The 45174-nt window shown below is 44.9% G+C and carries 39 protein-coding genes and 1 pseudogene; 20 read left to right on the top strand and 20 right to left on the bottom strand.

The features are described 5' to 3' along the window. A pseudogene (locus VK541_RS15915) lies at positions 1-533 on the top strand (gfo/Idh/MocA family oxidoreductase); the annotation flags it as partial. A gap of 50 nt (positions 534-583) precedes the next feature. Here VK541_RS15915 and VK541_RS15910 read toward each other — a convergent pair. Further along, positions 584-3409 (bottom strand): family 78 glycoside hydrolase catalytic domain, encoded by a 2826-nt coding sequence (locus VK541_RS15910; RefSeq protein WP_324371293.1) that lies wholly within the window; start codon positions 3407-3409, stop codon positions 584-586. An 86-nt stretch (positions 3410-3495) separates the two neighbouring features. Here VK541_RS15910 and VK541_RS15905 point away from each other — a divergent pair, with 86 nt between their 5' ends. The 7 genes from VK541_RS15905 to VK541_RS15875 all read left to right on the top strand — a co-directional run bounded on the left by VK541_RS15905 (position 3496) and on the right by VK541_RS15875 (position 8925). Beyond that, positions 3496-4620, top strand: coding sequence for an NAD(P)/FAD-dependent oxidoreductase (locus VK541_RS15905; RefSeq protein WP_324371292.1), 1125 nt, complete (start codon positions 3496-3498; stop codon positions 4618-4620). Beyond that, complete coding sequence (locus tag VK541_RS15900; RefSeq protein ID WP_324371291.1) at positions 4601-5332, top strand: methyltransferase domain-containing protein; 732 nt, start codon at positions 4601-4603, stop codon at positions 5330-5332. Before VK541_RS15905 ends, VK541_RS15900 begins: the two co-directional genes overlap by 20 nt. 9 nt (positions 5333-5341) lie before the next feature. Next, positions 5342-6394: a type III polyketide synthase gene (locus VK541_RS15895; RefSeq protein ID WP_324371290.1), complete on the top strand. Its 1053-nt coding sequence runs from the start codon at positions 5342-5344 to the stop codon at positions 6392-6394. Between the two features lie 99 nt (positions 6395-6493). Beyond that, positions 6494-6940: a 3-hydroxyacyl-ACP dehydratase FabZ family protein gene (locus VK541_RS15890; protein ID WP_324371289.1), complete on the top strand. Its 447-nt coding sequence runs from the start codon at positions 6494-6496 to the stop codon at positions 6938-6940. Further along, positions 6933-8216: a beta-ketoacyl-[acyl-carrier-protein] synthase family protein gene (locus tag VK541_RS15885; protein ID WP_324371288.1), complete on the top strand. Its 1284-nt coding sequence runs from the start codon at positions 6933-6935 to the stop codon at positions 8214-8216. Before VK541_RS15890 ends, VK541_RS15885 begins: the two co-directional genes overlap by 8 nt. Further along, complete coding sequence (locus VK541_RS15880; protein ID WP_324371287.1) at positions 8213-8467, top strand: acyl carrier protein; 255 nt, start codon at positions 8213-8215, stop codon at positions 8465-8467. The genes VK541_RS15885 and VK541_RS15880 overlap by 4 nt, the downstream gene beginning before the upstream one ends. Continuing rightward, on the top strand, positions 8464-8925 hold the full coding sequence (locus tag VK541_RS15875; protein ID WP_324371286.1) for a 4'-phosphopantetheinyl transferase superfamily protein: 462 nt from the start codon (positions 8464-8466) through the stop codon (positions 8923-8925). The genes VK541_RS15880 and VK541_RS15875 overlap by 4 nt, the downstream gene beginning before the upstream one ends. Here the strand turns inward: VK541_RS15875 and VK541_RS15870 are convergent. From VK541_RS15870 to VK541_RS15860, 3 genes are all read right to left on the bottom strand, one after another. Continuing rightward, positions 8916-9812 (bottom strand): exopolyphosphatase, encoded by an 897-nt coding sequence (locus tag VK541_RS15870; RefSeq protein ID WP_324371285.1) that lies wholly within the window; start codon positions 9810-9812, stop codon positions 8916-8918. The genes VK541_RS15875 and VK541_RS15870 overlap by 10 nt on opposite strands. Further along, entirely contained in the window at positions 9812-11869 is a 2058-nt protein-coding gene (gene ppk1 / locus VK541_RS15865) for a polyphosphate kinase 1 (RefSeq protein WP_324371284.1), read from the bottom strand. The genes VK541_RS15870 and ppk1 overlap by 1 nt, the downstream gene beginning before the upstream one ends. A gap of 107 nt (positions 11870-11976) precedes the next feature. Continuing rightward, on the bottom strand, positions 11977-12576 hold the full coding sequence (locus VK541_RS15860) for a hypothetical protein (protein WP_324371283.1): 600 nt from the start codon (positions 12574-12576) through the stop codon (positions 11977-11979). 121 nt (positions 12577-12697) lie between these two features. On the opposite strand from VK541_RS15860, the gene VK541_RS15855 reads away from it, so the two are divergent. Both VK541_RS15855 and VK541_RS15850 read left to right on the top strand, forming a co-directional pair. Continuing rightward, the gene (locus VK541_RS15855) at positions 12698-13189 is read left to right on the top strand and encodes a YajQ family cyclic di-GMP-binding protein (RefSeq protein ID WP_324371282.1); all 492 of its coding nucleotides are present in this window, start codon (positions 12698-12700) and stop codon (positions 13187-13189) included. Beyond that, positions 13189-13635 carry a GNAT family N-acetyltransferase gene (locus tag VK541_RS15850; RefSeq protein ID WP_324371281.1) on the top strand — a complete coding sequence of 149 codons (447 nt, stop codon included), beginning with the start codon at positions 13189-13191 and terminating at the stop codon, positions 13633-13635. Before VK541_RS15855 ends, VK541_RS15850 begins: the two co-directional genes overlap by 1 nt. Here VK541_RS15850 and VK541_RS15845 read toward each other — a convergent pair. Continuing rightward, entirely contained in the window at positions 13632-14942 is a 1311-nt protein-coding gene (locus tag VK541_RS15845) for a nicotinamide mononucleotide adenylyltransferase (RefSeq protein ID WP_324371280.1), read from the bottom strand. The genes VK541_RS15850 and VK541_RS15845 overlap by 4 nt on opposite strands. Before the next feature lie 77 nt (positions 14943-15019). Here VK541_RS15845 and VK541_RS15840 point away from each other — a divergent pair, with 77 nt between their 5' ends. Further along, complete coding sequence (locus VK541_RS15840) at positions 15020-16753, top strand: ABC transporter ATP-binding protein (RefSeq protein ID WP_324371279.1); 1734 nt, start codon at positions 15020-15022, stop codon at positions 16751-16753. On the opposite strand, the gene VK541_RS15835 is transcribed toward VK541_RS15840, so the two are convergent. Then, a complete protein-coding gene (locus VK541_RS15835) occupies positions 16746-17675 on the bottom strand; it encodes a mechanosensitive ion channel family protein (protein WP_324371278.1) in 930 nt (309 codons plus the stop codon). The genes VK541_RS15840 and VK541_RS15835 overlap by 8 nt on opposite strands. Positions 17676-17783: 108 nt before the next feature. Here VK541_RS15835 and rnr point away from each other — a divergent pair, with 108 nt between their 5' ends. Together rnr and VK541_RS15825 are read left to right on the top strand one after the other, a co-directional pair. Then, a complete protein-coding gene (rnr, locus tag VK541_RS15830) occupies positions 17784-19916 on the top strand; it encodes a ribonuclease R (protein ID WP_324371277.1) in 2133 nt (710 codons plus the stop codon). 23 nt (positions 19917-19939) lie between these two features. Next, complete coding sequence (locus tag VK541_RS15825) at positions 19940-20908, top strand: polyprenyl synthetase family protein (RefSeq protein WP_324371276.1); 969 nt, start codon at positions 19940-19942, stop codon at positions 20906-20908. A gap of 81 nt (positions 20909-20989) precedes the next feature. Here the strand turns inward: VK541_RS15825 and rpmA are convergent, their stop codons facing one another. The 4 genes from rpmA to VK541_RS15805 form a co-directional block, all read right to left on the bottom strand. Next, complete coding sequence (gene rpmA / locus VK541_RS15820; RefSeq protein WP_324371275.1) at positions 20990-21457, bottom strand: 50S ribosomal protein L27; 468 nt, start codon at positions 21455-21457, stop codon at positions 20990-20992. Positions 21458-21513: 56 nt separating this feature from the next. Then, positions 21514-21825, bottom strand: coding sequence for a 50S ribosomal protein L21 (gene rplU / locus VK541_RS15815; RefSeq protein ID WP_008241463.1), 312 nt, complete (start codon positions 21823-21825; stop codon positions 21514-21516). A gap of 85 nt (positions 21826-21910) precedes the next feature. Next, positions 21911-22420: a hypothetical protein gene (locus VK541_RS15810; protein ID WP_324371274.1), complete on the bottom strand. Its 510-nt coding sequence runs from the start codon at positions 22418-22420 to the stop codon at positions 21911-21913. Between the two features lie 2 nt (positions 22421-22422). Next, positions 22423-23850 (bottom strand): dicarboxylate/amino acid:cation symporter, encoded by a 1428-nt coding sequence (locus VK541_RS15805; RefSeq protein WP_324371273.1) that lies wholly within the window; start codon positions 23848-23850, stop codon positions 22423-22425. 132 nt (positions 23851-23982) lie between these two features. Here VK541_RS15805 and VK541_RS15800 point away from each other — a divergent pair, with 132 nt between their 5' ends. After that, positions 23983-24480 (top strand): RNA polymerase sigma factor, encoded by a 498-nt coding sequence (locus tag VK541_RS15800; protein WP_324371272.1) that lies wholly within the window; start codon positions 23983-23985, stop codon positions 24478-24480. Then, positions 24467-25066, top strand: coding sequence for a hypothetical protein (locus tag VK541_RS15795; RefSeq protein WP_324371271.1), 600 nt, complete (start codon positions 24467-24469; stop codon positions 25064-25066). Before VK541_RS15800 ends, VK541_RS15795 begins: the two co-directional genes overlap by 14 nt. 140 nt (positions 25067-25206) lie before the next feature. On the opposite strand, the gene VK541_RS15790 is transcribed toward VK541_RS15795, so the two are convergent. Both VK541_RS15790 and VK541_RS15785 read right to left on the bottom strand, forming a co-directional pair. Further along, a complete protein-coding gene (locus tag VK541_RS15790; RefSeq protein WP_324371270.1) occupies positions 25207-25641 on the bottom strand; it encodes a hypothetical protein in 435 nt (144 codons plus the stop codon). A gap of 26 nt (positions 25642-25667) precedes the next feature. Further along, on the bottom strand, positions 25668-26003 hold the full coding sequence (locus VK541_RS15785; protein ID WP_324371269.1) for an AraC family transcriptional regulator: 336 nt from the start codon (positions 26001-26003) through the stop codon (positions 25668-25670). Positions 26004-26184: 181 nt separating this feature from the next. On the opposite strand from VK541_RS15785, the gene VK541_RS15780 reads away from it, so the two are divergent. Both VK541_RS15780 and VK541_RS15775 read left to right on the top strand, forming a co-directional pair. Next, the gene (locus VK541_RS15780; protein WP_324371268.1) at positions 26185-29085 is read left to right on the top strand and encodes a ligand-binding sensor domain-containing protein; all 2901 of its coding nucleotides are present in this window, start codon (positions 26185-26187) and stop codon (positions 29083-29085) included. Continuing rightward, positions 29078-29710: a response regulator transcription factor gene (locus VK541_RS15775; RefSeq protein ID WP_324371267.1), complete on the top strand. Its 633-nt coding sequence runs from the start codon at positions 29078-29080 to the stop codon at positions 29708-29710. Before VK541_RS15780 ends, VK541_RS15775 begins: the two co-directional genes overlap by 8 nt. Positions 29711-29719: 9 nt before the next feature. On the opposite strand, the gene VK541_RS15770 is transcribed toward VK541_RS15775, so the two are convergent. From VK541_RS15770 to VK541_RS15740, 7 genes are all read right to left on the bottom strand, one after another. Beyond that, entirely contained in the window at positions 29720-30358 is a 639-nt protein-coding gene (locus VK541_RS15770) for a hypothetical protein (protein ID WP_324371266.1), read from the bottom strand. A gap of 23 nt (positions 30359-30381) precedes the next feature. Then, positions 30382-32286 (bottom strand): beta-N-acetylhexosaminidase, encoded by a 1905-nt coding sequence (locus tag VK541_RS15765; protein ID WP_324371265.1) that lies wholly within the window; start codon positions 32284-32286, stop codon positions 30382-30384. 122 nt (positions 32287-32408) lie between these two features. Then, positions 32409-33371 (bottom strand): thioredoxin-disulfide reductase, encoded by a 963-nt coding sequence (gene trxB, locus VK541_RS15760; protein ID WP_324371264.1) that lies wholly within the window; start codon positions 33369-33371, stop codon positions 32409-32411. A 101-nt stretch (positions 33372-33472) separates the two neighbouring features. Continuing rightward, complete coding sequence (locus VK541_RS15755; RefSeq protein WP_324371263.1) at positions 33473-35101, bottom strand: acyl-CoA carboxylase subunit beta; 1629 nt, start codon at positions 35099-35101, stop codon at positions 33473-33475. A 225-nt stretch (positions 35102-35326) separates the two neighbouring features. After that, a complete protein-coding gene (gene fabF / locus VK541_RS15750; RefSeq protein ID WP_324371262.1) occupies positions 35327-36577 on the bottom strand; it encodes a beta-ketoacyl-ACP synthase II in 1251 nt (416 codons plus the stop codon). Then, complete coding sequence (locus tag VK541_RS15745; protein ID WP_324371261.1) at positions 36574-37173, bottom strand: TetR/AcrR family transcriptional regulator; 600 nt, start codon at positions 37171-37173, stop codon at positions 36574-36576. The genes fabF and VK541_RS15745 overlap by 4 nt, the downstream gene beginning before the upstream one ends. 75 nt (positions 37174-37248) lie before the next feature. Further along, positions 37249-38277 carry a LacI family DNA-binding transcriptional regulator gene (locus VK541_RS15740; protein WP_324371260.1) on the bottom strand — a complete coding sequence of 343 codons (1029 nt, stop codon included), beginning with the start codon at positions 38275-38277 and terminating at the stop codon, positions 37249-37251. Positions 38278-38368: 91 nt separating this feature from the next. Here VK541_RS15740 and VK541_RS15735 point away from each other — a divergent pair, with 91 nt between their 5' ends. The 3 genes from VK541_RS15735 (at position 38369) to VK541_RS15725 (ending at position 43090) form a co-directional block, all read left to right on the top strand. After that, the gene (locus tag VK541_RS15735; protein ID WP_324371259.1) at positions 38369-39856 is read left to right on the top strand and encodes a xylulokinase; all 1488 of its coding nucleotides are present in this window, start codon (positions 38369-38371) and stop codon (positions 39854-39856) included. A 19-nt stretch (positions 39857-39875) separates the two neighbouring features. After that, entirely contained in the window at positions 39876-41201 is a 1326-nt protein-coding gene (xylA, locus tag VK541_RS15730; protein ID WP_324371258.1) for a xylose isomerase, read from the top strand. Between the two features lie 200 nt (positions 41202-41401). Next, a complete protein-coding gene (locus tag VK541_RS15725) occupies positions 41402-43090 on the top strand; it encodes a sodium/sugar symporter (protein WP_324371257.1) in 1689 nt (562 codons plus the stop codon). A gap of 367 nt (positions 43091-43457) precedes the next feature. Here VK541_RS15725 and VK541_RS15720 read toward each other — a convergent pair. Further along, positions 43458-45174 (bottom strand): zinc-dependent metalloprotease (locus VK541_RS15720; protein WP_324371256.1); only part of this gene is annotated, 1717 nt, incomplete at its 5' end.

Raw genomic sequence — 45174 nt, 5'->3', positions numbered from 1 at the left:
GTTTTGGATCGGGAACCATTGATGAGCACCTGATCTCTAAATATGGTTCTCCGTTTGCGGTGGAAAGCTGTCACATTAAGTTCAAGGACTCTGATCTTGCTGCCGAGGTGACAAGATCGCTGTTCAATACAGCCAGGCAATACCGGGAGAGTTTTGATGTTTATGGCTCTAAAAAGACCTTTGAATGGACTTTGGTAGAGCATGAGGAGTCGGTAATCCATACTGGTGAAACGCCGGAGAAGGTCACCATTCCTGATTATGCGCATCTGCTGCCTGAAGAAATTCAGCATTTTACAACGGGCGGGGTTTATGATGCGGACAGTAACCAGCATTTGTCATTTATTCAGGGTTCTGGTCACGGGGGTTCACACCCGCACTTGGTTCACGAGTTTTTAACTGCGCTGGTGCAGGGCCGCGAGCCTTTCCCTAATGCAAGACAATCGGCAAATATTACCTGTGTGGGGATTTTGGCGCATGAGAGTGCAATGAATGGCGGCAAGAAGATAAATCTGCCTGCGTTTACGCTGGCATAGACCTACTTGTCATCCCGGGAGGAACGAGGGAACTAAAAACGAGCGCTTGCCTATCTGGCAGCGCTCGTTTTTAGTATATGGTTTCCCGGTTCGAGTTCGAAGGTGACGTAGCCGTCTTTACCGCCTACTCTTTTTACTTTTTTTGCTTCGTAGCTCAGGTTGGTCGCTTCTTTTTCCGAAAGCTCAAGTGTAGCGCTGCAGTTTGGCGGAACGGTGACCTGCACAGCTACCTGCCCGTCTTTTCTTTGCCAGGAGGTTTTGATCAGCCCTGCGGGTGAATCATAGGTTGCTTTCGCCCAGGGCATTTGCGCTGCACTGAGCAATGGCAGCCTGATGATGAAATGCTGAAAACCGGGTTTAGCAGGATCCTGACGAATGCCCGCCATTCCGTCTATATACCAGGCTCCGGGATACAGGTAAGAACTGTGGAGCAATGAATGCCCGGGCAGGTCTTTTTCCCACATCTCCCAGATCGTGGTCGCATCGTTTGCTTTCATGTAGCCCCAGCCGGGGTAGGCGGTCTGTGAGGTCATGGAATAAATGAGGTCGTCCCGGCCCAGGTTCCTGAGCAGTTTAAACAGAATGGCGCCCCCAGTAATGCCCACATGGATATGGCCTTTTTTATTGACCAGTATTTCTTTTTCCAGTCTTTTCATGACTTCATCACGCAGGTTTTCCGGTGGCACATCGGCCAGTAAGGCCGCAGCGAGATTGGCCATAGAGCCATCTGCGTAGCTTTGGTCTGCGGCATTGTAGAATTTGGCATGGATGGCGGCTTTGTAAGTTTCTGCCTGCTTTTCCCATGCGGCCGCTTCTGTGGTCTTTCCTATTGCCCTGGCGATCTTTGCCGCGGTAAGCAGGTTGAAGACCCGGTAGCTGTTGTTGAGGCATACGGTTTCGGGCTTGTTGTTGTTCATGCCTTCTGCGTTGGCGTTTGGCCAGAGCCAGTCGCCCAGAAAGTCCCAGGAGCCGCCATACCTTTGCAGCAGGTTGTCTTTTGTATTGAGGTCAAGAAAGGAGAGCCAGCCTTTGACCAGTTCAAAGTTTTTTTCGAGCACGCGCTTGTCACCTTCGTGCTGGTAGATGTACCAGGGCAGGGTCACGACAATACCGCCCCATGCCGGGCCGCCCCCGCCCATGTAGGTTGGGGCGCTGTGCGGTACGATGCCATTGTTCAGGATCCTTCCGCTCTGCACAGCTTGTCTTGCAAATTTAGGATCGTGAAGGTTGCCCACTACAGATTCTGTGCCCTGGTTGTCGCGCCAGTCTTCCATCCATTTGGTGTAAAATGCACCTACTTTATAGTTGAACATTCCGGTTTCGCAGGTGGCATGGGCATCGCCGCCGTAGCCGAGACGCTCGCGCTGAGGGCAATCGACTACGTAACCACCGAGGGAAAGGTTCTGATAAGTCCATTTGACGCGGTCGTAGATCCAGTTTTGCAGTTCGTCTGCGCATTGGAACGTGGCCGCATTTTCGTAATTGGTGCGCACCATCCAGCCTTTGATGTCCTCAGGGGCTGGTTTATATTTTAATCCGCGGATGGTGATCCACCTGCAGGAGCTGTAATTGAAGCGGTTTTTGAAGGTTCCTGTACCAGATTTGCCGATAATGTAGGCACTGTGCAGGCTGAAGGTCATGTCTTCCTGCTGTCTTTCTGAATACAGGAATTCTATTTTATCGCCGGGGCTGCCCTTTAGTTTTACCTGCGTGAAGCCTGCGAAGTTTACGCCCATGTCTACGCGGTAAGAGCCATCTGCTCTTTTTTCACTGATGCTTACGGGCCTGATCTCCGCAAACAAGCGGTTGGCCTCCACCATTTGCGCGGAAAGTTTGAGTTTGGGGCTGTAGGTGATGGCCTGTTCCCATCCCTGCTCATTGCAGGCGGTGGTATTCCAGTTGTCTATTTCCTGACTGGCATCGTACAGTTCTCCGCCCATGTGGCCGAAATCCCATTTTCCGAGCAGTTTGTTGGGGCTCAGGTGCGTTTTCCAGGTATCGTCGGTTTTGATGATGGTCACTGCTTTAGGGCCATTATAGATTGCTGCCTGTGCGATCACGATGGGTGTATTGGGCTTGTCTTTATCGATGTAGGGGCCAAATATAGACCATGAGGTACCCAGCCAGATGGCGATGACATTTTTGCCGGACCTGAGCTGTGGGGCGATGTCATAAGCGATATACCGGGCACGTTTGGTATGGTCTGAAACAGCAGGTGAAAGTACGTCTTCGGTGATCTTCTGCCCGTTGACATAGAGTTCATGGTAACCTACGGACGCCAGGAAGAGTGTCGCTTTTGTGGGTTTTGCAGTCAGACTGAACGTTTTGCGCAGCCAGGGATCGGTGATGTTGCAGTCGGGTTTGGAAGGGTCAAAGATCTGGGCGGTGCCGATCCATTTGGCGGTCCAGTCTTTGGGGCTGAGCAGCCCGGTAGTCCAGCTGGCGGGCGTACTTTTTGAAGAGATCTTTCCCTGTTCGTCTTTTACGGTGACCTGCCAGTAATAGCTCTTGTCGGACAGCAAAGCTTTGCCTTTATATTCAATTTGCTGCATCTGATTGCCGCTTACCCATTGGGAATCCCATATATCGGGCTTAGTGCCAAGCAGTTTTTGTGAAGATGCGACGGTGATGCGGTAGGCGCTTTGCTTTTGTCCGGAAGCCGCGGTATCTGTCGCTTTAAAGGTCCAGCTCAGCCGCGGATGCGGTTCATCGATGCCTTTTGGGTCGGTCAGGTACTCACAGCGAGGGTCGCGCGGTATTAAAGAGGACCGGTTATTGAGCTCAGCCAGTAAGGCATTGCTGCTACTTTGGGCCATTATGGCACTGTTATCGATACAGGTATATGCCAGAAACAACAGAAAATAGAGTTTCTTCATGTTTATATGTGGTTTATGTGTGTGCAAAAAACTAAATTTACTAAAACCTGCACAATAAGCAAGTAAACATGCCGGACAATTGGTGTATGAGAGAAAGTGATGATTACGTAGTTATTGCAGGGGGCGGTTTAGCTGGTCTGACCTGCGCCATACATTTGCTGCAATCGGGTGTTGGGGTAATTTTGATAGAACGGACGGTTTACCCGCACCACAAGGTTTGCGGAGAGTATATATCTAATGAGGTTCTGCCCTACTTGTCGGTTCTTGGCATCGATCCTTTTAAATCCGGTGCTGTGCCCATCAACCGCTTAAGCTTTTCTTCTCCTAAGGGGGAAGAGATCTCCTGCAGGCTTCCTTTAGGAGGTTTTGGGCTGAGCAGGTATGTGCTGGACCACCTGCTTTACGAAAAGGCATTGGAACTGGGCTGTAAAATGATCACCGATACGGTAGGTTCAATTGTTTTTAAAGATGATTCCTTTGAAATTTTCACGAATGCATCGGGTGCTTTTAAAGCGGGTCTGGTGATTGGGGCGTATGGCAAAAGGGCTGTTCCGGACCAGAAGCTGGCAAGGCCGTTTATACGGCAGCGGTCGCCCTGGCTGGCGGTAAAAGGACATTATAGCGGAAACTTCCCTGACGGACTTGTCGGCCTGCACAATTTTGACGGAGGATATTGCGGTGTATCAAAAGTTGAAAATGGCGTGATCAACATTTGTTACCTTACGGATTACGAAAACTTCAAGGTGTATAAGAATACGAATGAATTTGAGCATCAGGTGCTTTATAAAAATCCTTTGCTGAGAAATGTGTTTGAGCAAAGCAATGCGCTGTTTGATGCTCCGCTGACGATCAGCCAGGTCTCTTTTGACGCAAAGGAAGCGGTCTATGATCATGTGCTGATGATCGGCGATACTGCGGGCGTAATCCATCCGCTGTGCGGAAACGGCATGGCGATGGCAATACACAGCGCAAAGGTCTGCGCCGAACTGTGTGTTGAATACCTGGAGGGAGGCCTTTCCAGGGCGGAACTGGAGCATGGGTACAGCAAGGCATGGAAGCTGAATTTTAAAGGCAGAATGGCAGCAGGCCGGACGCTTTCGGCAATAGTGAGAAAAAAATGGCTGTTTGGCGCTTTGTTAAAGCTATTGGTTAAATTTCCGGTGGTATTGCCGCTCATCGTTAAAAAAACACATGGACAACCTATTCGGTAAAATATTCGTAAATACTAAAGACAGAAGTGATGAGCCTGAGACTATGGACGATTTTGCCATGGAAGGCGAAGTTTTGCGGGATGCGCTGGATAAGATCGCAAGCATAAACAGGCTGCTGGGAGGCAATGCGGTGACACTGGAAGGTGTGGAATGGCTGCTAAGCGCTGAAGCGGACAGGGAGATCTCGATACTGGATGTGGGTTGCGGAAATGGTGATATGCTGAGGGTACTGGCCGATTACGGAAGAAAGAAAGGCTTGCGGTTTAAATTGTGCGGCATGGATGCCAATGGATTCACCATCGGCCATGCCAGGCAATTGTCTGCCGGTTACGACAACATCAGCTATGTTTGCGCGGATATTTTTGAGGAGATTAAACAAGAAAGGGTTTACGATGTTATTCTGTGTACGCTGACCCTGCACCACTTTAAGGATGACGCGCTGCTGCAGCTGATGGAGGGATTCAAAAGAAAGGCAAGCCTGGGCATAGTGGTGAATGACCTGCACAGAAGCGCCCTTGCGTATTGTCTTTTCAAACTGATCTGTTTTGTTTTTGGTTTGAACAGCATGTCGCGCGATGATGGACTGACCTCTATTTTGAGGGGGTTTAAGCGTCAGGATTTGCTGGGCTATACGCGGCAATTGAATTTAAAAAAATACCTGATCCGCTGGAAATGGGCATTCCGCTACCAGTGGGTCATTTTGATCCAATGATTGTTTTCTATGAGTGTTAAGATAAAGACTGTTTCAAAGCTGCTGCCCCAATATTCAAGGAAAACCGGGGAGATCATTCCATATTTAAGAGGCTGGCTGGAGGGACAGGATGACCGCTTTGTCAAAAAGGTGATTAAGATCTTTGAGAATGCGGGGGTTGAGCAGCGTTACTCGATCATGTCGCCGGAGGAGGTGTTTGCGCCCAGCTCATTTGAGGAACGAAATGACATCTATGTCAGGGAGGGGGTTAAACTGGCTGGTGCCTGCCTGCGGCAGACATTGGACAAGGCCGGCTGGACGCCCACGGATCTCGATTATATCATTACGGTGAGCTGCACGGGGATAATGATCCCCTCTTTGGATGCTTACCTCATCAATATTCTGGGCTTGCGCCAGGACATTGTACGTTTGCCGGTAACAGAAATGGGTTGTGCGGCGGGGGTATCGGGTATGATCTATGCAAAGAATTTCTTACAGGCTAATCCCGGAAAGCGTGCGGTAGTGATTGCTTATGAATCGCCCACGGCTACTTTTCAGCTGAACGATTATTCGATGGTCAATATGGTAAGTGCGGCCATATTTGGTGATGGTGCGGCTTGCGTGCTGTTGTCCTCGCATGCTGATGATGAAGGGCCGGAAATCATTGCTGAAGAAATGTATCATTTTTATGATGCGGAGCAGCTGATGGGATTTAAACTGATGAACAGCGGCTTGCAAATGGTACTGGATGTGGCTGTCCCTGAAACCATTGAGGCAAATTTTTCGGACATCATCCATCCTTTTCTAGCCAAACATGGATTGACAATTGCTGAGGTAGACCACCTGATCTTTCATCCGGGCGGAAAGAAAATTGTGCAGCTGGTGGAGGGTTTGTTTGGCGCCCTGGGTAAGAATATTGACGATACTAAAGAGGTATTGAGGCTGTATGGCAATATGTCGAGTGCGACGGTATTGTATGTGCTGGAAAGGTACATGTTACGAAAACCTGCTGCAGGTGATATCGGTTTGATGCTGAGTTTCGGACCGGGATTTTCGGCGCAAAGGATATTGCTGAAGTGGTAGGACGGTCGTCATGCGCTTTAAAGGCTTTCGCAATGACGATTAAAATAAATACTTTTAGTGCACAATAAGTTTGATATTAAATGAACATCAATTTTAAATATGAATAAAGAAGAAATTTTAGCACACCTGCCTTATACCAAACCCTTTTTGTTTGTAGATGAGCTATTGGAAATAGACGAAAACAAAGCCGTCGGTACTTATACTTTTGATGCGGGGCTGGATTTTTATAAAGGTCACTTTAAGGACAGTCCGGTAACTCCGGGTGTGATCCTGACAGAAACTATGGCGCAGATCGGCCTGGTATGCCTGGGCATTTATTTATCGGGCAGTGCTGAAGGCGGAATGCCGGGACATGTCATGCTGACCTCCACGGCTATTGATTTCTTGAAACCGGTATTTCCAGGGGAAAAGGTAAGGGTTGAAGCAGAAAAAGTATACTTCCGTTTCAAGAAATTAAACTGCACTGTTCAGATGATTAATGAAAAAGGTGAGCTGGTTTGCAAAGGCACAATAGCCGGTATGGTGACCAATAAAATGAATGCATAACAGGGTTGTAATTACCGGATTAGGCGTGGTGGCCCCCAATGGTGTGGGCCTGCCGCTGTTTACGGAAGCGCTGAAAAACGGGCTTTCGGGGATTAAGCATGATCCGGAACTGGAACGTTTACAGTTTTCCTGTCAGATCGCGGGAAAGCCTTCGGTTTCTGCTGAGCTTGCTGCGCAGTATTTTTCTGAACTGGAGCTGAAGGGCCTGAACAGCACGGGTATTTTGTACGGGGTAATCGCAGGAATGGATGCCTGGAAAGATGCAGGACTGACTGTTTCTGCTGGTGATGACCCTGATTGGGACAGCGGTACTGTATTCGGTGCGGGCACTTCGGGAATTGATAAATTCCGGGAGTCTGTTTATAAAATTGACGACCTGCAGATCCGTAAGCTGGGCAGTACAGCGGTAGTGCAGACCATGGCCAGCGGCATCAGCGCTTTTTTGGGCGGCAAGCTGGGATTGGGAAACCAGGTGACCACAAACTCGTCAGCGTGTACGACCGGGGCTGAAAGCATTTTGATGGCCTATGAGCGCATCAAAAGCGGCGGGGCACTGAGAATGCTCTGCGGCAGTACAAGTGACGGCGGGCCGTATGTATGGGGCGGATTTGACGCCATGAAGGTTTGCACTTATAAACACAATGCTGATCCGGAAAAAGGCTCAAGGCCCATGAGTGCGACAGCGAGCGGTTTTGTACCGGCAAGCGGTGCCGGAGCATTGGTACTGGAATCATTGGAAAGCGCCTTGCAGCGGGGGGCTGTGATCTATGCGGAGGTACTGGGCGGACACATCAACTCGGGCGGACAAAGAGGCGGCGGCACCATGACTGCGCCAAATCCTTCGGCGGTACAGCGCTGCATCAAAAAAGCACTGAGGGATGCGGGGATCGGTGCGGCTGAGGTAGATGCCGTAAACGGTCATCTGACGGCGACCAGCAAGGACGCTTTTGAGATCCGCAACTGGTGTGAGGCACTGGGAAGACGCGGTGCGGATTTTCCTTATGTCAATTCTTTAAAGTCTGCGATAGGGCATTGCCTGAGCGCTGCCGGAAGTATCGAAAGTGTGGCATCTGTATTGCAGCTGCACCATGGATTTATATTTCCGAATGTGAATTGTGAGGATTTAAACCCGGAAATAAAGGCGATGGTAGATGAGTCTAAGATCCCGCAAAAAATGATCAGCGCGGACCTGAACATTGTGGCCAAGGCCAGCTTTGGGTTTGGTGATGTGAATGCCTGTGTGATCTTTAAAAAGTACAGCAATAAAAATAAATGAATAGAGAAGAAATAATAACACGTCTGAAACCTATAGTATCCACCTATGTGGAAGACAAAGACCAACTGGAAAACCTGAACGAGGCCACAGATTTCATCAAGGACCTCAGGATCAATTCGGCAAATCTGGTGGATATCGTTTTGGATGTGGAGGAGGAGTTCGGAATCGTCATTGACAACCTTTCTATGGAAAGAATGCTCAATGTGGGCGCATCAATAGAGGTCATAGAAACTAAACTGGCTGAGCAATGATAGGCAACGATATCGTAGACCTGCTGCAGGCCGCTAAAGACAGCAACTGGCAAAGAAATGGTTTTCTGGATAAACTTTTTACGCCGGAGGAGCAGTTCCTGATCTCTTCAGACATTCAGCCTCCTATGATGATCTGGCTCTTGTGGAGCATGAAGGAATCGGCCTATAAGATCAATTCAAGAGAGACAAAGCTCCGCTTGTTTGCCCCTGTGAAACTGGTGTGCAAGAACCTGATCATTCACAACAGCAAAGCGACAGGAAATGTGCTGTGTGACGACCAGCCTTATTACACCCAGAGTCAGATCAGCGCCGATTATATACATACCCTGGCGGCAGACCAGGAAGATGAGCTGGACAGGGCATCGGTTAGCATAATGGACTATCACACAGATTACAGGATCTCAAACCCGCAGTCTGTAAGCCATCACGGCAGGTATCTCGCCCTTGCCTATTTATAGGTCCGGAGACTTAGGTTTTCTTCGATCAGCAGGTTGATGATGCCGTCGACCATACCTACTTTGGGCACATAGATCTGTTTGATGCCTGTCCACTTCATTAATGTGATGTAGATCTCGCAGGCGGGAATGATCACATCTGCACGATCGGGATTGAGGCCGTAAATACTGATCCTTTCTTTCAGGGAATGGTTGTTCAGTTCATTGTGCATTCCTTTTAGTTTGATAAAGGAAAGCGGCATCCCTTCTTTCTCGCCGGACATTCTGAAGAGTTTATTGATGTTGCCGCCTGTACCTATACCGGCTACGTTCTTTAGAGATTTGGTGTGCTTTTTTGCCCATTGCTTCATGTCTTCCCAGGTTTCATCTTTGTCCTGGTTGTCGAGGATACGGATGGTTCCGATGTCAAATGATTTGGAGGCTACCGGGGTTTTGTTGACAAATACGGATAGCTCTGTGCTGCCGCCGCCTACATCGATATACAGATAGCTTTTGTTGGCATCCAGGTTTTCTTCAATATGATTGGAGTAAATGATGTTGGCTTCCCGCTGTCCTTCTATGATCTCCAGGTCGATATCGGTCTGCTGCTTTATTTTCTTAATGATTTCCGGACCATTGTTAGCTTCCCGCATGGCTGATGTGGCGCAGGCCAGGTATTTTGATACATGGTAAACATCCATCAGGTTTTTAAAAGCAGTCATGGTTTTGACCAGGTCATCGACCTTACGGTCTGAGATGTGGTGGTCAAGAAATGCGTCGTCGCCCAGCCGTAATGGTACGCGGATGAGGGTGTTTTTTTTGAAGCTGAAACCATCGTCTGTACCTGATATATCAGCGATGAGCAGTCTGACTGCATTTGAGCCTATATCTATAGCGGCGTATCTTAACATTACTGGTGTTTGTTCTTAAGGTAATTATAGGTTTGCACCTGCGCACGTACTTTTGTGGCAAGCCTGTTCTTATGGTATTTGTTGTTGTTGAGCCTGGTGATGTCACGGGCTTTTACATTGTCCTGCAGCTGGAAATCAATGATGTCCCTGATCTCGTGGCACACTTCTTCGTCCAGTACCGGGAAACCGACTTCTACCCTATGCTCAAAGTTTCTGCTCATCAGGTCGGCTGAGGACAGGAACATCTCTTCTTTTTCGTTATTGCCAAAAATGAAGACCCTGGCGTGTTCGAGGAATTTATCGATGATGCTGATGATCGTAATGTTTTCACTAAAGCCTTCGACACCAGGCACCAGGGTACAAATTCCTCGTACAATGAGCCTGATCTTTACACCTGCATTGCTGGCTTCATATAGCTTTTCGACAACACCCTCGTCTGCGAGGCTGTTTACTTTGAGGATCATGTAGGCTGGCTTGCCCTGTTTGGCATATTTGATCTCCCGGTCTATCAATGCATAGATCTTATTTCGGGAATCCATTGGAGAAACGATCAGGTGCTTAAAGTCTTTTGCCACAGTTCGCTTGTTGAGGGCGGCAAACAATTTGATAAGGTCATGCGTGATCTCTTTTCTCGCTGTAAAAATGCTGTGGTCACAGTAGAGCTTGGCAGTTTTTTCATTGAAATTACCGGTAGCCAGGTTTGCATAATACACGGGTCTGCCTTTCTCTATTCTTTTGACCAGGCAGATCTTGGAATGTACTTTATAGTCGGTAAGACCGTAATTGACATGCACGCCTTCTTCTTCCAGTTTGCTGGTCCAGAAGATATTGGCCTGTTCGTCAAATCTGGCCTTGAGCTCGACCAGGCAATTTACTTTTTTCCCGTTTTTTGCTGCATTGATCAATGCGTTGACCACTCTTGAATTTTCTGCCAAACGGTAAAGTGTGATGTTGATCTCTGTAACTTTTGGATCAATAGCGGCTTCACGAAGGAAAAGAATGATGTAGTCGTAGGACTGATAAGGGAGATTGATGAGGTAATCCCGCTCATGCAGTTTGTTGAAGATGCTTTCGGTGCGGTGCAGGCCGGAAACTTTTAATGGTATGTTTGGGGTATACTCCAGGTCTTTGGTTCCCACATTTGGAAATTTAATAAAATCTCCGAACCGGTGATACCTGTTGCCCGGCATCAGGCTTTCTGCTTCTATTTTTAATTTGGAGACCAGTACGGTCAGCATATCAAAAGGCATTTCTGTATCGTAAAGCAAACGCATGGGTTTACCCTTCTTTCGCTTATCCAGGCTGCTTTTCAGGTCATCAATAAATTTATCACTGATGTTCTTATCAATATCGAGTTCGGCATCGCGCGTAAGCTGTATGGAATAGGCATCGATGATGTCATAATTAAAGACATAAAAAATGTCATCCAGGCAATATTTGATGATGTCCTCTGCGAGGATAATAAACTTTAATCCATTGGTCTCAGGCAATACCAGGAACCTTGGAAGTTCGGGAGGCAGTTCTATCAGTGCGTATTTTTCGCTCTTCTTTGCTGATTTTCTGGACAGCCGAACAAAGAAATACAGGTACCTGTCCTTGAGCTCGGGAAAGGGTTTGTCCAGATCGAGCATGATGGGTACAAGGGTCGACAAGATCCTGTCCCTAAAGTGTTCCCTTACAAATTCGCCCCTTGACACATTCAACTGCGTTTCATTGAGGATAAAGATCCTGTTTTGAGCCAGCTCATTGATGAGGGTGGCCTGGAACAGCAGCTCAAATTTACGTTCCTGCCTGACGACGATGTTCTTGATCTCGTTCAGCATCTTTTTAGGATTGAAACCTAAAAGCGCCTTTGCCTTATCGTTCAGATTGGACAAGCGGCTCAAAGTAGCTACCCTGACCCTGTAGAATTCTTCGAGATTGGATGAAAAGATAGAGAGAAATTTTATACGTTCAATAAGCGGTACTGTTTCATCTGCAGCTTCCTGCAAGACCCGCTCGTTGAAATATAACCAACTGATCTCCCGGTTTAGAAACGGTGCTTTTTTTTTTGTCATGTATAATGATGAAAGAGTTCCCGTCTGGCGGGAACGCTCAAAACTGCATATTCTATTGTTAAGTAATTGTTAATTATTACTCAGGCGCAAAATTAATTTTAACTTTTTTAGCTCTTTTTTGCTGCCGGTGTTTTTTTGACTGCCGGTTTGGATGCTGCCGGTTTTTTTACAGGAGCTTTGGACACCACTGTTTTAACCGCGGCCGTTACCTCCTTCTTCACCTCTTCTGCTTTTTTTACTGCCGCCTGTGCAACCGGTTTCGCAGCTGCAACTGCTTTCGCTACGGGTTTGGCAATCGCTTTAGCTGCCTTTTCTTCTGTCGCGATTGCAGCAACTTTGACACTTTGTACACTCGGCTTGGCTGTGGCTACTGCTTTTTTAACTACTTTCTTTGCATTCTTTGTTCCTTTAACTGCGCCTTTCTTTACGGTGTCTGCTTTTTTGGTGGCTTGCTTGCTGGCCTGTTTGGCGGCCGCGTTTACTTCTTCAATCTTGTTCTCAACAGCAGATTTTACTTCTTTGAATCTTTTTGAGAGTTTCCTGGCAACGAACTTACCTGCGATCTCTATATCTTTTCCTATTTTTTCTGCGTCATGCCCCAGGTGTTTGACCACTTCCAGGAATTTGTCAGTAAGACTCTTTTCCAATTCTTTTTTGGCTGCTTTCTTTGCACCTTTTTTTTCAACTTTTGGTTTATTGGTTTTCATAAGCTATGATTTGTATTTTATACTGAAAACACATGATGGTTTCATATAATTTTCGTTTTTTTGTATGGGTAAATGAACATTTACCTAAAAATAATATATTTTTTACTATAAAGCTATAATCATGCCCAGTTTCGATATTGTAAGTAAGGTGGATTCGCAAACATTTGACAATGCGATGAATAATGCTAAAAAGGAAATCCTGAACCGTTATGACTTCAGTTCCTCCAAAAGCACGATAGACCATGACAAGAAAACCAATGTCATCACCATCATTACTGAAGATGACATGCGTCTGAAAGCCATTACTGATGCGATCATTTCTAAAATGATCAAGCAGAACCTGGATGCAAACAGCCTGGATTTCGGAAAGGAGCAATATGCTTCGGGAAACATGATCCGGAAAGAGGTTTCGGTTAAAGAGGGCATTGATAAAGAAACAGCGAAGAAAATAGTGGCTAAGATAAAAGCCAGCGGCTCTAAGGCGCAGGCCTCCATCATGGATGACCAGGTACGTGTGCAAAGCAAGAACATTGATGACCTGCAGGCGGTGATCGCATTGTGCCGCAAGGAAGACTTCGGACAGCCTTTGCAATACATCAATATGAGGAGCTAATGGAGATCGAAGAAAATGGTTTTGTCTTTTCTGATGACAAACTCAAGCTTCAGCCCGAAGTTATACATGAATATCTGAGTACTCAGTCTTACTGGGCGCAGGGTATTCCTCTTGAAGTAGTAAAAAGATCTGTCGAAAATTCACTCTGCTTTGGAATCTATAAGGAGACCAAACAAATTGGCTTTGCACGATGGATCACGGACAAAGCTACTTTTGGTTATCTGGCGGATGTTTATGTACTGGAAGCTTACCGGGGACTCGGTCTGTCTAAAAAACTGATGTCCCTCATGCTTTTTCACCCGGATCTTCAGGGACTGAGAAGGTACATGCTGGCTACTGAGGATGCCCACGGTTTGTATGCGCAGTTCGGCTTTAAACCCATACCCAATCCGGACAGGCTCATGGGTATTGCGGTGCCGAATATTTATAAGAAGCAGGATACCTAGACGGTTTTCACGTCTTCTTCACTGTAATCCTGGATGTCTGTGATGTAGCCATTGATGATCAGGAAGTCAAAAAGCGGTTTGGCGTCAGGCGTAACTGGCATATTTGCGGTCGTGATGACTTCATTGGTCTTCTTGTCGAGGAAGGGATAGGCAAACAGCTTTACGTTCTTATTGAACATATCACTTACATAGCTCAGCAGCATACTTGCATAGTTCTCTCCGAAATTACTGGAATTGAATACGAATTTTAAGTTGTTGATGTTGGTGGATATACCTACACTTTTTGGCCTGCAGCGGTCCAGGTATTTGGCCAGTTTATTGTGCCTTGCAAAGTTGGACACGATGACTTTGTTGCCCGTCCTGCACATTTCTTCTGCACGTTTGGCCACCGCCCTGAGGTCAATTTCCTGCGATTCATCGGCCGTTGACAGCACATTGGACATCAGCACCTCGATCAGCACGCTCAGGTTGTCTTCCTGCACGTTTTCTGTACGCACAAACTGGTCAACAGCTTTGTTGAGCATACTGAAATTTGGATTGGATTTTTGTGCGTACTTGGTGCGCAGGATCATGATGTCTTTCTTGTACAAAAGGTCTTTGGGCAGGCAGGGCTGCCCCTGGGCGTCAAAGATTGCTGCATCGGAAAAATCCTTAACGATCAGGTAGAGGTTTAGCAGGATATTGTCGGCACCGCTGAATATCGGCCCGTTTACTGAGATCAGGTCTATTTCAACAGAACCCACGGTAAGATTATCCGCCAGGGATTCGATCATCGCCCTGTGGTCCTGGTTGTAATAAAAAGCGGCATAAACCAGGTTTACACCTATAATGCCCAGTACGTTTTGCTGAAGTGCGGCGTCGGTATCCAGCAGGCGCACATGGAAAAATATCTCGTTGGCCTCGCCTTCCGGCTCTGTCTGAAAACGTAAACCTATCCAGCCGTGAGGGTCGTTTGATTTGTTGTAATTGAGTGTGGTTACGGTATCTGCAAATGCGAAGAAAGTACGGTCATCATATTTTTCACCGCTTAAACGCTCATTGAGCAGTCCGTATTCGTGGTTGAGCATTTTCAACAACCTCGACTTGCTGACATACCTCCCGGATTCCTCTACACCATAAATGGCATCGCTGAAAGTCATGTCGTAGGCCGACATGGTTTTGGCTACTGTTCCTGATGCGGCGCCTGCTGTAAAAAAGTTACGGGCTACTTCCTGCCCGGCCCCTATTTCTGCAAAAGTTCCGTAGATCTTTGGGTTTAGGTTAATCTTAAGGGCTTTGCGCTTGGTATCAAGAATTTCTCTTTCCATTTTGCAAAAATAGCACAAACAACCGGATTTGGGCTACAAAATGCTTATCTTAATGCCAAATTTCACACCTTCAAAATATGACCCGGTTACCGCTGATGCTAGACGTTAAAAATCTTGACATACAATTTCTGAATAAAGAAGACAAATCCTGGCTGAAGGCGGTAAGCGATGTCAGTTTCAGCATCGGCGCCGGTAAAGTACTTGGAATAGTCGGGGAATCGGGATCGGGTAAATCGGTCACTTCATTTTCTATCATGAGGCTGCACGATCCCGGAGCTACAAAGATCGGCGGTGAAATAGATTTTGAGGAGGTCGATCTGCTGGATCTGTCTCCTGAAGAAATCAGAAGATACAGGGGCAATAAGATCGCGATGATCTTTCAGGAGCCTATGACCTCGTTAAATCCTGTCTTTACCTGTGGTGAGCAGGTTAAGGAGGCCATTATTTTGCACCAAAAAGCTGACAGTCAAACTGCGAAGGCTAAGACCATTGCGCTGTTTAAGGAGGTACAGCTGCCCAGTCCTGAGCAGGTATTTAAAAGCTACCCCCATCAGCTTTCAGGCGGTCAGAAACAAAGGGTAATGATCGCTATGGCGCTGAGCTGCAACCCAAGCCTGCTGATCGCTGATGAACCTACTACTGCACTGGATGTAACTGTTCAAAAGACCATCCTGCAATTGCTGCTCAAGCTAAAGACGGAACGCCGTATGGCCATGATATTTATTTCGCATGACCTTGCGGTGATCAGTGAAATTGCGGATGATGTTGCGGTGATGTATAAAGGGCGGATCGTGGAACAGGGGCCTGCTGCTGAATTGTTCAGAAATCCTCAGCATCCGTATACCAAGGGTTTGCTAGCCTGCCGTCCTTCTCCTGAACGCTTGCTGAAGACGCTTCCGGTGGTAGCGGATTTTTTAAATGAGAACAAGGACATGGCTGTGGCCCATTTGCTGGAACGCAACAGTTATACGCCGCAGGAAATAGCGGAAAGAAGGGCTAAACTTTATGCAGAAAAACCCCTGCTGCAGGTAAAAGGCCTTTGTACCTGGTACCCGGTAAACAGCGGCTTGTTTGGCAAGACCAAAGAATTTGTTAAAGCTGTTGACCAGGTTAGTTTTGATGTATTCCCCGGGGAAACACTGGGCCTCGTTGGTGAATCCGGCTGTGGCAAAACTACGCTGGGAAGAAGTATTTTAAGGCTTGTTGAACCGACTTCAGGAGAGATTCTGTTTGAAGGGAGGTCGGTGACGGATCTGAACAAAAAAGACCTGAGGAGCATGAGAAGGGATGTTCAGATCATTTTCCAGGATCCATATTCTTCATTAAATCCGCGCCTTACGGTAGGAAATGCTTTAATGGAACCTTTGCAGGTCCATAAGGTGTTTGACAATGACCTGCGGCGAAAGGCTCATGTCTTAAGTTTGCTGGAGCGTGTGGACCTTAAACCAGAACATTTTAACAGGTACCCGCATGAGTTTTCAGGTGGCCAGCGTCAGCGGATCGTGATTGCCAGGGCGCTTGCGCTTCAGCCGAAATTCATCATTTGTGATGAATCTGTATCTGCCCTGGACGTGTCGGTACAGGCACAGGTTTTAAACTTGCTGAGACAGCTGCAGCAGGAGTTTGGACTGACTTATATTTTTATTTCGCATGATCTTGCGGTGGTAAAACACATTTCGGACCGAATGATCGTCATGAACAAAGGCCGTATTGAAGAGGAAGGATTTCCGGAGGATATCTACAACCATCCTAAAGCGGAATATACACAGAAGTTAATTGCTGCAATACCGGGTTTAACTGCGCTTAAATAAGCTTCGGATCTTCGCGCGCCGCCTCTTTTTCTGCCTGAGGCCCTTCTTCTTTTTTCAACGTTGCTGACAGTCTGATGAGTGCCGTATTGATGGTCCTTCTGATCTCTCTTTCTCTGAATTTGTCGTAATGCTTTAAGAGTACCATTGCTTTGAATACAGCCACATCTTTATTGATGGAGATCGTTTTCACTGTCAATCCTCCTGCAACTATATTTTCAGTAAATCCTGAAATGTTCTTATCCAGGTATTTTTCCAGGTATTCAGGTGTATATCCGTTGTCAAGTGACATTTCAAACTCCACGCTTAGTTTTTTGGTGTTCTGTTTGGACTGGTTGACGATCACTGAACTGAATACCAGGGAGTTTGGAATGATGACCATGTCGCTGTCCTCGTTTTGCAGGATCATGTTGATGAGGGTAATGTCAAGGATCTTTCCCTCCAGTTCGCCGATCTTAATGTGATCGCCCAGTGATAACCTGTCGGAAAACATGATGATCAGGCCATTGATCATATTGGTTACATAATCTTTAAAAGTCAAAGCTATTGCTGCAGCGACAATTGAAATACTGGTAATGAATTCTCTCGGATCCTGTCCGGAAAAGATGATCAGCGCAATCATGAAAAGTACGGCGTTCAAAATGGATACGATCCTGTTGATGCCGAGAATGAAATTGTCCTTGATGTTGTTCTTAAACCTGTGCTTTCTGATGTACCAGTAGATCACCACAAGTCTAAGTATGGAAATGACGAGACTGGGACCCAAAAACACCATTAGCCCCCTGGCGATCTGGTCTATCCTGGGATACTCAACATAAAAATGGGGCTTATTGATATAGAAATACAACAAGGTTAAATAAATCGCGGTCTTGATGAGGATCATGAGCAGTTCCTTGCCTGTTTTTCTTTCTCTGTCTTCTATCATAATGTCTCGATTCATAAAGTAAATGACTTTGAGTTCCTTACCCAAAGGTACAAAATAGAACAATCTATCACTTCAAATTGTTACCTTCGATTGATTCATAATCTTACTATGGCAAAAAACAAATCATCTCATTTAGAACTCGTTCTGGTTCAATTGATTAGCGACGTTCTGGAAAAAAGCAAAAATGAGGCGCTTAATTATAAGCAGGTATCTGCTAAACTGAACATTACTGATCCTTCGGGAAGAGACACCATCCTTGAAATACTAAGAGAACAGGCCAAAAAAGGTGTTTTCATGGAGCCTGAGAAAGGTAAATTCAGGCTCAAAGATCTGAAAACCTTTGTCACCGGCAAGGTGGACATGACTGCTGACGGTTCTGCATTTGTGGTTCCGGATGATGAATTTGAGAAGGACATTTTTGTATCTGCACGAAAACTCCACAATGCATTGAACGGTGATCTGGTAAAGGTATATATCTACGCCAAGAAAAGCGGCCGTAAAAATGAGGGCGAGGTGGTGGAAATCATCAAGCGTGTAAAGACGGATTTTATCGGAGTGATCAGGATCTCAGATCGCTTTGCTTTTGTAAATGTTGATGACCGCAAGATGCTTCATGACATCTTTGTTCCACTGAGTGATCTGGAAGGGGCAAAAAATGGACAGAAGGTACAGGTCAGCATTACTGACTGGCCTGAAGGCGCCAAAAACCCTATCGGAAAGATCACAACAATTCTCGGTGAGCAGGGCGAGAACAATACAGAAATGAATGCCATTCTCGCACAGTATGGATTTCCGCTTGCTTTCCCTGCGGAAGTCGAGCGTGAGGCAGATCTCATTCCTGAGGAAGTTTCTGCTGGTGACCTGAAAGGACGCAAGGATTTCAGAGATACGGTAACGTTTACGATTGACCCTGCTGATGCAAAGGATTTTGATGATGCGATCTCTTTTAAAAAATTATCCAATGGCAATTATGAAATAGGTGTGCACATTGCTGATGTCTCTCACTATGTAAAACCAAACAGTCACCTGGACAAGGAAGCCTATGCAAGGGCGACTTCTGTTTATCTGGTAGACCGTGTGATCCCGATGCTGCCTGAGCGGTTAAGCAATGGTGTGTGTTCGCTGCGCCCTAATGAAGACAAACTTTGTTTTGCAGCCGTATTTGAACTGGATGAGCAGGCAAATATCATCACAGAATGGTTTGGCCGTACTGTAATCCATTCCAATCGCAGGTTCAGTTACGAAGAAGCTCAGGAGGTAATTGAGAACAAGGCGGGTGATTATGCTGAGGAAATCCTGAAGCTGAATGAACTGGCCTACATCCTGCGTGACAGGAAGTTTAAGAACGGGGCCATAAGCTTTGAAAGTACTGAGGTCAAGTTCAAACTGGATGAAACCGGAAAGCCTGTTGGCGTTTATGTAAAAGAGCGGAAAGATGCTCATAAACTCATAGAGGATTTTATGCTGCTCGCCAATAAGAAAGTAGCGGAGTTTGTTTCTAAAAAAGGCAGCGGCAAAAAGAAATATACATTTGTTTACCGCTCGCACGACTCCCCTAACCTGGAAAATCTAGGCAACTTTGCTCTGTTTGCCGCACGCTTTGGTTATAAGATCAATACCAAATCCGACAAGGAAATCGCAAAGTCACTGAATTATCTGATGGAGGATGTGGAAGGCAAAAAAGAGCAGAACGTGCTGACACAGCTGGCTATACGTTCTATGGCAAAAGCAGTCTATACGACTAAAAAAACCAGTCATTACGGACTGGCCTTTGACCATTATACCCACTTTACCTCCCCTATACGCCGTTATCCGGATGTAATGGTACACAGACTGCTTGCTGCTTATTTAAACAACGAGAAGTCCGCCAGCGAAGAAGAATACGAAACTGCATCCTCCCATTCCTCGACCATGGAAAAACGTGCGGCAGATGCGGAAAGGGCCTCTATCAAATACAAGCAGGCAGAATATCTGGAAGAAAACATAGGCAACACATTTACAGGTATCATTTCAGGTGTCACGGAATGGGGCATGTATGTGGAGATCATTGAAAATAAATGTGAGGGCATGGTCAGGCTTCGTGATATAGCCGATGATTTCTATGTGCTGGATGAAAAAAACTATTGCATTATTGGTCAGCGCAAAAAGAAAAAATACCAATTGGGTGATGAGGTGAAAGTTAAAGTAAAAAAAGTAGACCTGGCTAAAAGGCAAATAGACTTTACCCTGATACAAGATTAGACAACAACAACAATAGATAAAGAATGCATTCCCCTTCAGAATTATTAAAGCACGTAGAACAAGCAATAAACGAAACCACCTATCCCGAATATCCTGCTTCTTTATATGAGCCTATAAGTTACATTATGAACTTAGGGGGAAAAAGATTAAGGCCGATCATGCTCTTAATGTCCGCCGAGCTGTTCAATGGTGATTTAAAAGCCGCTATCCCTGCGGCAATGGCTATTGAAACATTTCACAATTTCACTTTGATCCATGATGACATCATGGACAAAGCTCCTTTGCGCAGAGGTAAGCAAACTGTGCATGAAAAATGGGGGGACAACACCGCCATATTGAGCGGCGACGTCATGATGGTGGAAGCCAACAAGCACATTACCAATGTGGATGTCCATATCCTTAAGCACGCGCTTGATACTTTTAATGCTACGGCTCAGGGCGTATGTGAGGGACAGCAGCTGGACATGGAATTTGAAAGCCGGACCGATGTGAGCATAGCTGAGTACATCGGCATGATCCGGCTGAAGACTGCGGTCCTGCTTGGCGGTGCCATGAAACTCGGAGCTATAACGGCAGGCGCCACGCCTGAAGAAGCGGAGCTGATCTATCAGTTTGGAGAGAGTCTGGGTATTGCATTTCAGCTTCAGGACGACATTCTGGATGTATATGGAGATCCGGAGAAATTTGGAAAGCAGGTTGGCGGTGACATTATCTCTGATAAGAAAACGTTTCTGCGATTGAAATTACAGGAACTGGCTTCAGTTGATCATTTAAAGCATTTGGATGCGCAGGTTATCAATCGGGATCACGCTGCGAAAGTAGCTAATGTAACTGACCTGTATAATCTTTACGAGGTGCGGGAAAAAGCAACTGAGATCATGAAGAAATATCTGGATAACGCATTTTCTGCATTGGAACAGATCAATGTTCCTGATCAAAACAAAAAGGAACTGATGCTCCTGGCAAATCAGCTCATGAACAGGGAGCATTAAGAACCAATAAAAAAAGCATATAAAAAGAAGAAGCCCGTACAATAAATGTACGGGCTTCTTCTTTTAGCTCTGAATATTTTATTATTCTGCAGATGCAGCTTCTTCTGTACTTTCAGTTTCAGCAGCTTCAGCTTTAACAGCTTTCTTTGCAGGTGCTTTTTTAGCTGGTGCTTTTTCTTCTTTTGCAGGTGCTTCAGCCACTGGTGCCTCAACAACGGATGCTTCAACAACAGGTGCTTCAGCCTTAACAGTTTTCTTTGCAGGTGCTTTTTCAGCTACAACTTCTTTAACTACAGCTGCAGGTAAAATAGAAACGTATGATTTGTTGTCTTGTTTCTTTTTGAAGATTACCGTACCATCAACCAAAGCGAATAAAGTATGGTCTTTACCAATACCTACTCCTTTATCAGGATGATGTTTTGTACCGCGCTGACGTACGATGATGTTTCCAGAAATAGCTGCCTGACCACCAAAGATTTTGATACCTAAGCGTTTACTATGCGATTCACGTCCGTTTCTGGAACTACCGGCTCCTTTTTTATGTGCCATCTTGTTTTATATTTTTTAACTACCTGTATAAACAGCTAATCTTTGTTAACGACTAATTATAAACTGATACCAGAGATCTGGATTTTGGTGAAATACTGGCGGTGACCATTTTTCTTTTTGTAACCTTTTCTGCGTTTCTTTTTGAAAACGATCACTTTATCACCTTTTAAATGAGACACGATTTTAGCTGAAACTGTAGCACCTTTCAAAGCAGGAGCTCCTACAGAGATTTTACCACCATCTTCAACCAACAATACATTGTCAAATTCAATACTAGCGCCTTCATCTCCTTGTAAACGGTGTACAAAAAGATGCTGGTCTTTTGCAACTTTGAATTGCTGTCCTGCTATATTTACTATTGCGTACATTGTTAAATAATTATTATTTTAAATTGTTTATTTTTATCGAGGTGCAAATATAGAATTTATTTTTATAAATGCGCAACTGAATTGGTTATTTATTACTGTAGCGCTCTTCTGCATCATTTATACTCCGGGCTATCAGTTTTTGCATCTGCACAGCAACGTCCCTGAGCTTAGGGATTTCGCTATAATCTGTCATAAAGATCACCTTTTTTGATTTTCTCTTGTAATTAAACTGGAATTCATACCTTAAGATCTTATCTGAACTCAGATCTGCACCGGTATTTGCGATTACCGGCGGAAAGTTCCACAATCCCAGTTCATTTGCCTTGCTGTGCAGATAAAGAATGTCATTGGTCCTCAGTTTAACGTTCGTTTTAATCAAAGAATCCCGGCCATCAAGATACTGGTACTCGCCGGTTGAAGAATCATAGGTGTTCACCAGATTTTTGCCAACGCCCCACTTAAACTGCAATGAAACGAATTCACCCGATTTAAAAGGTGCATTTTTGATCATCGGGGTATAATAGATCACACAATAGATTAAAAAAGGGACTACAATAGTCAGCGCTAAAAATATCTTCTTTCCTTTGGTACTCATAATTAAGATTCTTTCAATTCAACCTGGCCGGGGTTATATTCACCCTCCCATTTGGCGATCACCACGGTCGCCAGACAATTTCCAATCACATTCAAAGATGTCCTGCCCATATCCATCAGTTCATCAATACCTAAAATTGCGGCGATGATGAAGGTTGGCAGTCCGAACTGGTCTGCTGTGGCGATCAAAATGATCAGCGATGCCCTCGGTATCGCTGCGACTCCTTTACTGGTAATCATCAGTGTAAATACAATCAACAGCTGCTCGCCAAATGACAAATGCATTCCTGCAGCCTGTGCGACAAATATCGATGCCAGGGAAAGGTATAATGTGGTGCCGTCCAGATTAAAACTATAGCCCGTCGGGATTACAAATGATACGATCTTACGCGGTACGCCAAACTTCTCCATCGCACTCATCGCTTTTGGCAAAGCTGCGTCGGAACTTGTTGTTGCAAATGCAATGGACACGGGTTCTTTTATGGCACTGATAAATTTCAATATGGGCAGCTTGATATATAGCGCAATCGGCAGTAATACCAGTAGAATAAAGGCGATCAATGCCATGTATAAAGTAGCTACCAGCATAAAAAGATGCTTCAGTATGTCCACTCCCATATGCCCGACAGTATAAGCCATTGCGGCACCAACGCCTATCGGGGCAAAATACATGATGATATTGGTAAACTTAAACATAGTTTCTGACAAGCTTTCGCAGAAGTCAACCATAGGCTTCCTTTTCTTTTCATCCACCATAGCCAGGCCAATGCCAAAAATAACCGAGAAAATTACGATCTGCAGAATTTGTGCATCATAAACAGATTTGACAATGTTCTCAGGAAAAATGTTCCTGAAAAAGGCCAGAGTTTTATACAGCCAGTGTACACTATGAGGCAGTGTACTCAGTATACTTTCATCGGCGATGTCCTTTACAGGCTTTGGCAGCTCATTGTGCGGCATATTTTCAATGTTCACACCGACACCTGCATGGGTGAGGTTTATGGCCGCCAATCCGATGAACAATGCGATTGTGGTGGCAAAATAGAAATACAACATAGATTTCCATGCCATCCTGCCCACTTGTTTTAAATCTGAGTGCCCGGCAATCCCATAAACCAGTGTTCCAAATAATATAGGACCCACAATGGTTTTTACTAATTTTATAAATCCTTTGCTCAATGGCTGAAGGGCGACGGCAACGTGCGGATAATCTATTCCGACAAAGATGCCCAGTACCATACAAACCAGGATCCAGGTCGTCAGGTTCCTTCTGATTATAGCGTAAACCACCAGTTCAATAGCCAGCACCCAGCGGATGGACATCATTACATTGTCCGGGACATTAACAATATTGAAGTCTTTTAAAACACCTAACAGCGCTGCAACAGTGATAAACAACAAAGTGATTAACCCGACGCGGTTTTGTTTCATATATTAAGGTTGTTTGATTTGCAACAAAAGTAATTAATTGCACCAAGCCCGCAAACATTTATTATTTTTGGGGCCTGGTGATGCTGTAACAAATTATGGATATGGCAATCAAATCATCAACAGCAGTAATTAATGGAACAAAAGGACCAGTTATTTAAGCAGATTTTCGATACTAACTCAAAGAAAATATTCCATTTGTGCTACGGTTATACCGGTGATGAAGATTCGGCGAACGATCTGTTGCAGGAAACATTTTTAAAAGTCTGGCAGAATCTGGACAAGTTTCGCAACAAGTCACTGATCTCTACCTGGATCTACCGGATTGCGGTCAATACTTGTCTGACTTATTTACGTTCAGAAAAGCGCCAGGCAAAAGACGAACTGACGGACAACATTATAGAGAACCGCCCGGAAGAGTTTTCAGAAAAGAATGAACAGATTGCATTACTCTACAAATCAATATCTAAACTCGAAGAGAATGACCGTTTGATCATCACCATGGTACTTGATGAATTGCCTTATAATGAAATAGCAGAAATATCAGGGATCAGTGAAGGAAATCTAAGGGTAAAAATTCATCGTATTAAACTAAAACTTACAGAATTATACAATCAGCATGCAAGAATTTGATCATATACAATCGCTTTGGCAATCACATTCTGTTGAGGTAAAGATCTCCTCTGATGAAATGCTGTCGCAGGCAAAGAAAGAAGTAACAAGCATCAGAACAAGGTCTCTTTTCAACATTTTCGGAATGGCCTTATCCTTTGCTGCCATTGTTGCGCTCTTGTTATTCTCTCCCTTTAATTCATGGACAACCCAGACCGGGTTAATCATCATTATCATTTCAGTGGCTATTTCTACGCTTATATTGTATAAAGACTACAGAATTATCAGGCAAAACGACTTTACAGAACATCCGAGCGCATTCTTATCCAGGTTGAAAATATATCAGCTGAATAAGTTCACCATATACAATAAGCTATACTGGTTTTATGCAACAGCGCTGTCTCTTGGGTTTATCTTTTATTTCTATGAAGTGCTGAATAATTTAAGCCCTGCCTTCCAGATCGGAATAATTGCCTTTACCATTTTCTGGATGGCGTTGTGTGCAACCATTCTGAGAAGAGCCTATTTGAAACGGGAAAAAGAACGCCTGGACCTGCTGATCGAAAAATTTGAACGCATCAGTGAACAGTTCAATGAGCGCCAATAAAAAAGTCATCCGATTTTTGCCGAATGACTTTTATTATTAACTAACCCAAATTAAATTCATCCAAATCTATTACAGGGTTTCCTAACTCAAATATAATACTGCAGTTATTATCGCAATAAGCGAAAATCACCAATCATTTGCTAAATGCTAAACCTGTTGATCTGTGTAATTTTCCACAGCCCTTTTTTATCTTTCTCTATAGTCACATAATTTTGCTGAACGAATTCAGGAAATTTAAAATCGACTCTGGCCATAACCACACATTCGCTTGAGGACAGCACCTCATATTCCGAACTGCAATTCAAATTCATCAGCCCTGATCTTTTGTAAAAACCTACCAGTTCGCTCTTGGTGTGTGTCACGACTTCTTCCTGCTTGTTTAACTTTAATACTGCACTATTATTTAAGATCGCATTAAATAATGCCGCATCTGCGTGTATGTGCGCATCGACAAATGCTTCTATCACATTGCTTGCCTTAGCATTGACACTTTTAGATGGATAATCTGGTCTTGCATTGGCAACTGTAGTAGTGATGCTCAGCATCACCGCGTACAATAAAACTTTTCCTTTCATGATTTCTATTTTTTATTCTTTGATTTCTAAAATCTGTACTGGCCGGGCGTTACATTAAATGAACTTTTAAAAAGTCTGATAAATGAGCTTGGACACTCAAAACCGACCATAGCCACAATTTCATTTACCGGATAATCTGTGTTTTTTAAATAATGACGGGCTTGCTGCAGTCTGAATTTGGTGAGATACTGGTGGGGAGATTGCTGATAGGTTTGTTTAAACGTCCGCAGCAAATGGTTGACCGACAGACATGCGGCCCAGGCAATATCGTCCAGTCTTATATTCCTGTCATAATTGTTCACGATATAATCTTCAGCAAGTGACAGCCTCCTTAGGATCTCTGCATCAACGGTATTGTTCATACTCAAATTTACCCAGCTATTTACGCCTTCTTTTCACCCTTAAAGGGGTATATTTCAGTGGAGATGAAAAATCCCCCCACAAGGGTGATTTTTAAATGGTATATTGATAGATATATTTACATTAGGGCTAAACCGTGTATGCTAAACAACAGTGCTGTATAAAAGGATCTTATTTATATTCTTGTTTCTATCCGTCTATTCAATTGAAGGTTTTTCTCAGCGTTATAACTTTGAACAATACGATATAGAGGACGGGCTTACCCAGTCACAGGTTACCGCGATCGCACAAGATGGTAAAAGAAGGCTCTGGATGACTACCCTGGGTGGTGTAAGCTGCTTTAATGGCAAGCAGTTTATCAACTATACAAAAGTGAACGGTTTAAGCAGCAACTTTGCATTGGCCATTGCTGCCGACAAGCAGAACCACATATACATTGGCTCCGCCTGGGGCCTTTCCCGTTACAACGGACAGAGTTTTTACAATTATAACTACAACAAAAACTGGATCGGCAAAATGATTTCCGACAAAAGCGGAAACGTCTTTTACCTCAGGGGCAAACGTCTTTTTAAAGTGACAGGCAAAAGTGAGCAGCTGATCCGGGTAACCGATGATCCGAAGGAGGCAATTACCGCAATTAAAACCGATGTATCGGGAAGGTTATGGGCCGCCGTTTTTATGAACGGGATCTTTTATTTTGAGAACGGAAAATGGCATACGCTTCCTTCAGATGATCGTCTGAAGGATCTGTGGGTTACAGACCTGCTTGCAGACCGTGGCGAAAAGGACAAAATATGGTTACTCAGCGAGAAAGGTATCTTTGCTGTTCAAAATGGAATCACAGCAAGAATTCATCCTGAAATACCTTTCAAATGCAATGCCATAGCACAAGACGCCAAAGGCGCCATCTGGATCGGAACAAACAGCGGGGCTTATTACATCACGCCCGCGCAGATCACACATTTCAATTCAAGGAACGGTTTTACGGATAATGTAGTCAATGAAGTATTCAGAGATATTGAAAACAACATCTGGCTGGGTACGGATGGCTCAGGCCTGTTTAGGTTCAACAACAACAGTTATGTGACCTTTGATGAAACTCAGGGAATAAAAAACCGCATTGTGATGGCACTGGCCAGGGGGCCAAAACCTGGTACGATATGGATGGGCTCTTACGGGGGCCTATATGAATACGCACAAAATCAAAAAGTCAAAAATCTGGTGATCCCGTCTGAGGATGAAGATTCGTACCGCATCAACTTCCTTTACAATGACAAACGGCAGCACATATGGATCGGAACTCCAGGGGGCGGGCTATGGATGCATGACGGCAAAAGCATAAAAAGAATAGATGATGTTAACGAGCATATTGCTTACAATTCAATAATCGAAGACAGCAAGGGCACCATCTGGTTATCGACCAATATGGGAGTCATCACCTATGACCCGGTTACAAAAGTGTGGAAACGCGTCACCGGTCAGTTTGGAGGCAGCCTGCTGGAGATGGGCCGGGATTCCATCATCTCGGGCACTCAGGACGGAGTCTGGCTCATCATTAAACAACAGAAAGCAATCCCGATGAATATAAAGGCGCTCAATGGATCCAGCATCCTTTGTATGCTGCGGGACAGAGACCATGTTTTGTTTGGAACTGCTGATTATGGTTTGATCGTCTGGAATCAGAAAACGGGTAAAACAAAGAGCTTAAATAGTAAATCAGGGCTGGCTGCAGATCACATTTACAGCTTGCTTAAAGACAAACGCGGGACAATCTGGATTGGAACAGGCAGGGGCATAAACCGGCTGAATTCTGCAGACTATAGTGTGATCAGGACCAATAGTGAAGATTCCCCGCTTGTGGAATGCAACCAGAATGCAATTCTCCAATACAACAACAACATATGGGTAGGCACCACAAAAGGTGTTATCGCTTTCGGTCTGGACCCATCTGCTGAAAAAAAAGTAAATCCATATATTTTCATCAATTCAGTTAGCGTGTTCCCTAACTATGAAAAACTCAAAAACACAGACACCTCGAAATTTTCTTATAAGGAACATGAGCTCAAAAAAGCATTTGTACTTCCGTACAACCACAACCACATCAATATCAGCTTTACAGGCATACACCTCGCAAATCCAAATGACCTGCTGTATCAGTACAGGCTGATCGGACTGGACAATAAGTACAGTCAGCCCGGCAGCAGTTCTTCCATGAGTTTTACATCCATTCCTCCTGGAAAATATACCTTCCAGGCAAGGGCTGTAACCAGGGATGGTTTAGTCTCTTTGAACACGGCATCGTTCTCTTTTGAGATTCAGCCGCCTTATTACCAGACCAATATTTTCAGGCTTCTCATGGTCATCCTTATCATTCTGGTGATCATGCTTGCCGTGTATATCATACTGACCCTTAATGAACGCAAGAGAAAGCTCAGGTTAAAAATAAAGCTCGAAGAACAATTTAAGATCAGAAAGCAGACTGCTGAAGATTTTCATGATGATCTGGGTAACAAACTGACCAGGATCACCGTCTTATCAGAAGTATTGAGCAGTATGATAGATCAAAATGACACGGAGAAAAGAACCATTCTTAAAAAGATCAGTAAGAATGTGGATGAACTGTATACCGGGACCAAAGATATTTTATGGTCGCTTAATCCCAAAAACGATACATTAATTCAGTTGCTGGATCACATTAAGGAGTTTGGAACAGAAATGTTCAATGATACCGCTATTGTTTTTAAAGCTGAAATTGACATCAGCAAAGACACTAAGCTTTCACTCGATGTGAGCAGAAATGTACTGATGATATTTAAGGAATCTATAAACAATGTATTGAAACATTCAAAAGCTAAAAACGTAAATTACCACGCAAAGTTAAACAATGAGGTTTTGCTGATTACGCTTGAAGATGACGGAAGCGGATTTGATACTGAATACGGCAAAAACGGTCACGGCATAAACAATATGTATGTGAGGGCAAAAAGAATAAATGCGGACCTGAATATCACTTCCGGTCAAAGCGGGAGTACTGTATGTTTAATTGTTAAATTTCCAACACCAGCAAAATTTAAGAATGTATAATCAGGCAGATGCAAGAATTGTCATCATTGAAGATGATGAAACCATCAGGGAGGGGTATGCCTATTTAATTAACCAGACCTCTCCATATACTGTAGTCAGCACCTACCCGTCTTTCAACGTAGCCAGACACAAGATCAGTAAGGACAATCCGGATGTGATCATTCTGGATATACAACTCCCCGGCACCAGCGGCATTGATGCCCTGCCCATATTGAAAAAACTGCTGCCCCATGCTTACATCATTATGCTTACTGTCTATGAGACTGAAAAGATCATTCTCGATGCCCTCGCAAACGGTGCTTCCGGGTATTTCACAAAAAACACCTCTTCTGTAAAAATAATTGAAGCCATAAAAGAGGTCATGCAGGGCGGCGGGCCGATGAGCCCTGATGTAGCCAAGACAGTCATCATGTCTTTGCAAAAGAACCAGAACTCTCCGCTTACAAAAAGGGAAACTCAGATCCTGGAACTCATTTCAAAAGGCAAAGACCGCTGTGAGATCGCGCAGGAACTGTTTATAGAAATAGAAACGGTAAAAACACATGTCAAGAACATCTACATCAAGCTCAATGTCAACTCCAAATCGGAGGCTATAAACATTGCGAAGCAGAACAGGCTGATCTAACTGTTCTTTCTATTCTTTTTTTTCTGACTCTGGTTTTACTTCCGAAACTGAGAAGCTATTGCCGCTAAGCCTGTACTGAACAGTTTTAAGTTCTCCTGCTTTTTGCGTACTATCCTTAGGATTTACCAGCGGGAAACTGCGGAACAGATCGCCGTTTTTGAGCGTATATTTATCATTGCCGCCATAGTTCTTCTTCAAGCTGCTGCTCAGACCCGGAAAAGTGATCTTGTTAAAACTTCCTCCTGCATATTCGTAAACATTCAGGTCTGAAACATTTTTTTTGCTCAGCATCTCTAAATAGATCTCGGGATCGCCATCGTTGTCCAGATCCATATTCCAGGCATCCGTAATGATTCCTTCGCGCTCGTTGGATAAGGACTTAAAGCTGTTTTTCGCCGAATCAGTTCTTAAGATCAGGTAACCGCCAATACTATCGACGCCTTTGCCCCAGCTCACAACTTCAAAGTTGATCCCTGGTCTGATCTCAATATTTTTGTAAAACGGGAACTGGCCGGAAGGTTTATCTGTACCGCTGACAGCAGGTTTCAATTCAGCAGTTTTATCTGAACCACTTTCACTGCAGGAAACCATTAAAAGCAGCCCTGCGAGGAAATAGGGCTGCTTAGAAAAATATTTTATCAATTTCATTGTCTGTTCTGTTAAATGCAAACTTATTTTGCTTTTACATCCGGAGCGCCATTATTCAATATCGTTTCTGTAACCACACTGCGCTTTCCGCCGGCAGTAATCACAATTGTTTTTAATACCCTTTTCTCACCCTTCGGTACGTTAACTTTGATGGCATTCGAATACAAGGTAGCATTTTCAGAAGGACGGCTCAAATCTAAAGTATAATAGATTTTAGCTCCCGGCAATGGCGCTTTCAGCTCAAGATTAAAATCGGCTCCGTCCATGGTCTTGTCACTCTGTCCCAGAGGTGTCGGTACCCAGTAATTGGTACCTGTCTTGTCCAGTCTGGCCAGGTGCACAGGTATTCTTTCTTCTGAGAAATTTTTCAGGTCTTTACGGGCCACCTGACTCCAGGCAATTTCAGACAGGGAAAATATTCTTGGCAGGATCATATACTCAACCTTAGCAGGTGTCTGGATGTACTCTGTCCATACATTGGCTTGTACGCCGATCACGTGTTTTTGCTGATCAGCAGTCAGTTCTTTTGGCATAGGATCATATGCATAAGCTATCGAGTAAGGTGCCAGACCGCCGATATTTGTCGGTTCATCAGCAGAAGAAGACTGTTTATGGTCAAAATAAAGCCCTATAGGACCGCCCGGCGTCATGATCACATCATGATCCTGTTTCGCCGCAGCTATACCTCCTTCTACGCCTCTCCAGGACATCACAGTAGCATTTGGAGCCAGTCCGCCTTCCAATATCTCATCCCAGCCGATGATCGACCTGCCTTTTGAATTGATGTGTTTTTCTATCCTTTGTATGAAGTAACTTTGCAGTTCGTGCTCATCTTTCAGACCGAGTTTCTTGATCAGCTGCTGGCAAAACTCACTCTGTTTCCAGTACTCCTTAGGGCTCTCATCTCCGCCGATGTGGATGTATTTAGACGGGAAGATGGCTATGACTTCATCCAGCACATCTTCCAGGAATTTAAAAGTAGCATCGTTTGGCACGAACACATCCTGAAACACGCCCCACTGCTGCTGTACCTGCTTGCCTTTTCTTGAACCGGACCAGGGTGTTTTTTCATCAACAAAAGTATCTTTATCCGGAAAACAGCTCAGTTCAGGGTAAGCAGCTATTGCCGCAGAGCTATGTCCGGGCAGCTCTATCTCAGGGATCACATTGATGTATCGTGCGGCAGCATAAGCCACTACATCCTTTGCCTCCTCCTGTGTATAAAACCCTTTATAAACCGTATTGTCTGTTCCTACTCCCGGATGACGGCCAATGATCGTTCCGTTCCTGCTGCCACCAATACTGGTCAGCTTCGGATATTTCTTAATTTCAATTCTCCAGCCCTGGTCTTCAGTCAGGTGCCAGTGAAAGTTGTTCAGTTTATACTGGGACATCAGGTCAATGTACTTCTTGATGAATGCCACCGGGAACATATGCCTGCCCACATCCAGGTGCATGCCCCGGTATTTAAAGCGCGGATAATCATTGATCTCGGCTGCATTGATCAGGATCTGGTTATTTTGCTTGTCAGGCAGCAGCTGCATCATAGACTGAACAGCATAAAACAATCCGGCATCCTTCCCGGTAATGGTCACTTTTTTATCTGTAATGCTGATCTTATAACCTTCAAAAGGCAATTGATCAGCACCTGCTGAAGTGATGACAATCGCCCTGTCAGCCGGACCTGCCGATTTTAATTCTCTTAACGAAAACCCTCCTTTTGTAACTACATAGGCATTGAGCAAATCAGCCATCTTTGCATTTTTGGCATCTGCCGACACCAGCACTACTGTTTTATCTAATTTAAATGTCCCGGCTTTCTTCGTCACTGAAACCGGTGCGGGTATGATCCCCATGTTCACATCAGTTTGCGCAAAGGCGCCCACCGACATAGATACCAATAAAGTTAATGTTAAGATTTTTTTCATGTAATGTGGTTATCTGTTTCCGATTGAATTTATAGACCAATATAAAAAATCTTAAGTAAAAAGGACATAAAAAGGGCAGATTCGCAACGAATCTGCCCTTTTTATTTATAAATCTGTCTGTTTTACGACAGCACTTTCACTTCATGTTCCTTAGCTGCCAGATAGCGCTCTGCGTCTAAAGCCGCCATACAACCCGAACCTGCAGCCGTAATGGCCTGACGGTAATAGTGGTCCTGAACATCTCCGCTCGCGAAAACACCTTCCACATTCGTTTTTGAGGTACCCGGAGTAGTGATCAGATAACCTGTCTCATCCATGTCCAGCCAGCCCTTAAAGATATCCGTGTTTGGCTTGTGTCCAATGGCTACAAAAAAGCCTTCCACAGGAATGTCAGTTTCGGCACCAGTCCTGTTGTTCAATACTTTAATAGCAGTTACATTTTTACCGTTACCCAATATTTCTTTAGCCTCAGAATTATAGATCACCTCAATGTTCGGAGTATTCAGTACCCGGTGCACCATGGCTTTTGAAGCCCTGAACTCATCACGGCGAACCAGCATGTATACTTTTTTACAAAGCTTGGCCAGGTAGGTTGCCTCCTCAGCTGCAGTATCACCTGCCCCTACAATGGCCACATCCTGTCCTTTGAAGAAAAACCCGTCGCATACCGCGCAGGCAGACACTCCAAAACCGTTATATTTCTGCTCACTTGGCAATCCCAGCCATTTGGCTGTAGCACCAGTTGAAATGATCACTGTATCTGCTGTAATGGTTTTAATTTCATCCACAACCACTTTATGGGGCAGCGCTGAAAAATCTACCGAACTCACATATCCAAAACGGATATCTGTTCCAAAACGCTCTGCCTGTTTGCGGAAATCTTCCATCATCTCAGGGCCCATGATCCCGTTGGGATAGCCCGGAAAATTATCGACATCGGTGGTTTGGGTCAATTGACCGCCAGGCTCCATACCCGTATACATAACTGGTTTAAGATCTGCACGGGCAGCATAAATAGCTGCCGTATATCCTGCAGGACCTGAACCTATAATTAAACACTGAACATGTTCTGTTTCTTGTGACATATGTTAATTTATTATGGTGCAAATTTACGCTTTATCCGCATATTGCACAAACGGGTAATGGTAAGAAATGCAACAATGTGATATGTGGATTATAAATCTCCTCAGGTTTGGATCACACCGACGTTAAACTGCTTCTTTATCGGCGATTGATTTGCTGCTTCTATGCCCATCGATATCACTTTACGGGTCTCCAGTGGATCGATAATGCCATCTACCCATAACCTTGCCGCGGCATAATACGGCGTAGTCTGACTGTTGTAGCGGTCTGTGATCTCTTTTAGTAATTCCGCTTCCTTCTTCGCATCCACAACCTCTCCTTTTGCTTTCAGCGATGCCTCCTGGATTTGCAGCAATACCTTTGCCGCCTGTGCGCCGCCCATTACCGCAATTTTAGCACTTGGCCAGGCATAGATCAGTCTCGGGTCATAGGCTTTTCCGCACATGGCATAGTTGCCCGCCCCATAAGAATTTCCAATGATGACGGTAAACTTAGGCACGACTGAATTGGCCACCGCGTTCACCATTTTTGCTCCATCTTTAATGATCCCGCCATGCTCAGACCTGCTGCCTACCATAAATCCGGTTACATCCTGCAGAAATACCAGGGGAATCTTCTTCTGGTTGCAGTTCATGATAAAACGCGTTGCTTTATCGGCGCTGTCTGAGTAGATTACCCCGCCAAACTGCATTTCTCCTTTCTTTGATTTCACCACTTTTCTTTGATTGGCCACTATCCCAACAGCCCAGCCATCAATCCGTCCCAGTCCGCAAATGATACTCTGACCGTATAATTTTTTATATTCTTCAAATTCAGAATTGTCCACCAGGCGGTGAATGATCTCCAGCATATCAAAGGGTTTCTCCCTGTTTTCCGGCAGCAAACCATAGATGTCTTCGGGATTGAGCTTAGGTGCTGCAGCTTTGATCCTGTCAAACCCGGCTATTTGCGGTGCACCCAGCATACTCATGATGTTTCTAATGCTGTCCAGGCAAGCCTGGTCATTCGGATGTTTATAATCGGTTACTCCCGAAATCTCACAATGAGTGGTAGCTCCACCCAGGGTTTCATTGTCCACATCCTCGCCTATCGCAGATTTGACCAGGTATGAACCCGCCAGAAATACAGAACCGGTACCGTCTACGATCATGGCTTCGTCACTCATGATCGGAAGATACGCTCCGCCAGCTACACAGGAACCCATAATGGCTGAAATCTGGACAATTCCTTCTGAAGACATGATGGCGTTGTTCCTGAACATCCTGCCGAAATGTTCCTTATCGGGAAAGATCTCATCCTGCATAGGCAGATAAACACCGGCACTATCTACAAGGTAGATTACCGGCAGCCTGTTTTCCATCGCAATTTCCTGTGCCCTAAGGTTCTTCTTGGCAGTCATTGGAAACCAGGCACCCGCCTTTACAGTTGCGTCATTGGCCACGATCATGCATTGCCTGCCCGACACGTAGCCTATCCCGCAAACCACACCGGCAGCCGGACAGCCTCCCTGTTCGGCATACATCTCTTCAGCTGCAAAAGCCCCTATCTCCAGGAATTCACTCCCCTTGTCGATCAGGTAAGCAACCCGTTCACGTGCCAGCATTTTGCCTTTTGCTTTCTGCTTAGCAGCGTTCTTGTCCCCGCCACCTTTATATATTGCCTTTAACCTGGTCTTTAAACTATAAACCGACTGCTTGTTAAAATCTTCGTTCTTGTTGAATTCTATATCCATCGCTGCCAAGTTATAGGTATTTTTTGTTGTAACAAAAGTCCGGATCGGGCTTTGGTATAAATCTACGTTATTGCTTCAAATTCGATGTTAGATTACTTTGAATATTTTCCCTAAAGCTAAAATAAGCCCTATCAACGTCATTGCGAGGTACGAAGCAATCCCACACTTAATGAGATTGCTTCGTACCTCGCAATGACGACCGTTTAAAAAACCTTTAAGGATTTTCTATTTCGTATACTTCTTAAATATAGACGTAGCCGTATGCCCGCCAAAACCAAAAGTATTGTTCAGTACATAATTTACCGGCTGACTCACTGATTTACCCAGGATAATGTTCAGTCCCGCCGGAATTTCCGGATCCAGTTCAGTAGTGTTGATTGTTCCCGGAATGATGTCATTTACCGTAGCCAGAACACTGATCACACTCTCTATCGCACCGGCACCACCCAGCAAATGACCGGTCATAGATTTGGTTGCACTAATAGCCACCGGGTGGTCGCCAAAGATCTTTTTAATTCCGTTCAGCTCACCAACATCACCCAGACCAGTAGAAGTCGCATGTGCATTGATGTAATCTATTTTATCAGGACTAATCCCGGCATCTTTTAAAGCCTTTGAAATCCCCAGTGAAGCACCCAAGCCATCAGGAGGCGTACCAGTCAGGTGATAAGCATCTGCGGCCATACCACCGCCAACCATCTCCGCATAAATATGTGCACCACGTGCTATCGCATGGTCATAATCTTCCAGTATCAATGCACCGGCACCTTCTCCGATTACAAAGCCATCCCTGCTGATGTCAAAAGGACGGGAAGCCCCTGCAGGATCATCATTTCTTTTGGACAATGCATGCGCAGAATTAAATCCGCCTACAGAAGATTCTGTAATGGCGGCCTCAGAACCTCCTGCGACCATGATCGTTGCCTTCCCCAAACGAATGGTATCAAATGCACTGATGATCGCCGTATTCGATGATGCACAGGCAGATACCGTCGCATAATTTGGTCCGTGAAGTTTGTGTCTGATCGAGATGACTCCGGCAGCAATATCCACGATCATCTTCGGAATAAAATATGGACTGAACCTCGGTGTACCATCACCCAGGTGATATTCTTTCAATTGCTGCTCAAAAGTGGTGATTCCACCGTTACCCGAAGCCCAGATCACCCCTACTTCATAGCGTTCTTCCTCCGGCATGGCTTGAAAATCAAGGCCGGAATCTTTGATGGCCTGATCACTCGCAGCAATGGCATATTGTGTATACAGGTCATATTTTTTTAATTCTTTTTTGTCGACATATAGCTCAGCGTCAAAATCTTTAACCTCGGCAGCAAAATTAGTCTTGAATTTTGAAGTGTCAAACTTTGTGATCGCTGCAACACCGCTTTTACCGGCTACAATATTATCCCAAAATTCTTTTACTGTATTGCCCAAGGGGGTTACAGCACCTAAACCTGTCACTACTACTCTTTTCATATGTTATTTATTATGTCTTCCTTTATAATTCTAAGTATCCTGTCCAATGCCAGGAACAAATGTTTTTCATCCCCGGTAATCTTGCCCAGCATTATCCCCCCTTCTACTAAAGTAATTATAGTATAGGCGTAATCTCTGGAGACAATATCTGTTTTGAACTCCTTACGTTCCTGGCCTTCCCTGATGATCTTATCCAGCTTCAGGCCCCAGCTGCTAATGCTTTCCCGGACTTTTTCTCTCAAAAAAGGCAGGTTATCGTCTGCCTCCACTGAAGCATTCAATATCGGACAGCCGCCGCCTTCAAACTCTGCCCGCCAGTTGTCCCGGTAAAAATTAACAGCTGCAATCAGTTTCTCGGCGGCAGATCCGGTGATGCTGATCGCCTCATCCAGTTTATCACTCAGCATACCGCTGTTGTATTCATATACTGCGATGGCGACCTCGTCCTTATTGGCAAAATTCCCGTAGATACTTCCTTTTGTAAGACCCGTCACCGAAGTAATGTCTGACAATGAAGTGCCCGAATACCCCTTAGTATTAAACAATACAGCGGTTTTTTCAATAATAAATTGCCTGGTGCGGTCTGCTTTAGCCATATCAAAAATCAATTGACAGATCAAAATTATACCTTTCGGTATAATTTACCAAATATTAACCATTTAATATTGCAACTAATTTCTAAGTGTTGAATCCCTGATGATCAATTGAGGCTGTATATTGATGATCCTCGGTACAGATACTTCGGCTTCAGATCTGGCCTCTTTAAAATAAAGCTTGGCTATCGCCTTGCCCATGTCTACACTATGCTGATCAATGGTAGTGATCGAGGGGCTGGTGATTTCGGTAAATGCTTCATTGGAATATCCGCAGATTCCCAGCTGGTCTGGTACGCTGATGCCCATTTTAGTAGCCACCTCCAATACGCCCAGTGCAGAAAAGTCCGAAGTAGAGGCAAATATGGCATCAGGTGGGTTGGGCAGACTTAACAACTCCCTGGTTGCAGCAGCACTCAGTTCCTGGGTCCAGGCATTCTCCCGCATCAGCTCGGGTACAATATCAAAACCATGCATTTTCAATGCTTCCAGGTACCCTTCTTTCCTTTGTCTGAAAATGTTCAGATTCTGTGGTCCTTCCAGCAAAGCAATTCTTTTGTAGCCTTGTTCGATCAGGTGGCTGATCGCCTCAATAGAAGACTGCCTGTTGTCGTTTAAGACCTTAAGCGTATCCACATTGTCGGCCACACGGTCAAACTGGATCAGCTGTATCCCATGTTTCAATATATTCCTGATGTGTTCATCGTCCTGGAACTCCGCCGTCACCGAAATCACGATACAGTTCACCTGCTGGTTGATCAAGGTATTCACACACTCCATTTCCCGCTCATAAGACTCGTTGGACTGGCAGATCACCAGGTTGTACCCATGTTCATAGGTAATCTCCTCCAGGCCAGCGATCACATTGGCAAAAAAATTCTGGTTGATGCGCGGTACGATAACTCCGATAGTTCGGTTGGATCCTCTTCTCAGGTTAGATGCCAGGCTATTTGGCTGGTAGTTCATTTCTTTAGCCGTATCAAGTATCAATTTTTTTGTGGCCTCACTTACCTTACTGGTATTGCTTAGCGCCCGGGATACCGAAGATGCGTTCAGATTGAGCTTTCTGGCGATGTCATAAATCGTTGTCCTTTTTTGATTCTTCATACAAGATGTAAATATGGCAAAATATTTTAATGCAATCGATTGTTCTTTATAAATATTTGTTTAAATTCGTCTGGAACAAATATGAACTTAAATGCTGCTATTAGGTATTGATGTCGGTACATCATCTATAAAAATTTCGGTAGTGGACGCTGCAAATGGCAATATCAAAGCCACAGCTGCCTACCCTGAACAAGAAACGGAAATCATTGCGCTGCAAACCGGCTGGGCAGAACAGTCACCCAATATGTGGTGGGCACACGTTCAGGAAGCCATTTCCATTTGTAACGCAAAGAAAACCTATAACCCCCAGGACATCGCTGCAATCGGCATTGCTTACCAGATGCACGGACTGACCATGGTAGACAAAAACCAAAACAGCCTGAGAAACAGCATCATATGGTGTGACAGCCGGGCTGTGGAGATTGGCGAAAAAGCTTTCGAGGCCATAGGCAAAGCACACGCACTGGAGCATTTGCTCAATTCACCGGGCAATTTTACAGCATCGAAACTGGCCTGGGTCAAAGCAAATGAACCCGAGATCTATGCTAAGGTCGACAAGATCATGCTTCCAGGCGATTTCATTGCCCTAAAGCTAACAGGAGAAGCAACCACAAGTATTTCTGCCCTTTCTGAAGGCGTATTCTGGGATTTCAAAATCAAAAGCCTTTCTAAAGATGTCATGGATTATTATGGTTTCAGCGAATCTGTAATCCCTCAGATCAGGCCGGTTTTTTCCAGTCATGGTCAGCTCAGCAACACTGCTGCAAATCTATTAGGTTTAAAACCGGGCATCCCGGTCAGTTATAAAGCAGGGGATCAGCCCAACAACGCACTTTCTTTAAATGTAACTGAACCTGGTGAAGTTGCGGCCACAGCAGGAACATCAGGAGTGATCTATGGCGTCACCGACCATTTATTGTACGACAAAGAATCAAGAGTAAACACATTCGCCCATGTAAACTATACTGCCCAGCAGCAGCGCCTCGGTGTTTTATTGTGCATCAACGGCACAGGAAGCATGTACCGCTGGGCTAAAGCCCAGTTTGGCAGCCATCTGGATTACAATACCATCAATGAGCTGAGTGCGTCTGCTCCGGCCGGAAGCAAAGGACTCCGTGTCCTGCCATTTGGCAATGGCGCAGAACGTATGCTGAACAACAAGATCACAGGCGCCCATTTTGGAAACATAGACCTCAACCTGCACAATACCGCAGATTTGTTCCGGGCGGTTCAGGAGGGTATTGCTTTCTCTTTTCGCTATGGTCTGGACATCCTCAGAGAAAACGGCATGAAGCCATCGGTCATCAGGGCCGGCAAATCCAATCTCTTCCTGAGCGAGATCTTTGCACAGTCTTTTGTTGACATTACAGGTGTGCCTGTAGAGCTTCATGAAAGCGACGGCAGTTATGGCGCAGCCATTGGTGCCGGTATCGGCGCCGGAATCTACAGTTCGGCCAGCGAAGCGTTTACCAATAAAAAACCGCTTGGAATCATCGAACCGGGAAAAACAAACCTTGAGCAGGAATACCAGGAATGGAAGCAACTGCTCATCAAAACACTTAATCACGAAAATCATTAACCAATTAATACCATACATCATGACATTAAACTCTGATAACGAATTCTTTAAAGGAATAGGAAACATTAAATTTGAGGGAACTGAAAGCGATAATCCTCTTGCCTTCAGATGGTACGACGCAGAACGGGTTGTTGCCGGAAAAAAACTGAAAGACCATTTGCGTTTTGCCGGAGCCTACTGGCATTCCTTCTGCGGCAACGGTGCAGATCCTTTTGGCGCACCAACGCATATTTTTCCATGGGACAAAAAAAGTGATGCTGTAGAAAGGGCTAAAGATAAAATGGATGCCGCTTTTGAATTCCTGACAAAAATGAGCATTCCTTATTATTGCTTTCATGACCTGGATGTAGTTGATTATGGGACAGACATCAACGAAAATGACCGCAGGCTGCAGGCGTTGACTGCCTACGCGAAAGAGAAACAACAACAAACAGGCATCAAATTGTTATGGGGTACAGCCAATTTATTCTCCAATCCAAGATACATGAACGGTGCTTCGACCAATCCTGATTTCCATGTTCTGGCACATGGTGCCGCACAGGTAAAAGGCGCGTTGGATGCTACCATCGCACTTGGCGGCGAAGGATACGTGTTCTGGGGGGGGCGTGAAGGTTACATGAGCCTGCTGAACACCGACATGAAACGCGAACAGGAGCATTTTGCGAAATTCCTCCATGCTTCCAAAGAATACGCAAGGAGAAACGGTTTTAAAGGCACATTCTACATTGAGCCAAAACCATGTGAGCCAACCAAACACCAGTATGATTATGATGCAGCTACAGTAATTGGCTTCCTGAGACAATACGACCTGCTTGGCGATTTCAAACTGAACCTGGAAGTAAACCACGCAACGCTTGCCGGCCACACCTTCCAGCACGAACTTCAGGTTGCTGCTGATGCAGGAATGCTGGGCTCAATAGACGCCAACCGTGGTGATTATCAAAACGGATGGGATACGGACCAGTTCCCGACCAATATCAACGAACTCGTAGAATCCATGCTGATCATTCTGGAAAACGGCGGTTTCCAGACCGGAGGTATCAATTTCGATGCGAAGATCCGCAGAAACTCAACCGATCAGGCAGATCTTTTCCACGCACATATTGGCGGCATGGACAACTTCGCAAGAGCTTTGATCATCGCAGACAACATCCTTCAGAAATCTGAATATAAAAAATTAAGATCTGAACGTTATGCCTCTTACGATGCAGGTGCCGGAAAAGAATTTGAAACCGGAAATGTAACACTGGAAAGCCTGAGGGATTATGCAATCGCCAATGGAGAACCAAAAACGATCAGCGGAAAACAAGAATATTTAGAAAACCTGATCAACAGATATATTTAATCATTAAATTGACCCGATATAAGAACCAAAGGCTTCTTTGAAAAATATTTCATCACTGTGATATGTCAGGTCTCTAGATATATCTTTCGTCATTGCGAGGAACGAAGCAATCTCCAGATAAGATTGCTTCGTTCCTCGCAATGACGTATTACATTGATCCTGAGTATATCAAAGAACCTTTTTAAAACCAAACTAAACTGATGAAGACACTCGGAATGCTCGACTATGCCGTATTTTTGGTATACTTTTTTATTGTAGCCTTTTACGGTTGGTGGGTTTATCGGCAGAAGAAAGCCAAAGACGAAAACTCAAAAGACTTTTTCCTCGCCAAAGATTCTTTGACATGGTGGGCCATCGGGGCATCGCTCATTGCCTCCAATATTTCCGCAGAGCAATTCATCGGGATGAGCGGCTCAGGCTTTAAGATGGGTCTGGCCATCGCTACTTACGAATGGATGGCAGCTGCAACCCTGCTTATTGTAGCCATTTTCTTTATACCAGTATACCTGAAGAATAAGATCTATACCATGCCCCAGTTCCTGCATCAAAGGTACAATGGGACAGTGGCAATGATCATGGCCGTATTTTGGCTATTACTTTATGTAGTGGTCAACCTTACCTCCATTCTCTATTTAGGTGCGCTTGCGATTCATAGCATTTCAGGGATCAACCTCACCGCCTGTATGTACCTGCTGGCGTTCTTTGCCATCATCATTACACTCGGTGGTATGAAAGTAATCGGCTATACCGACGTGATCCAGGTCTTTTTCCTGATCCTGGGCGGTCTCGCCACAACCTATCTGGCCCTGGACCTCGTCGCTACCCATTTCGGCTCCAGCGGTGTCCTCAAAGGATTTAACCTGCTAACCGAAAAAGCTGAGGACCATTTCCACATGATCTTCAAGAAAGACAACGAAAATTATCTTGACCTCCCGGGACTCAGCGTTCTGATCGGTGGTATGTGGATCGTCAACCTCAACTACTGGGGTTGTAACCAGTACATCACCCAGCGTGCTTTGGGAGCCGACATCAAAACCGCCCGCAGCGGGATTCTTTTCGCCTCCTTCTTAAAATTATTAATGCCGGTGATCGTGGTATTGCCGGGTATAGCCGCTTATGTGCTGTACAAAGAAGGTTATGGCGATTTCCACACGGCGATGAGCCAAGGCGGCGAGGTTGCGCCCGATACCGCCTATCCGGTATTGCTTAATCTTCTGCCCGCAGGACTAAAAGGTCTTTCTTTTGCCGCACTTACTGCAGCGGTTGTGGCTTCTCTTGCAGGCAAAGCCAATAGCATCGCTACCATATTCACATTGGACATTTACAAAAAAGTGATCAATAAAACCGCTCACGAGGACAAGCAAGTCGTGGTTGGACGTATTACAGTGATCGCCGCGATGATCATTGCCATCGTCATTGCACCACTATTGGGTATTGATAAAAAAGGCGGATTCCAGTTCATACAGGAATATACCGGCTTCTTCTCACCGGGCATCTTTGCCATGTTCATTTTAGGTTTTTTCTGGAAAAAGACAACTTCAAATGCTGCCCTGTTTGCAACGGTCGGCGGATTTGTCCTTTCCGTAGCCTTTAAGTTTCTTCCTTTAGTGATGAACCTGGAATTCCTGAGCGCATCTGGCTTCTCGAAACTGGTTACCCAAAAAGACGGCAGGATGCTGTATGAAATTCCATTTATAGACCGTATGGGGTTTGTTTTCCTGATCTCGGTAGTCGTGATGTACCTGATCAGTATCTATGAAACCAAACGTGGTGTCGTAACCAATGGACTGGAAATAGATAGCAGTATGTTCAAAACAAGCCGGAGTTTCGCTGTAGGTGCATTGATCATCTGCGGTTTGCTGGTTGCCTTGTATACGATTTACTGGTAATATTCAGAAGCCTTATTATTCAGACAATAAAGGTCTCCGGTTTTCGCTGGAGACCTTTTAGTATATGGCTATTTAGAAAAATTAAGCATTCTCTTCGAAAGCTGGAGCTGCTAAAGCTACGCAATACCAGCTAATGCTTTCTCTGAGAAGCTGAATTTTTACTAAGCGCCTACCTTTTCCGTGGCTAGGTATGCGCCCTGGAAACAAAAAAGTAAAGTGTTGCGAAAAGGCATAGGATTTGTGCCCTTCTTCAGGGCGCAAGGTCCAGCCTTAGAGTAATGCTTTACTTTTTTGTTTAATTTATAAGACGTTACAATCGTCGAAGATCAGGTCTACTTCCTTTTTTGTTAAATCTAAAAGACAGACTCTACTTCTTAGGCAGCAACACCTCATTAATCCGCTCAACCATATCTTGCAAATGAGATTTAGAAAACCCTTTTTGCAAAGGGATCGCTTTGCGGATATCAGTTCTCAGCGAAACCAGGTGCGCGCGGACCAAACTGGACACATCTGACCTGGTCGGATCAGGATTGATGTAGTAAATAGTGCCGTTTCCGAGGTTTTTTCCTACGATCTCACCCGTAGCCTTAAATGAGCTCACTGTATTGCCGATATAAGTTTTCTGCTGTGTCCGGCGGTTGATGTTAATAGGCTTACCAGTATAAAGCTCAGTCCAGATGCTTTTCTTCAAATCACCCAGGAACTCTGAATAAGTATAGGTCTTCTTTCCTTTGTTCAGCTCTTCATTTCTGATCAGATCAATCAGTATTCCCGAACCCTGCAATCTCGACAAAACATTGGACTGGGCCACCTCCAGGTAGATCGAAGGGTTAAATTTAGTGAGTTCCTGATCTTTATTGCTCAATAACCAGGCAGGAATATTGAACACATAATCGTTCATAAACTTCATCGCCTCCTTTTGTTTTTTATAAGGCACAGGCTCAAAAACACTTCCGGGCTGCTCAATACTCTTTGCAGTATGATACTCTCCGCCTATAATTTTTAGCACATGCGCAACATACAGGTTATACTGCCTGTATACCTGGTCATATATGTTTCTCAGGTTCTCATAGCCTTCATTAGGCTGCCTTGTCCAGTCCTTCAACTGGGGAATGATACGCTGCAGGTTTTTGATCCCGTAAATGCTGGCAAGTACCGCGTCATCACCCAGATCCTCACTTTGCGACCGCGGATCGGACGATTCAAATTCATAACCAAAAAACAGGCGTTTGTTTTTGTTTAAGCTGTCAATAACCAATTTGTTCAGATAAGATACCTCCGCATCCGGCGAATCAAACTGGGGAAGCCATCTGTAGCCAAATTCAATCGCCCATTTGTCATAATCCCCTATCCTTGGAAAGATCCCTTTTTCAGTAATGTGGTCTTCCGGCTGCGCCACATAATTGAAACGGGCATAATCCATGATCGAAGGCGTATGGCCATATTTTTCTACAAAAGCCTTATCCCTTAGCTTCTCGACCGGAACGGTTGAACTTGAACCAAAATTGTGCAGCAATCCAAGCGTATGCCCCACCTCATGAGAAGAAACAAAACGGATCAGCTGACCCATCAGCTCATCATCAAACTCCATTTTCCTGGCCCTGGGATCAATAGCGCCCGCCTGGATCAAATACCAGTTCCGCACCAGCTGCATAATGTTGTGGTACCAGTTGATGTGGCTTTCAATGATCTCCCCGCTGCGCGGATCATGTACATTAGGGCCACTGGCATTGGCAACCGCAGAAGGTTTGTAAACGATCACATTGTGGGTAGCATCGTCAATGCTCCAGTCCGGATCATTGGTTGGCGCAGGTAAAGCCATGATCGCATTCTTAAAACCTGCCTGTTCAAAAGCCTTCGCCCAGTCATTCACACCTGCGATCAGGTAAGGTACCCATTTTTTCGGCGTTGCCGGATCAATATAATAGACGATCGGTTTTTTAGGCTCAACGAGTTCTCCGCGCTTATACTTTTCAATATCAGCATCTTTAGGTTCCATCCGCCAGCGCACCATTACCGCAGACTGTTTCACACCTTGAGGATCAGTATCAAAATCGATATATCCCTGTGCAAAATAACCTACC

Source organism: Pedobacter sp. (assembly GCF_035317785.1).
Taxonomy (GTDB): domain Bacteria; phylum Bacteroidota; class Bacteroidia; order Sphingobacteriales; family Sphingobacteriaceae; genus Pedobacter.
The sequence above is the reverse complement of the archived record's forward strand: the minus strand, read 5'-3'. Positions and strand labels throughout refer to the sequence as shown.

What these genes read in the sequence shown, in the direction of transcription:
- VK541_RS15910 (WP_324371293.1), bottom strand. Translation starts at nt 3,409, where the DNA reads ATGAAGAAACTCTATTTTCTGTTGTTTCTGGCATATACCTGTATCGAT.
- VK541_RS15905 (WP_324371292.1), top strand. Translation starts at nt 3,496, where the DNA reads ATGAGAGAAAGTGATGATTACGTAGTTATTGCAGGGGGCGGTTTAGCT.
- VK541_RS15900 (WP_324371291.1), top strand. Translation starts at nt 4,601, where the DNA reads ATGGACAACCTATTCGGTAAAATATTCGTAAATACTAAAGACAGAAGT.
- VK541_RS15895 (WP_324371290.1), top strand. Translation starts at nt 5,342, where the DNA reads ATGAGTGTTAAGATAAAGACTGTTTCAAAGCTGCTGCCCCAATATTCA.
- VK541_RS15890 (WP_324371289.1), top strand. Translation starts at nt 6,494, where the DNA reads ATGAATAAAGAAGAAATTTTAGCACACCTGCCTTATACCAAACCCTTT.
- VK541_RS15885 (WP_324371288.1), top strand. Translation starts at nt 6,933, where the DNA reads ATGCATAACAGGGTTGTAATTACCGGATTAGGCGTGGTGGCCCCCAAT.
- VK541_RS15880 (WP_324371287.1), top strand. Translation starts at nt 8,213, where the DNA reads ATGAATAGAGAAGAAATAATAACACGTCTGAAACCTATAGTATCCACC.
- VK541_RS15875 (WP_324371286.1), top strand. Translation starts at nt 8,464, where the DNA reads ATGATAGGCAACGATATCGTAGACCTGCTGCAGGCCGCTAAAGACAGC.
- VK541_RS15870 (WP_324371285.1), bottom strand. Translation starts at nt 9,812, where the DNA reads ATGTTAAGATACGCCGCTATAGATATAGGCTCAAATGCAGTCAGACTG.
- ppk1 (WP_324371284.1), bottom strand. Translation starts at nt 11,869, where the DNA reads ATGACAAAAAAAAAAGCACCGTTTCTAAACCGGGAGATCAGTTGGTTA.
- VK541_RS15860 (WP_324371283.1), bottom strand. Translation starts at nt 12,576, where the DNA reads ATGAAAACCAATAAACCAAAAGTTGAAAAAAAAGGTGCAAAGAAAGCA.
- VK541_RS15855 (WP_324371282.1), top strand. Translation starts at nt 12,698, where the DNA reads ATGCCCAGTTTCGATATTGTAAGTAAGGTGGATTCGCAAACATTTGAC.
- VK541_RS15850 (WP_324371281.1), top strand. Translation starts at nt 13,189, where the DNA reads ATGGAGATCGAAGAAAATGGTTTTGTCTTTTCTGATGACAAACTCAAG.
- VK541_RS15845 (WP_324371280.1), bottom strand. Translation starts at nt 14,942, where the DNA reads ATGGAAAGAGAAATTCTTGATACCAAGCGCAAAGCCCTTAAGATTAAC.
- VK541_RS15840 (WP_324371279.1), top strand. Translation starts at nt 15,020, where the DNA reads ATGACCCGGTTACCGCTGATGCTAGACGTTAAAAATCTTGACATACAA.
- VK541_RS15835 (WP_324371278.1), bottom strand. Translation starts at nt 17,675, where the DNA reads ATGATAGAAGACAGAGAAAGAAAAACAGGCAAGGAACTGCTCATGATC.
- rnr (WP_324371277.1), top strand. Translation starts at nt 17,784, where the DNA reads ATGGCAAAAAACAAATCATCTCATTTAGAACTCGTTCTGGTTCAATTG.
- VK541_RS15825 (WP_324371276.1), top strand. Translation starts at nt 19,940, where the DNA reads ATGCATTCCCCTTCAGAATTATTAAAGCACGTAGAACAAGCAATAAAC.
- rpmA (WP_324371275.1), bottom strand. Translation starts at nt 21,457, where the DNA reads ATGGCACATAAAAAAGGAGCCGGTAGTTCCAGAAACGGACGTGAATCG.
- rplU (WP_008241463.1), bottom strand. Translation starts at nt 21,825, where the DNA reads ATGTACGCAATAGTAAATATAGCAGGACAGCAATTCAAAGTTGCAAAA.
- VK541_RS15810 (WP_324371274.1), bottom strand. Translation starts at nt 22,420, where the DNA reads ATGAGTACCAAAGGAAAGAAGATATTTTTAGCGCTGACTATTGTAGTC.
- VK541_RS15805 (WP_324371273.1), bottom strand. Translation starts at nt 23,850, where the DNA reads ATGAAACAAAACCGCGTCGGGTTAATCACTTTGTTGTTTATCACTGTT.
- VK541_RS15800 (WP_324371272.1), top strand. Translation starts at nt 23,983, where the DNA reads ATGGAACAAAAGGACCAGTTATTTAAGCAGATTTTCGATACTAACTCA.
- VK541_RS15795 (WP_324371271.1), top strand. Translation starts at nt 24,467, where the DNA reads ATGCAAGAATTTGATCATATACAATCGCTTTGGCAATCACATTCTGTT.
- VK541_RS15790 (WP_324371270.1), bottom strand. Translation starts at nt 25,641, where the DNA reads ATGAAAGGAAAAGTTTTATTGTACGCGGTGATGCTGAGCATCACTACT.
- VK541_RS15785 (WP_324371269.1), bottom strand. Translation starts at nt 26,003, where the DNA reads ATGAACAATACCGTTGATGCAGAGATCCTAAGGAGGCTGTCACTTGCT.
- VK541_RS15775 (WP_324371267.1), top strand. Translation starts at nt 29,078, where the DNA reads ATGTATAATCAGGCAGATGCAAGAATTGTCATCATTGAAGATGATGAA.
- VK541_RS15770 (WP_324371266.1), bottom strand. Translation starts at nt 30,358, where the DNA reads ATGAAATTGATAAAATATTTTTCTAAGCAGCCCTATTTCCTCGCAGGG.
- VK541_RS15765 (WP_324371265.1), bottom strand. Translation starts at nt 32,286, where the DNA reads ATGAAAAAAATCTTAACATTAACTTTATTGGTATCTATGTCGGTGGGC.
- trxB (WP_324371264.1), bottom strand. Translation starts at nt 33,371, where the DNA reads ATGTCACAAGAAACAGAACATGTTCAGTGTTTAATTATAGGTTCAGGT.
- VK541_RS15755 (WP_324371263.1), bottom strand. Translation starts at nt 35,101, where the DNA reads ATGGATATAGAATTCAACAAGAACGAAGATTTTAACAAGCAGTCGGTT.
- fabF (WP_324371262.1), bottom strand. Translation starts at nt 36,577, where the DNA reads ATGAAAAGAGTAGTAGTGACAGGTTTAGGTGCTGTAACCCCCTTGGGC.
- VK541_RS15745 (WP_324371261.1), bottom strand. Translation starts at nt 37,173, where the DNA reads ATGGCTAAAGCAGACCGCACCAGGCAATTTATTATTGAAAAAACCGCT.
- VK541_RS15740 (WP_324371260.1), bottom strand. Translation starts at nt 38,277, where the DNA reads ATGAAGAATCAAAAAAGGACAACGATTTATGACATCGCCAGAAAGCTC.
- VK541_RS15735 (WP_324371259.1), top strand. Translation starts at nt 38,369, where the DNA reads ATGCTGCTATTAGGTATTGATGTCGGTACATCATCTATAAAAATTTCG.
- xylA (WP_324371258.1), top strand. Translation starts at nt 39,876, where the DNA reads ATGACATTAAACTCTGATAACGAATTCTTTAAAGGAATAGGAAACATT.
- VK541_RS15725 (WP_324371257.1), top strand. Translation starts at nt 41,402, where the DNA reads ATGAAGACACTCGGAATGCTCGACTATGCCGTATTTTTGGTATACTTT.